The sequence below is a fragment of the Streptomyces sp. NPDC031225 genome, from assembly GCF_055570355.1.
Genome location: NZ_JBVIHJ010000004.1, coordinates 339782 through 386785 on the forward strand (window position 1 = coordinate 339782; position 47004 = coordinate 386785).

The 47004-nt window shown below is 69.5% G+C and carries 38 protein-coding genes and 2 pseudogenes (1 of these 40 running past the window's edge); 13 read left to right on the plus strand and 27 right to left on the minus strand.

Annotated elements, in window-relative coordinates:
• From ACZ48Z_RS09095 to ACZ48Z_RS09125, 7 genes are all read right to left on the minus strand, one after another.
• Window positions 1-642, minus strand: partial view of an aromatase/cyclase gene (locus ACZ48Z_RS09095; protein ID WP_468735144.1) — the 5' portion only. 306 nt of this gene lie to the left of the window's left edge; 642 of the gene's 948 nt are visible here — the first part of the coding sequence; it begins with the start codon at window positions 640-642; the stop codon falls past the left edge of the window.
• Entirely contained in the window at window positions 639-899 is a 261-nt protein-coding gene (locus tag ACZ48Z_RS09100; RefSeq protein WP_468735145.1) for an acyl carrier protein, read from the minus strand. The genes ACZ48Z_RS09095 and ACZ48Z_RS09100 overlap by 4 nt, the downstream gene beginning before the upstream one ends.
• An 89-nt stretch (window positions 900-988) precedes the next feature.
• Complete coding sequence (locus tag ACZ48Z_RS09105; RefSeq protein WP_468735146.1) at window positions 989-2269, minus strand: ketosynthase chain-length factor; 1281 nt, start codon at window positions 2267-2269, stop codon at window positions 989-991.
• Window positions 2266-3531 carry a beta-ketoacyl-[acyl-carrier-protein] synthase family protein gene (locus tag ACZ48Z_RS09110; RefSeq protein ID WP_468735147.1) on the minus strand — a complete coding sequence of 422 codons (1266 nt, stop codon included), beginning with the start codon at window positions 3529-3531 and terminating at the stop codon, window positions 2266-2268. The genes ACZ48Z_RS09105 and ACZ48Z_RS09110 overlap by 4 nt, the downstream gene beginning before the upstream one ends.
• 876 nt (window positions 3532-4407) lie before the next feature.
• Window positions 4408-5265, minus strand: a complete 858-nt coding sequence (locus tag ACZ48Z_RS09115) for a hypothetical protein (protein ID WP_468735148.1) — start codon at window positions 5263-5265, stop codon at window positions 4408-4410.
• A 121-nt stretch (window positions 5266-5386) separates the two neighbouring features.
• Entirely contained in the window at window positions 5387-6238 is an 852-nt protein-coding gene (locus ACZ48Z_RS09120; protein WP_468735149.1) for a hypothetical protein, read from the minus strand.
• Window positions 6239-6279: 41 nt separating this feature from the next.
• Window positions 6280-6684: a hypothetical protein gene (locus ACZ48Z_RS09125; RefSeq protein WP_468735150.1), complete on the minus strand. Its 405-nt coding sequence runs from the start codon at window positions 6682-6684 to the stop codon at window positions 6280-6282.
• A 576-nt stretch (window positions 6685-7260) separates the two neighbouring features.
• On the opposite strand from ACZ48Z_RS09125, the gene ACZ48Z_RS09130 reads away from it, so the two are divergent.
• The gene (locus tag ACZ48Z_RS09130; RefSeq protein ID WP_468735242.1) at window positions 7261-9372 is read left to right on the plus strand and encodes a LamG domain-containing protein; all 2112 of its coding nucleotides are present in this window, start codon (window positions 7261-7263) and stop codon (window positions 9370-9372) included.
• A 341-nt stretch (window positions 9373-9713) separates the two neighbouring features.
• On the opposite strand, the gene ACZ48Z_RS09135 is transcribed toward ACZ48Z_RS09130, so the two are convergent.
• Both ACZ48Z_RS09135 and ACZ48Z_RS09140 read right to left on the minus strand, forming a co-directional pair.
• On the minus strand, window positions 9714-9863 hold the full coding sequence (locus tag ACZ48Z_RS09135) for a helix-turn-helix domain-containing protein (RefSeq protein WP_468735151.1): 150 nt from the start codon (window positions 9861-9863) through the stop codon (window positions 9714-9716).
• Window positions 9864-10172: 309 nt separating this feature from the next.
• Window positions 10173-10411 (minus strand): annotated as a pseudogene (locus tag ACZ48Z_RS09140) (citrate/2-methylcitrate synthase); the annotation flags it as partial.
• Between the two features lie 78 nt (window positions 10412-10489).
• Here ACZ48Z_RS09140 and ACZ48Z_RS09145 point away from each other — a divergent pair.
• Window positions 10490-11068, plus strand: coding sequence for a histidine phosphatase family protein (locus tag ACZ48Z_RS09145; protein WP_468735152.1), 579 nt, complete (start codon window positions 10490-10492; stop codon window positions 11066-11068).
• 14 nt (window positions 11069-11082) lie between these two features.
• Here the strand turns inward: ACZ48Z_RS09145 and ACZ48Z_RS09150 are convergent, their stop codons facing one another.
• The 4 genes from ACZ48Z_RS09150 to ACZ48Z_RS09165 form a co-directional block, all read right to left on the minus strand.
• The gene (locus ACZ48Z_RS09150) at window positions 11083-11430 is read right to left on the minus strand and encodes a hypothetical protein (RefSeq protein ID WP_468735153.1); all 348 of its coding nucleotides are present in this window, start codon (window positions 11428-11430) and stop codon (window positions 11083-11085) included.
• A 160-nt stretch (window positions 11431-11590) separates the two neighbouring features.
• Window positions 11591-12349, minus strand: coding sequence for a CbtA family protein (locus ACZ48Z_RS09155; protein ID WP_468735154.1), 759 nt, complete (start codon window positions 12347-12349; stop codon window positions 11591-11593).
• A 20-nt stretch (window positions 12350-12369) separates the two neighbouring features.
• Window positions 12370-12591 (minus strand): CbtB domain-containing protein, encoded by a 222-nt coding sequence (locus ACZ48Z_RS09160; protein ID WP_468735155.1) that lies wholly within the window; start codon window positions 12589-12591, stop codon window positions 12370-12372.
• A 144-nt stretch (window positions 12592-12735) separates the two neighbouring features.
• The gene (locus ACZ48Z_RS09165; RefSeq protein ID WP_468735156.1) at window positions 12736-13470 is read right to left on the minus strand and encodes a hypothetical protein; all 735 of its coding nucleotides are present in this window, start codon (window positions 13468-13470) and stop codon (window positions 12736-12738) included.
• A 144-nt stretch (window positions 13471-13614) separates the two neighbouring features.
• Here ACZ48Z_RS09165 and ACZ48Z_RS09170 point away from each other — a divergent pair, with 144 nt between their 5' ends.
• Window positions 13615-16638 carry an MGH1-like glycoside hydrolase domain-containing protein gene (locus tag ACZ48Z_RS09170; RefSeq protein ID WP_468735157.1) on the plus strand — a complete coding sequence of 1008 codons (3024 nt, stop codon included), beginning with the start codon at window positions 13615-13617 and terminating at the stop codon, window positions 16636-16638.
• A gap of 507 nt (window positions 16639-17145) precedes the next feature.
• Here the strand turns inward: ACZ48Z_RS09170 and ACZ48Z_RS09175 are convergent.
• From ACZ48Z_RS09175 to ACZ48Z_RS09190, 4 genes are all read right to left on the minus strand, one after another.
• A complete protein-coding gene (locus ACZ48Z_RS09175) occupies window positions 17146-17832 on the minus strand; it encodes a hypothetical protein (protein ID WP_468735158.1) in 687 nt (228 codons plus the stop codon).
• Window positions 17829-18353 (minus strand): SigE family RNA polymerase sigma factor, encoded by a 525-nt coding sequence (locus ACZ48Z_RS09180; RefSeq protein ID WP_046260254.1) that lies wholly within the window; start codon window positions 18351-18353, stop codon window positions 17829-17831. Before ACZ48Z_RS09180 ends, ACZ48Z_RS09175 begins: the two co-directional genes overlap by 4 nt.
• 101 nt (window positions 18354-18454) lie before the next feature.
• Window positions 18455-20431 (minus strand): Xaa-Pro dipeptidyl-peptidase, encoded by a 1977-nt coding sequence (locus ACZ48Z_RS09185; protein ID WP_468735159.1) that lies wholly within the window; start codon window positions 20429-20431, stop codon window positions 18455-18457.
• 408 nt (window positions 20432-20839) lie between these two features.
• Window positions 20840-21454 carry a TetR/AcrR family transcriptional regulator gene (locus ACZ48Z_RS09190; protein WP_468735160.1) on the minus strand — a complete coding sequence of 205 codons (615 nt, stop codon included), beginning with the start codon at window positions 21452-21454 and terminating at the stop codon, window positions 20840-20842.
• Window positions 21455-21631: 177 nt separating this feature from the next.
• On the opposite strand from ACZ48Z_RS09190, the gene ACZ48Z_RS09195 reads away from it, so the two are divergent.
• The 4 genes from ACZ48Z_RS09195 (at window position 21632) to ACZ48Z_RS09210 (ending at window position 26565) form a co-directional block, all read left to right on the plus strand.
• Window positions 21632-22561, plus strand: coding sequence for an MBL fold metallo-hydrolase (locus ACZ48Z_RS09195; RefSeq protein ID WP_468735161.1), 930 nt, complete (start codon window positions 21632-21634; stop codon window positions 22559-22561).
• A gap of 123 nt (window positions 22562-22684) precedes the next feature.
• Window positions 22685-24286 carry an MFS transporter gene (locus ACZ48Z_RS09200; protein WP_468735162.1) on the plus strand — a complete coding sequence of 534 codons (1602 nt, stop codon included), beginning with the start codon at window positions 22685-22687 and terminating at the stop codon, window positions 24284-24286.
• Complete coding sequence (locus ACZ48Z_RS09205) at window positions 24283-25227, plus strand: fumarylacetoacetate hydrolase family protein (protein WP_468735163.1); 945 nt, start codon at window positions 24283-24285, stop codon at window positions 25225-25227. Before ACZ48Z_RS09200 ends, ACZ48Z_RS09205 begins: the two co-directional genes overlap by 4 nt.
• Window positions 25228-25725: 498 nt before the next feature.
• On the plus strand, window positions 25726-26565 hold the full coding sequence (locus ACZ48Z_RS09210; RefSeq protein WP_468735164.1) for a TauD/TfdA family dioxygenase: 840 nt from the start codon (window positions 25726-25728) through the stop codon (window positions 26563-26565).
• A 56-nt stretch (window positions 26566-26621) separates the two neighbouring features.
• On the opposite strand, the gene ACZ48Z_RS09215 is transcribed toward ACZ48Z_RS09210, so the two are convergent.
• Window positions 26622-27224, minus strand: a complete 603-nt coding sequence (locus ACZ48Z_RS09215; protein WP_468735165.1) for a TetR/AcrR family transcriptional regulator — start codon at window positions 27222-27224, stop codon at window positions 26622-26624.
• Between the two features lie 516 nt (window positions 27225-27740).
• On the opposite strand from ACZ48Z_RS09215, the gene ACZ48Z_RS09220 reads away from it, so the two are divergent.
• The 6 genes from ACZ48Z_RS09220 to ACZ48Z_RS09245 all read left to right on the plus strand — a co-directional run bounded on the left by ACZ48Z_RS09220 (window position 27741) and on the right by ACZ48Z_RS09245 (window position 33557).
• Window positions 27741-28781: a Rieske 2Fe-2S domain-containing protein gene (locus tag ACZ48Z_RS09220; protein ID WP_468735166.1), complete on the plus strand. Its 1041-nt coding sequence runs from the start codon at window positions 27741-27743 to the stop codon at window positions 28779-28781.
• A 9-nt stretch (window positions 28782-28790) separates the two neighbouring features.
• Window positions 28791-29753: a PDR/VanB family oxidoreductase gene (locus ACZ48Z_RS09225; RefSeq protein WP_468735167.1), complete on the plus strand. Its 963-nt coding sequence runs from the start codon at window positions 28791-28793 to the stop codon at window positions 29751-29753.
• Between the two features lie 130 nt (window positions 29754-29883).
• Complete coding sequence (locus ACZ48Z_RS09230; protein WP_468735168.1) at window positions 29884-30987, plus strand: ABC transporter substrate-binding protein; 1104 nt, start codon at window positions 29884-29886, stop codon at window positions 30985-30987.
• Between the two features lie 79 nt (window positions 30988-31066).
• Window positions 31067-31951, plus strand: a complete 885-nt coding sequence (locus ACZ48Z_RS09235; RefSeq protein ID WP_468735169.1) for an ABC transporter ATP-binding protein — start codon at window positions 31067-31069, stop codon at window positions 31949-31951.
• A complete protein-coding gene (locus tag ACZ48Z_RS09240; protein WP_468735170.1) occupies window positions 31948-32727 on the plus strand; it encodes an ABC transporter permease in 780 nt (259 codons plus the stop codon). The genes ACZ48Z_RS09235 and ACZ48Z_RS09240 overlap by 4 nt, the downstream gene beginning before the upstream one ends.
• Entirely contained in the window at window positions 32724-33557 is an 834-nt protein-coding gene (locus ACZ48Z_RS09245; protein ID WP_468735171.1) for an ABC transporter permease, read from the plus strand. The genes ACZ48Z_RS09240 and ACZ48Z_RS09245 overlap by 4 nt, the downstream gene beginning before the upstream one ends.
• A 706-nt stretch (window positions 33558-34263) precedes the next feature.
• Here the strand turns inward: ACZ48Z_RS09245 and ACZ48Z_RS09250 are convergent.
• The 9 genes and pseudogenes from ACZ48Z_RS09250 to ACZ48Z_RS09290 all read right to left on the minus strand — a co-directional run bounded on the left by ACZ48Z_RS09250 (window position 34264) and on the right by ACZ48Z_RS09290 (window position 46492).
• Window positions 34264-34638 carry a hypothetical protein gene (locus ACZ48Z_RS09250; RefSeq protein WP_468735172.1) on the minus strand — a complete coding sequence of 125 codons (375 nt, stop codon included), beginning with the start codon at window positions 34636-34638 and terminating at the stop codon, window positions 34264-34266.
• A gap of 138 nt (window positions 34639-34776) precedes the next feature.
• Entirely contained in the window at window positions 34777-36072 is a 1296-nt protein-coding gene (locus ACZ48Z_RS09255; RefSeq protein WP_468735173.1) for a hypothetical protein, read from the minus strand.
• 593 nt (window positions 36073-36665) lie between these two features.
• Complete coding sequence (locus ACZ48Z_RS09260; protein ID WP_468735243.1) at window positions 36666-38963, minus strand: glycoside hydrolase family 3 N-terminal domain-containing protein; 2298 nt, start codon at window positions 38961-38963, stop codon at window positions 36666-36668.
• A 30-nt stretch (window positions 38964-38993) separates the two neighbouring features.
• A pseudogene (locus ACZ48Z_RS09265) lies at window positions 38994-40047 on the minus strand (LacI family DNA-binding transcriptional regulator).
• Window positions 40048-40111: 64 nt separating this feature from the next.
• Window positions 40112-40948: a carbohydrate ABC transporter permease gene (locus tag ACZ48Z_RS09270; RefSeq protein WP_468735174.1), complete on the minus strand. Its 837-nt coding sequence runs from the start codon at window positions 40946-40948 to the stop codon at window positions 40112-40114.
• Between the two features lie 2 nt (window positions 40949-40950).
• The gene (locus ACZ48Z_RS09275) at window positions 40951-41940 is read right to left on the minus strand and encodes a carbohydrate ABC transporter permease (RefSeq protein ID WP_468735175.1); all 990 of its coding nucleotides are present in this window, start codon (window positions 41938-41940) and stop codon (window positions 40951-40953) included.
• A 77-nt stretch (window positions 41941-42017) separates the two neighbouring features.
• Window positions 42018-43361 (minus strand): ABC transporter substrate-binding protein, encoded by a 1344-nt coding sequence (locus tag ACZ48Z_RS09280; protein WP_468735176.1) that lies wholly within the window; start codon window positions 43359-43361, stop codon window positions 42018-42020.
• A 133-nt stretch (window positions 43362-43494) separates the two neighbouring features.
• On the minus strand, window positions 43495-44964 hold the full coding sequence (locus ACZ48Z_RS09285) for a glycoside hydrolase family 32 protein (RefSeq protein WP_468735177.1): 1470 nt from the start codon (window positions 44962-44964) through the stop codon (window positions 43495-43497).
• Window positions 44965-45433: 469 nt separating this feature from the next.
• Window positions 45434-46492: a LacI family DNA-binding transcriptional regulator gene (locus tag ACZ48Z_RS09290; protein ID WP_468735178.1), complete on the minus strand. Its 1059-nt coding sequence runs from the start codon at window positions 46490-46492 to the stop codon at window positions 45434-45436.
• Window positions 46493-47004 lie beyond the last annotated feature (512 nt).

The window sequence follows — 47004 nt, forward strand, 5'->3', positions numbered from 1 at the left end:
CGCTGTCGCCGTCTCCATCCGCAGGTCCTGCACCCCGGGCGCGGTCTCGGTGAGCGTGACCCCGGCGACGTGCGGAAGCCGCTCGGGCCACAGGTCCGCCCGGGCCACGAACTCGTAGGCCGCCTCGGGCGGGCCGGTCAGCGCGAGGGTGTCGGTGAACGAGAACACGATCTCCCGCGGCGGATGCCCGGTCTCCACGATCCGGGCGAGCGCGGCGAGTTCCGCCGCGCTGTTGCGGTCCAGCGCCTCGTGCACCCAGGTCACCGCGGACGGTTCGTCGTCGACGACCGTGAAGTGGTGCCGCAGCACCACCTCGGTCCGGCCGCCGTCCAGCTCACGGAAGAGCCACTCGCCGCCCATCGAGGCGACCGGCGCACTGCTGACCTCCTGCTCGAAACCGACCGTGCGCCTGGCGGTGTCGAGGGTCCGGCGCGACACCCAGTCGCTCACCCGCCCGTTCACCGTCGCCCAGAGCCGGATCCGCTCGCTGTCCCGGTCTCCTTCGAGCCGGAGGGCGTGCACGGTGGGGCCGAAGACGGCCGGCCACAGCGTCACGTCCGCCACCAGGTCGTACAGCGGCCCGGGCGGCGCCAGGACCACCCGGCTGTGCTCGGTGTGCCGCAGGCCGGGTCCGTTCGTCATCGGGCGTCCGCCGGGACGGCCCGGTTGACCAGGTCGAGCAGGGCGCGCGGCGTCCCCGCGTCGGCGATCACGTCGTCCGCGAGGGCGACTCCGTAGTCGCGCTCGATCCGGGCGGCGGTCTCCATCAGGGCGAGTGAGTCGTACCCCAGGTCACCGAACGGGGTGTCGAGGATGTCGCCGCTCAGGTCGATGCCGTCGTCCTCGCCCGCGCAGGCGACGAGGATGCGCCGGAGGTCGTCCATGTGGATCTGTGCCATGACTTGGTCTCCTGCCAGGAAGTGATCGATGGGTCGGAGTACGAGGTGGATCGACGTGTGAGGTGGATCGAAGTACGGGATGGGGAACGTCAGTCCGCCGGAGCGGTCACGACGACCGCCGAGTTGAAGCCCCAGCGCCCGCGAGCGAGCACCAGCGCGGCCCGGACGGGTAGCGCGCGGGGTTCTCCGAGGACGAGGTCGATGCCGTAGCCGGACGGCACCGACGTGGTGTGCGCGGTCGCCGGGACCACACCGTCCCGGACGGCGAGCAACGCGGCCACCAGGTCGGCCGGTCCGCCGCCCGCGTACATCCGGCCGGTGAGGGACTTGGGCGCGGTCACCGGCACGGCGCCCGGCCCGAACAGGCCGCTGATCGCTTCCGCCTCCGCCCGGTCCAGCTCCGGCACCCCGGCCGCGTCGGCGAAGACGACGTCGATGTCGCCTGCCGCCAACCCCGCGTCGGCCAGCGCCAGTTCGGCCGCACGGCGCAGCCCCGGTGGGCGGCCCGAGCCAGGCCGCGGATCGAAGGTGGACGCGTACCCGGCGAGCGTGCCGTAGATCTGCTCCGCACCGCGCAGTCGGGCCGAGGCTGCGTCCTCGACGACCAGGATCGCGCCGCCCTCGGCGGGCACGTGCCCTGACGCGGCGGTGTCGAAGGGCAGATACGCGCGAGCCGGGTCTGTCGCCGTCGTGATCCGGCCGCTCGCCGACTGCGCCACCCATCCCCACGGATCGAAGGCGGAGTCCACCCCGCCGCTCAGCACCAGACGGGTGCCGCGCCGCACGGTACGGCGGGCATGACCCACGGCGTCCAGGCCGCCCGCCTGCTCCGCGACGAGGGCGGCACTCGGACCGCGCATGCCGTGCCGGATGGAGATCTGGCCGGTGTTGACGGCGTAGAACCAGGCGAACGACTCGTAGACGCTGACGTGTTGCGGGCCCTTGCTCCAGAGCTTGTTGAACTCCCGGTGGGTGAACTCGAAGCCGCCCTGCGAGGTGGAGGTCACCACGCCCATGTCGTAGTCGGGCAGAGTCCCGGCGCTCACACCGGCGTCGGCGAGCGCCCATTCTGCGGCGGCCAGCGCGTACCGGGTCGAGACGTCGGTCTGCGGCAGCAGCCGGCTGGGCAGGTGCTCGGCGGCCTCGAAGTCCCTGATCTGCCCGGCCAGCCGTGTCCGGTAGCCCCGGACGTCGAACCGGGTGAGTTCCCCGATGCCGCTGCGGCCGGTGAGCAGGGACTTCCAGTACTCCTCGGTGCCCAGACCGCCCGGCGCCACCACCGAGACCCCGGTGACGACCACGGGAGAGGCGTCGCGCCCAGGGGCGTCGACCGTCGCCAGGCTCGCGCGCTCACTCGTACGGCCGCTCATGCGGCGACCTCGGGCCGGTGCAGCACCATCGCGCTCTGGAACCCGCCGAACCCGCTGCCGACCGAGAGCACGGTGTCCACCTGCTGGTCGCGGGCGGTCAGCGGCACGTAGTCCAGGTCGCACTCGGGATCGGGGGTGTGCAGATTGGCCGTGGGCGGTACGACGTTGGTCCTGATGGCCAGCGCGCAGGCCGCGATCTCGATGGACCCGATGGCGCCGAGCGAGTGCCCGACCATCGACTTGATGGAGCTCACGGGCACGTCGTAGGCGTGCGCGCCGAGGCTCAGTTTGAGCGCGGCGGTCTCGTGGCGGTCGTTCTGCTTGGTGCCGGAACCGTGCGCGTTGACGTAGTCGACGGCGGTGCGGTCGAGCCGGGCCTCGTCGAGCGCCGCCCGGATCGCCTCGGCCATCTCCCGGCCGTCCTTCTTCAGACCGGTCATGTGGTACGCGTTGCAGCGGGTCGCGAATCCGCCGACCTCGGCGTAGATCTGCGCGCCGCGGGCCCGGGCCGCCTCGAACTCCTCCAGGACGAACATCGCGGCACCCTCTGCCAGGACGAAACCGTTGCGCGAGCCGTCGAACGGGCGGGAGGCATGCTCCGGGTCGTCGTTGCGGGGCGTCGTCGCCTTGATGGCGTCGAAGCAGGCGACGACGATCGGTGATATCGGAGTGTCGGACGCCCCCGCGAGGACGACGTCGACGGTTCCCTCACGGATCAGCTGGACGCCGTGCCCGACCGCGTCCAGACCGGAGGTGCAGCCGTCGGACACCATCGTCACCGGACCTTCGGCGCCGACGCTCCAGGCCACCTCGGCGGGCATCACCCCCGGACTGAGGTAGTCGGCCATGTGCGGGGAGAGGAAATCGTCGTCCACCAGCCACTGTCGGCCGCTGTCGGACAGCACCAGGTACTCCCGCTCGAGGCTGGTCGCGGACGCGACCGCGCTGCCCAGGCTCACCCCGATACGGCACGGGTCCAGAGCCGCAGGTTCGAGGCCGCTGTCGGCGACCGCGTCCCGGGTGCAGGCGACGGCGAACTGCGTCGCGCGGTCCATCCTGCGCACCTCGCGCGGGCTGAAGCCCTCCGCCTCGGCGTCGAAGTCCACCTCGCCCGCGATCCGGGACCTGAAGGGCGAGGGGTCGAAACGGGAGATCCTCCGGGTGGCCGTCCGCCCATCGCTCAGCAACGACCAGAACGCCTTCGTTCCCAGGCCGCCCGGGGTACGCACCCCGATGCCGGTGATCACAACGCGCCGAGCCATATCGCCTCCGTACATGCAGCCCATCACGGTCCGTTACTCGGGTCTCCAGCAGGCTGCGGTCGGTGCCTTGAGCCTGGCTCGAAAGCGGATCGGGGGCGGCGGCGGAAGGGGGCCGACAGCCCGCCTGTTCCCTCCGCCCCCGCCCACCGCCCGCCTCTCGTCCAGAGTTGCCCCTCAAGGTGGCTTCTGCCGCACAGGGCCCGGTAGTTGGCGGAGGCGGCTCTGCGGGAGGTGCGCGCTGCTGCCTGGACATGGCGAGGGTTCGCGCAGGTTCGCGCCGAGGCTGCTTGGCCGCCTGGACACCGACGACGGCGTCGCTCTGCTGCTTGCGGCGGCGGGCTCGTGGGCCTCTCCGGCACACCATGCCGTTGCCCCCGGCTTCGGACCGGCGCCACCCCGATGTGCCGGGCGAAGCCGTCGCAGATCCGCACATGGACCGGATCAACGCGTTGTGATCACCGGCATCGGGGTGCGAACCCCTGTGCTGCCACGCCGAGTTGAGGGAGCAGATGACGGCCCTGCCGCCGGTCCCCGGCCACGACGACTGCCCACCGGCGACCACGCGTGCTCCGGCGGCACTGTGGTCTTCCCCGACTGGCAGGCGGCCAGCACGCGGCGCCCCGCCGTCGATCCGGCCGTCCTCGGCGTTCGCTCCGTGTGAACACCGCACGTGGTGGCTCGGCGTACAGCACCGGATTCCTGTCGGGGGTAATCCGTTTGCGGAGCGTCGGATTCTTCGACACCTTGAACGTCCGTCGGTGCCGGACGAGCAGGGAGCGGGCCTCCCGGAACGGGTGAGTCCGGCCCGGGTGCCCCCTCCGCGGTGCCCAGTGAGACTGTGCGGACCGGCCACCGCGGTCTCGGCCGGGAAGCGGCCTACCTGACGTCGACGAAGTCGCCGGTCGCCTTCGCGGTGCCGGTCGTGGTGGTGCCGGCGAAGACGAAGCGGTAGTAGCCGTCGGAGCCGGCCTTGGTGGTGGTGCTCAGGGTGCCGGTGCGGCTGGTCTTGACCGTCTTGAGGGTGGTGTAGGTGCTGCTGCCCTTCTTGCGGAACTGCAACTGCACCGGCTGGGCCGCGTATCCCGCGTACTTGCCCGTGGTCCAGTTCGCGCGGCTCAGCTTGCCGGTGACCGTGATGGTCCTGCCCTTCTTCACCGGCTCCGGGGAGGCGTTGGCGGTCAGCCTGGCTGCGCGCTTGATCTTGGTTCTGGTGACGTCGTCGTCGTAACTGGCGTTCGCGTAGAGGTCGTAGGCGCCCAGAAAGAGCTTCCAGGTTCCCGCGGTGCCGTTGCCGTCCTTGAAGGCGACAGCGGGGTCGATGGTGAAGACCGTCTTGCAGCTGTAGCTGTAGCCGCCCTCGACCGGCGTCTCCGTGCAGGTGGGGTAGTCGTCCGACTCCAGACCGCCGGTGATGGTGTCCGTGCTCGAACTGTCGGTGCCCTGCCACAGGAACGCCTGGGTGATGGCTACGCCTTCCACGTCGAAGGCGGTGAACGTGACGGGGACGGCCTTCTTGCCGGTGACGCCGAGAACGATGTCCTTGCCGGCGTTGACGACCCCGTCCGTGAAGGTGGTACCACCCAGCGCGTCCTGCGGCCGGACGTTCTGCGAGGCGTAGGGCAGGAGATCCGTCGCCGCCCCGGGATGCTCCACCGCCTGGGCGGCACCCGGAACAACGAGCGCCGAGAGTACGACGGCGCCGGAAAGGACGGTGGCAGCAGCGCGTATGCGCATGTGATTCCCCAAGGTGAGGTCGGGTGGCCCTGCCGAACTGTCTTGAGGGCAAGGCCTGTTGACGTGGTGGCGAAGAGGCCGGTGCGCGCCCGGCTCCCCGCGGAGGAGGTTCAGGGTGTGTTCAGGGTGTGGGAGAGCGCAGGACGTCGCCGATGTCGAAGCTTCTGTCGGGCGTCGGGTAAAGGTCTGTCGGGTAAAGGTCCGTCGGGTAGAGGTCCGTCGGCTGGGAGCCCGGTGTGGGCACATCGGCCGGGTCGGCGGTGGGCTTGCCGTCCGGGCCGCACACCTGCGGTGCCGAGGGCTCGGACAGTTCGTAGTCGGCGACCCGCTGCGACCGGAAGTCCACCGTGGCGCTGTCCCAGCGGCTCTTGTCGCCGCCGACCTCGACCTCGACCTCCTCGGGCAGTTCTCTGCTCGTCAGCGGCTTGCCCAGGGTGATCGAGAGGAGGGCGCCCTCGCAGGGACTGCGGTCCGTCGCGTAGAGGGACGCAGGCAGGGCGATCTTCCGCTCGACGCTCGCGTCCGCATGGAGTTCGACGCGCTTCACCCGCCGGATGTCGAAGTAGTAGGCGGGCCGTGTCCCGTCCGAGAGGCGCTTCCTGTCGGCGCCGTTCGCGACTCCGTACACCAGCTTCCAGAACTCGACCTGCACGGTGATCTTCCGGCAGAGGGGCCCGTTGTACCCGGGCAGGCTGCCAACCCTCACCTCGCTGTCCCCGAAGTTCTCCTTGGGCGTGTCGACGACGAGCCGAACCCAGTCCCTGGATTCCTCGACCGTCCACCCCTTGTTGTCGTGGCAACCGGACGCCCCGGTCGGATACGGAGGGGTGAGAGACGGGGTCGGCGAAGGGCTCGGCGACTCGGACACCCCCGTCGCGCTCTCGGACGCATCACCGGCACGAGAGGTGCCGTGGGCGCTCGAACAGCCCCCGGCGAACAGGACGACCACGGCGAGGGCCGCGACGGCAGCCACGACGGAGTCGTTCCGACCGGGTGTGCGCCTCGGTACGTACCTCATCGGTCGAACCAGTTCCTGGCTTCCGCGCTGCTGAAGCCCCGCAGCACGGCGAGAGCGAAGACGATGCTCGGGAGACCCGAGACGCCGGCTCCCTGGAACAGGCCCAGCACACCGGTCAGCAGGCTCAGCGCCTCGATGACGATGACTGTGACCCGTATCCCGTTCGACCGCTTGCCCGCGAAGACGCCGCACAGCAGAAGCACCCCGGCGATCAGCAGCGACAGCACCGCCAGGAACCGGAGCAGCCCGGCCCCCTCGTCCTGACCGTGATCCGCCGCGTCATTCACCAAGGCCAGCAACAGGAACCCCGCCGCCAGGTTCAGCACGGCCTGCACCCACACCCCCACCAACGCCGGCCTGACACTCTTCGGCATCTGCGCTCTCACGCTCGGTGTCGTCATGCATGCAAGAAAACGGCACACGCATCAGGGACACGTCTGTAGGAGTACGTATTGCGTGTACGTATGTGGCGCCATCGCCGCCCGGCCGCCACGCTCTCCTCCGCCGTCACTTAGAGGCGCGCGGAAGCACACTGTCCGGTCTGGCGTCTCGGTGACGTGGTCCGTGAGCGAGACCAGGATGCGAGCGCCGGGCCAACCTCGCCGACCACACGATCGCCGGGCCCTGGACGCGGCTGGGCGCCGACATGCCCGTCCAGTATTCGACTGCAGCGTCGGGTAGAGCCACCGTTGACTGTGAGTCCTTTGGGGATCTTGGCAAAAGGATCACGGCCTGGCGGTCCGGGTCGAACACGAACAACGACCGCACTTACGTGCCCCCTGTCGAGCCTTCCCAACAGTGTTGGTTGTTCTGCTTCGACCACACCGAAGTTGTGGAACAGGTCGGCCGGGAAACCCTTTCCGTGCTGTCAGTGGCCTCTGTTAGCTTCAGGCGCTCGTGTGATCCACGAGCGTCAAGCATTCACAGGGGAGGGCCACTTGACCAGGTTCACGAGGACAGGCAGACGCAGACGGACGGTGGTGGGGAGCTGTGCGGCGGCACTGCTGGCCACGGCTGCCGGGACGGCGTACGCGGTGGGCAACCTGCCGCCGAATCAGCCGCTTGTCCAAGACCTCCAGTCGGGAGGCAAGGCGTGCGCGACCGGTGACGACACGCCATACGTTTCGGCGCCGCCCAGGCTCAGTGCGGTGCTGTACGACCCGGAGGAGGACAACCAGCCCTCCGAATCCAGCCCGCTCAGTGGCGAGTTCGAAGCCTGGTGGACGGACGCGGCCGGAGTGAAACAGCAGCGTACCTACACCACCATCATTCTTTCCTCGGGGTCGCGCCAGGACTGGACGATGCCGAACGACATCCCGGCGAACACCGTCGTCTCCTGGCATGTCCGCGCGAACGACGGCAAGGCGACCTCCGCGTGGAGCGACGAGGGCGACGGCTCGGTCTGCTCGTTCGTGTACGACGACGTGAGCCCGGAGAAGGCGACGATCACCTCTCCCGAATACCCCAACCCGGAGGACGTGTTCTGGGTGGACGGAGTGGGCGTCTACGGCCACTTCACCATGGACTCGCCTTCTGACGACGTGGTGTCGTACAGGTACGGCTTCGGGGGCGGCCCTTACGGCACCGTCTCCGCGGAGCGGCCGGGCGCGGCCGTGACCATTCCGTACCTGCCGCTCTCCGCGGGACGCAAGTCGCTGACGGTCCACGCGATCGACCGGTCGGGCCGAAGCAGCGGGGAGTCGCGTTACGACTTCAACGTGAAGGCCGGCCGTGCCCCCGTCACCCGCTGGAAGCTGGACGACCCGGCGGACTCCACCTCGGCCGCCGCCGAGACCGGCACCGCCGCCCGTGCCGGGACCGGCGTGAACTTCGGCGGCCCGGCGCCCACAGGCACCGCGGCCACCACCACGGTCGGCCTCGACGGCAGCGGCGACGGCTTTCTCACCCCGGACGCCCCGGCGACCGACATCCGTAAGACCTTCGCGGTGAGCGCGTGGGTACGGCCCGCCGAAACCGACCGGAGCATGACCGTCGTCAGCCAGGATGCCGACGGGGCGCCCGGCTTCGACCTCGGGCTGCGCCGCCAGGACTCCGGGGCCGCCTGGTCGTTCGCGATCGGCGGCGCACAGGTGTCCGGCGGCGCCCCCGAGACCGGCGAGTGGGCCCATCTGCTGGGGCTGTACGACGCCGAGACCGGAAAGGCGCGGCTGTACGTCAACGGCCACGAGGCCGGCACCGCGGCCGACGCGACTCCCGCCGAGGCGGCCGGCGCTTTCCAGATCGGGCGCGCCCTCGGTGCTGCCGGCTATGGGCACCAGTGGCACGGGGACATCGGCGACGTACAGGTTCACGACCGGGTCGTGGTGCCGGACGAGGTAGCCGAACTGGCCTACCGCAAGCCGAAGTCGCTCGGCCACTGGTCGCTGGAGAACGCGACGGACGGTGTGAGCCCCGAGCAGTCGGACGGCGCGCCGCTGCGGCTCGGCGCGGGGGCTTCGATCTACCGGGGCTCCGACAGTTCCTGTATCCCGGACATCGACCCGGACTGCACCTACGTGCCGCCGCCACTCGTCGGTGACGGGCATCTGCTGCTGGACGGCGAGAGCGGGTACGCCGCTGCCGACGGGCCCGTCGTGGACACCGGGGACAGTTTCACTCTCGGCGTCGTCGTACGCCTCGCGGACTCCGAGCCCGCCCACCCGATGACCGTGCTCTCGCAGGCGGGCGAGCACACCGACGCCTTCAAGGTGCGCTACGAGCCGTCCACGCACACCTGGCAACTGGTGATGCCGGAGAAGGACGAGGCCGGAGCCCCCGAGAAGGTGGTGTCCCAGATCGTGGGCGCGGACGGAGGCGAGGGCCAAGGCCAGCGCCTCACCGTGGTCTACGACGACGCCACCGACACGATCAAGCTCTACCTCAACGGTTACACCAACGCCCAGGCGACCGCGAGCCTCCCCAACGGCTGGCGCAGCACCGGTGCCCTCCAGATCGGCCGGGCCAGGTCCGATGACGGCTGGGGCGAGTACCTGCATGGTGCCGTGGACGAGGTACAGGCCTACTCCGGCGCGCTGAGGGACAGTGACGTCTCCGGTCTGGGGTGGGGTACGGATCCTTGTCTGTGCTGATCCCTGATCCTTGACCTCCCCAACGGCCCGCCCGGACCCAGGTCTTGGTGGGCCGGCCCGCTCCGGCCGACCGCCGGTACCTGAGAATGTGTCCGTCCCCGCCTCCTGACACCCGCCCGCCGCATCCGACACGAACAAGCCGACTCAGGTAGCGGGCGGCCGAGAACCTGCGGCGCATCTTGGGGTTCAGCCCGGAGGACGGAACCTTCGCCAAGCAAAGTCCCTGACCAACGCAGTGATGCTCCACCCCTTGTCTCGGGGTGGAGCATCATCCCCGGCATCAGGACACGAGCTCGCCCACCGAACTGCGCATGAACCTGGGCCACAGCGCGCCGATCGGGTCAGCCGAGGACGTAGGTCTCGTCACCGAAGTCAGCGACGATCTTCAACTTGCCGCCGAGCGCCCTGACGTAGGCAGCGAGGGTGTCGACCTCGCTGCGCTCCAACTGACCCTTCTCGATGCGGGAGACGCGGGCCTGGGCGACACCCATGGCTTCGGCAACCTGGACCTGCGTGGTGTGCTGCCGCTTCCGCAACTCGGCGAGGTCGGCGGAGCCGGCACACGAAAGGAAGCGCCTGATGGCCGATGCGCAGCCCGTTCTCCACGCCGGCGGTATGACCCACAGCGACGCTCCGACGGCTCACCTTCCTCTTCACGCACCGTTGTGTACATCCGGTCAGTGACCGGATGCTGGGGTTCTCAGGGCGGTGTCGGCCGGGTGAGTCCAGCGTTCGCGCCGCTGCGGCGACATCGTCCAGGCCATCGACGACCTCGACGCCGACGTCGTTGTAGCGCGCGGCTAGGAACCCGCCAGTACCACCCGCTGGTCCGGTCCCGCGTAGTGCGAGGGGCCGGATCAGCGGGTTGTGGGTGAGCTGTTCGGTGACATGAGCGGTCCAGCCGGTGGTGCGGCTCATCACGCAGATTCGGCGTCAAGGCGGGGATGTCGACGCCCATCAGGTGGTGGGCGAGGCCCGGGTGGTCCAGGTTCGGGTGGATGCTGTTGCGGGTGGACATCGCGTGCCGCAGGGCCACGTACCGGACCACCACTTGCCCAGGGCGGCGTCCTGCATGATCGTACGTGCCCTATCCGCCAGAGGCAGGAGGCACGGTCACGTGACCAGCCGCGTCACTCTCATTTCGCCCGCCATGAGCCCGTCACTGCGTCAGGCCCGCTTTGACGACGGTATGACCTCGCTCGACGACGACGGCACCGCGCAGGCCCGCGCGGCGTCCGCGGTCCTGCGCCCGGCCGTGCGCGTCGTCACCTCGCCCAGCGTGCGCTGCCGGGAGACCGCTGCGGCACTCGGGCTGGCTGCGGGTGAGTCGCCGGCCGAACTCGCGGGACTGCATGTGGGCCGCTGGCAGGGGCTGACCCTCGACCAGGTCAGCAGGTCCGAGCCGGAGGCGGTCGCGCTGTGGCTCGGCGACCCGGACTCCGCGCCCCACGGCGGGGAATCGGTGCGGGACCTGTGCTCACGGATCAGGCGGTGGTTGGACACCGCGTCGCACACGGACGGCCACACGCTCGCCGTGGTGGAGCCGGACGTCGTACGGGCCATGGTGGTGCATGTGCTGGGGGCGCCCGCGGGGGCCTTCTGGCGCGCGGACGTTGCGCCACTGACGGCGACCGAGATCACGGGGCGGGCCGGACGCTGGAACCTGCGGATGGGGCACGCGCTTCAGGTCGCCTGATCCCGGCACGCGCTTCAGATCGCCTGATCCCGGTGACGGCGCAGCAGAGCCGCGATCGCGCACCGCAGGCAACCGGTGTCGGCGTTCCTCTCCGCAGCGGCGCTGTGGCACGACGACGAGCAGGTGGGCGGTGCCGTCCCGGCCGGCACGTCGCGGCCGTCCTCCGCGGCTCCGACCAGCGTCTCCAGTTCTCGCAGCAGTCGTTCCGTCCGTTTCGCCTGCTGGGCGAGCGCCCGGACCCGGGCGCTCTGGCCACCGATCCGGCGGCGGCCGGCGACCAGTTGCCCGAACTCCTCGACGGGCGGGGCGACGGCCTCGCGACCGCCGAGGGTGATGTGGCGGGGCTGGGGGCCTCTGGCCACGTGAGTCCTCCGCTGCTCGCCCTGGCCGTCCGCGGCTGTTCGGTCAGCTCGGCCGGCCGGGTCTGCTCGATGTGCCATGTCGTCGTCGGAGTCGGGTGTCCGAGGAACGCGAAGGGCCCGCGGATGGTTCCGTGGGCCCTCTCGCGTGTGGTGGGTCATGTCAGTTGGGCGCGGCGACCGGCCGTCGGCCCGTGGCGGCAGCCGACACGGGCTTGGGGTTGAGCAGCCGTTCGGCCAACTCACCGAAGAGCAGGCCGAATCCGGTCCACAACGTGAGCTGGATGGCCAGCGCAGAGAGCCGGAAGCGCCACAACACGGTGGCCGGGAAGTCCTTCGGCACCTCGTTGATCACGGGCAGGAACTCGTACGCGAGCCCGATCACCAGGACGAAGGCGGCCACCGCGATCACGGTCGCCCACCAGGCTCCCAGGCTCGGCGCGAGGCGCTTGCCCACAATCGTTGCGGCGAGCGCCAGGAGGACGCTGAGCAGCATCATCAGGAAGTACAGGGTGGTCCGCTTGCCGATGGTGTCGGGGTCGCCGACAGCGGGCGGGTTGGCCGGGTACTTCAAAAACGGAACGACGTAGACCGCCAGCAGCGCGCTGCCGGACAGCAGCAGTGCGGTCGCCCGCGGGCTGAAGCGACCGACGCGGCCGAGCGCGAAGCAGTAGGCCAGAGCGACGATGCCGCCGAACGCGACGCCGTAGACGAGGACACCGGTGGCGAGACCGGCGGTGGACTGCAGGGAGCGGGAGACGATCTCCATCTCGTGCTCGTGGGAGTGGGCATCCTCGAAGGCGATCGCCTTGTCGACGTTCGGTTCACCGAGGAAGTAAGCGACGACGAGGGCGAGCACGCCGGCAGCGAGACCGGCGAGCATGCCCCGCACGAGAAGGTTCCGTACGGTTGCGGAGTTCATGAGGGTCGGTGTCCCTTGCGTCAGTGGCAGGGGAAGCCGAGCAGGTGACGGGCGTCGTGGACCCACTCGTGGACATCCGAGCCGGAAACGACGGAGGTGGCGCCCTGCTCGGCGCCGACGAAGTAGAGCAGGACCAGCATCAGGATGCCGAAGAAGACCGCCCACGGGACGATCGCGCCGATCGGCAGCTTGGCGGGGAGAACGGGGGTGGTGGCGGTCGGCTGGGCGACATGCTGAGCCATGGCAGGGCCTCCTCTGGGAGTTCGCGTCCCATCTCGGTGGTGCATTGGACGACGGCTACGGGTCTGACTCGCCGCCACCTCCTGCGAGGCGAGGGCACACAGTGGCGCGACCGTTCCGGATTCCCACCGGCTTCCGTCTTGCCGTCATCGATATCGGACCGACGGTACCGCGTGTCGGGAACATGGCCAACACCGCCCGACCTGGCGTGATCTTTTCCGTGGACCGTCGCTTGCCCATCGGCGACCCGAAATCCCCAGTGGTGTCCGCGGGTTGTCGAGCAGACCCGGGTGGACGGTGCACTTCGTGAACCGCGACCTGTCCCCGCCCACGACCACGCGTTCCTTCCTGGACGTACAGCCTGATGACTTGATGTCGTGGCTGGATGAGGCAGGTCTGCCCGACGGCCTGCCGTTCCTTCTCCCGCCGCGGTTCGAGTACGACGTCGAGCTCAACTCGTACTTCCTCCAGGCGAATCCGACGGCGCCGTGGAACAGCGACGCCAACCGTGATGACACCGCGCCGCCATACAGCACGACGGTGGCCGTGCCGGCCGCGAAGGGCGGGCTGACGATCGGTATCAGGGCGGTGACGTGCAGGATCTTCTGCCCCGGCACATCGAGCCTGGCCTGGACGAACGCGAACAGGAAGCCCAGCGCCGTTCCGCACAGGCCGACGAGAGCGCCGAGCACCAGGGTGTTGCGCAGGATGGCGAGGTCGGCCCACGAGGTGAAGAACCCCGCTCGGCGGGGGAGCGCGTCGGGCGCGAAGACGCTGGCGAGCACCGCGACCAGCGGTGCGACCGCGCCGATTCCTTCCCTCGCGGGACCGTCGGAGGAGCCGACCCGTACGACGACCGGCCAGTACCGACGCGCCCGCACCGAGTTGCCCGGGCTGTCGGCTCGCTTTGCCGGATCTATTGACTTGCTCTCCCTTCCGTCATTACCGTCTGGCAGAATTTCGAACGACGTTCGACATATCGAACGGCAAATACCTCGCATGAGTGCCCAATGGAGGACACCTCTATGCGTCATCGACCCAGACCCAGCACCCGCCTGGTGGCCGCCCTGTGCGGCTCGACGCTGTCCATGGCCCTGTTGACCGGCGGACCCGGGGCGACCCCCGCCCAGGCGGCCGACGACCCCAACGCGGTCGCGCTCGACAAGGACGCGATCCTCGCCGCCAACCAGCTCGACGAGCCGCAGTGGTACAAGGACAACATCCCTTTCCTCGACACCCCCGACAACGACATCGACGATGTCTACTACTACCGGTGGAGCACCTACAAGCGTGCGCTCCGCTACACCGTGCCGGGTACGGGTTATGTGTCGACCGAGTACGACGTGCCGATCGGCTACGCCGGGAACCCGTACACCGCGCTCCCGGACGCGGCCGGCTACCACCTGCTGGACGGGCGCTGGCTGCGCAACCGGGACTACGCCGGTGACTACCTGGACTTCTGGCTGCGCGGGGCGGGCAACCCGGGCGCCCGCAACTTCAGCGAGTGGATCACGAGCGCCGCGTACCAGCGTTATCTCGTCACGGGGGACGCCGCCCAGATCAAGTCCGCGCTCCCCCACCTCATCGCGCTGTACAAGCGCTGGGACTCGAACTTCAACACCGACGTCACGGTGAACGGCACGCAGTCCACCAGCGACCTGTACCACCAGACCCCGCTGTCCGACGCCACGGAGTACACCGAGACGTCGATGCACAGCAGCGACTGGTTCGGCGGCGGCCGCGGCTACCGGCCCACGATCAACGCGTACATGTTCAGTGCCGCCCAGGCCATCAGCAAGATCGCCACGCTGAACGGCGACACGGCGACCGCGAACGATTACGACGCCAAGGCCGCGCAGCTCAAGTCGGCCGTGCAGAACTCGCTGTGGGACCCGCAGCGCAACTTCTTCATGCAGGTCTACAACACGGACACCACCAACGGCACCCTGAAGCAGACCAGGACGACCTGGCGGGAGCTGATGGGCTACGCCCCGTGGGCGTTCAACCTGCCCGACGCGCAGTACTCGTCGGCGTGGAAGTACCTGACCGACTCCAAGCGGTTCAAGGCACCGTTCGGACCCACGACGCTGGAGCGGGTGCACGACTTCGAGGCGGAGCAGGCCACCCGCAACCACGCCAACCTGTTCAGCTCGTCGACCGCCTCCAACGGGCAGTACGTCGGGCAGATCGACTTCGACGACAGCTACGTCACCTTCACCGTGGACGCGCCCGGCGCCGGGACGTACCCGGTGACCGTGCACTACGCCAACGGCACCACCGGCACGTCGACCCACAAGCTCATCGTGAACGACGACACCGCCAACCCGATCACGGTCGGCTACGCGCCCACCGGGGCCTGGCAGAAGTTCTCGGAGTCGCAGGCCGTCACCGTGCAGGTCCCCCTGAAGGCCGGCGCCAACACGCTGAAGTTCGCCAAGGGCACCAGCTTCGCCGAACTCGACCGGATCACGGCGAACCCGTACTTCGACTACCAGGCGATCCCCGCCACGCAGCAGCGTGACGACGCCAACTGCTGCCACTGGAACGGCCCGAGCTGGCCGTACCAGACGAGCCAGGTCCTGACCGGCATGGCGAACCTGCTCCAGGACTACCCGGCGCAGAGCTACGTCACCAAGGCGGACTACCAGACGATGCTGGCGCAGTTCGCCGACCTCCAGCACAAGGACGGCAAGCCCTACATCGCCGAGGCCGCCGACGGCGACACCGGCGCGTGGATCTACGACGGCCTCAACTTCAGCGAGAACTACAACCACTCCAGCTTCAACGACCTGGTGCTCACCGGTCTGCTGGGCATCAAGCCGCAGGCGAACAACACGCTGGTGCTCAAGCCGCTGGTCCCCTCGGGCTGGGACTGGTTCGCGGTGGAGTCCCTTCCCTACCACGGGCACACCTACTCGATCCGCTGGGACCGTGACGGCACGCACTACGGCAAGGGCAGCGGCCTGCAGATCTTCCAGGACGGCCAGCGCATCCAGCAGTCGTCGACGCTCGCCAACACCACCGTGAACGTGGCCGCCCCCGTCACCCCGGCACCGGCCGCCCGGCTGATGAACGTGGCGGCCAACCCGCTGACCGCCGAGCAGGACTGGCTCGGCCGGACCATCACCCAGCCTTACCCGAAGGCCTTCGCCTCCTACACCAACACCGTCTCCAACGGTCCGCACTGCCACAGCGGGCAGAGCTGCAAGCCCACCACCTTCGACGCCCCGCTGCGGGCCACCGACGGCTGGATCCGCTACGACAAGATCCCCGACGACCGGTGGACCAACTCCGGCTCGCCGAACGCCACCGACCACCTCGGCGTCGACTTCGGCGCCCCTCGGAAGATCAACGAGGTGAAGTTCTACACCTACGACGACGGCGCGAACATCCGCGTCCCGGCGAGCTACACCGTCCAGTACCTCAGCAACGGCTCGTGGGTGAACATCCCGAACCAGACCAAGAGCCCCGCCACCCCGGTCGCCGACAACGCCAACGAGGTGACCTTCCCGACGATCACGACCTCCCAGTTCCGGGTCGTCTTCACCCCCCAGGCCGGCAAGTTCGTCGGCGTCACCGAGCTGGAGTCCTGGTACCCGGAGACACCGGCCGTGAAGATCGTCAACAAGAACAGCAACCTGGAGCTCGGCATCTCCGGCTCCTCGATCGCCGCGGGAGGCGCCGCCCAGCAGCAGACGGCCGACGCCACGGCCAACCACCAGTGGAAGATCGTTCCCGCCGAGAACGGCTACTACAAGATATTCAACGCCAACAGCGGGCAGGTGCTCGGCATCAAGGACGCCTCCAAGACGGCCGGCGCCACCGCACTGCAGTGGGGTGACACGCTCACCGCCGACCACCTCTGGTCCGTGGTGGACGCGGGCGGCGGCTACTGCAAGATCATCAACAAGAACAGCGGCATGGCCCTGGGCATCCAGGACATGTCCACCACGTCCGGGGCCCAGGCCCTGCAGTGGGACGACAACGGCACCGCCGACCACCTGTGGCGCATCGCCGCAGCCGACGGCTCCACACCGTTCAACTCCTGACCGCCCGTCCGCCGTGGTACGGCCGCCGGCCGGGGTCCGGAATTCCAGGTCCCGGCCGGCGCTGTCGCCATGGGGGCACATCCCGTTGCTTCGGGTCGGGTGCCGAGTCGGCTCTCATCCTCGCGTCCCGAGCGCGCAGGCAGCAGACGGCTCAGAGGAGGCACGGAGTCGATCCCGCCGGCTCGGGCCACTGGGTGCCGGGACAGAGGCCGACAGCACCTTGATCACCCGCCCCGCCACAGGTCGGAGTCGCCTACACGCCCCCCTCACGGCGCGGGACCCACGAGAAACCGAACACGCGAGCAGCGGAGCCGCAGTAGCCCTCAGGCCGGCCGCCCCGGCCGGTCGGCCGCGCTCCCGAACCGATGGGCAAGGCAGTCACAGCCAGGAGTGAGACAGCGACCAGGACCGCGCGACACTTCGAAACCAGGGCCTCTTGCTTCTCGCTGGATTCGACAACCGCGAGCTACCAAAAGGCCCTTCTTCCGTGCACCCGCACCGGCCGACTCACCCGGACCAGGCGCTCGCGCCCACCGCGGTGGCGGACGACCGGGTGAGGATCTCGCTCGCCTGGTCGATCACTGCCCGCGAGGCGTCGTTGAGGCAGGCGTAGCCGCCCCGTGTCTCTCCCCGGTCGTCGGCCCGCGGCCGGACGGCGACCAGTTGCCGGTTCCCTCCCGCCCGTTCGCACCAGTCGTCGACCGGGTACACCTGACGCACCGTCACGCGCGCGTCGGTGTCATCGCTCCGGACGTAGAACACCAGCACCGCGCCCGCGCTGAGAGGGGTCAACGGGGACCGGGAAACCGGACTGAACGAAACGATGGCACGGGCCCCTGAACGGGCGTCCGCCGGCAGGGCGACCTGCCACCCCCGACTCGGCTCCCGGGTCAGATCGGCCCGCGGGATGTCGGTGAACCCGGGCGGCGCCCAGGATGCCGGCGGTGCTGCCGCGGTTTGCTCCACAGGCGGGGAGGAGGGCCAGGTCTGCACCACCACGCCGACCGCCGCGACGACGACTGCGGCGGTGGCGCCCGCCAGCCGGATACGACGACGGCGCCGGTACGCCGTCACCCGCTGCCGGATCTCCTGGACCCGCCGGGGATTCGAGCCCGCCGGAGTGGCCCGGGCCAGCATCAGACGCAGCAGTTCCTCTTGCGGCCCCTGTGCCGTCTCTTCTTCCGGACGCGTCACGGCTGTTCACCGACTTCCAGGAGATGTGACGGCGTGAGCTGGTGGCGCAGGAGCCGAAGTGCTTTGACGGCCTGGCTCTTGACCGTGCCGGGACGGCAGCCCAGCACCTGGGCGGTCTCCTCCACACTCAGGTCCTCGAAGTAGCGCAGCACCACCACCGCCCGCTGCCGTGGCGGCAGTTGACGGATCACGGAGGCCAGCGACTGCTCCAGATCGATGTCGGCGAAGACGTCGCGGGCCGGGGAGACCTCCGGGAGGTCCCGCGTGGGTGTCTCGCCCCGCCAGCGCCGTCGCCACCAGGTCGCGTAGGTGTTGACCAGCGCCCGGCGCGTGTACGCCTCCGGGTTGTCCCCCGCAATGCGCGACCACTTGGGCCACACCCGGGCCAGAACCGTCTGCAAAAGATCCTCCGCCGCGTGCGCGTCGCCCGTCAGGAGCCATGCGGCCCGGTACAAGCGGTCCCCGCGGGTGGCGACGAAGTCCTCGAATCCCGGCTCGCCGTCCGCCGCCGACTGGTTCACTCCGTCGCGCCCCTGCCCTCGTCGTCCCTCCCGTACCCCGTCAACCACACGGCGTGGCCGAACGGTTGCCTGCTCGGGCGCAGTGAACTGTCCGGTCGCCATCAACCCAGCGCCGCCGTGAGGGCCTTGGATCCGCCGACAGCCGCTGCCCGCAGGGAGGTGCGGGCCAGGTCGAGGGTGATCGTCGGCCGGTCGGCGGCCCGCTGGGCGAAGCCGCGGTCGGTCCCCGCGATGATCAGGGCGAGTCGGTGTCCTGCCGGGACGACGTGGTCGGTGGCCGCGAGGTCGAGGGTCAGAGTGCAGGGCTTGCCGGGCGCCAACGCCGCGACCTTGTGGGCGTCGGCACAGGTTCCCAGGGCGGCCCAGCCCCGGCTGAAGACGGTGGAGGTGACGTGCGTGGTGTCGGCCTCCGTCTGCTTGTAGCAGGCGCTGTCCGCGGTGGTGCTCGCGCCCCAGCAGGTCCGGCCGACGAGCGTGGTGATGCCCAGGCCACCGGAGCCGTACTGCCGGATGGTCGCCGGTCCGATGTCGACGAGGACTGCCGACAGGACGGCGGTGGGCGTCGTCGGGGTGGCGGTGACGGTCAGCTCGGGTGAACCCGTCAGGTGCAGGGCCTTGCCGAGCGGCTGGGTGAGGAAGCCGGACTTGTCCGGGGTCGAGGTGGCGGCCTGCTCGGCCCAGTCGAGTTCGCTGTGGCCCTGGTCGTCGGTGAAGGTCGCGGTCCCCGTGCCGGGTGACGTGCCGAGGGTGCCCACGCCTTCTTTCGCGCCCCTGCCGGGGTTCAGCGTCACGGACGCGGCTGCCCTGGGTGGCCAGACGGTGTCCGTGGTCCAGTGGTCGGGGGTGCGCTCCACGTCAGCCATCGGCGCGCGGTCGATTCCGTTGTCGTAGCCGAGGAGTTCGTGGTCGAACCAGCGGTGCAGCGTGTCCACCCACTGCGCGCGACGGTAGTCGAAGGGGTCGACGTGCCCGGTCTGGCTGAGCCAGATCTTCCGGTGCACCCCGGCCTTGGCGAGGGCGTCCCACCACCGGCCGAACTCCTTGGGACGAACGGCGAGGTCCTGCAGACCGTGCACGACGAAGACGCTCGCCCCGACCTTGTCCGCGGCGGCCACGTAGTCCCGTTCGCTCCAGATCGGCGACCAGTCACCGGACCGGGCCGCCTGGTCGCCCAGCGGCTTGTTCACGGCGGCGCAGCGGGCGCCGGTGGCGTCGGTCTCGACCGTGCGGATCAGCGTGCTGGGGGTCGGGGCGCTGCCGACCAGTTGGACCCCCTGGGAGAAGTAGGCGTCGTACCAGGAGGAGATGGAGCTGATCGGGACGATCGTCTTCAGCCCGCGTACACCGGTGGCGGCGACGCCGTTGGCGACGGAGCCGTCCCAGCTCTTGCCGATCATGCCGGTGGCGCCATTGGTCCAGGACGCGGTGGCACGCTGGGATCCGGTACGGGTGGTGTAGGCGTGGGCACGTCCGTTCAGCCAGTCGATGACGACCTTGGCGGACTGCACGTCGATACGTCCACCAGCGTCGGTACAGCCGTCGGAGCGGCCGGTGCCGGGGAGGTCGACGGCGACGAAGGCATAGCCGCGGGGCACGAAGTAGTTGTCGTAGAACAGCGGCATCCGGATCAAACGGCCCTTGGCGTCGTACGTCTTCTTCTGGTTCTCGTTTCCGCGGCCGCAGCACGAGTAGTAGGGGCTGGCCTCCATGACGACCGGGATCTTGCGGCCTTTCGCCGCGGGTTCGCCCGGACGCACGATGTCGACGGCGACCCGGTCCTCCTTCCCGTCGCCGTCCGAGTCGAGTCCGGTGCCGACCCAGACGCTCTCCCGCACGGCCTTCCGGTACGAGTACACCGCTTTGCTCTCCCCGGACAGGCCCGGCTCGCCCGTCCCGGACCCGTCCGGCCCGCTCACCGCCGGAGAGGCCGACCCGCCCGTCTCCGCCGTCGACGGGCCTCCCAGGAAATGGACGCCGGCCAGCAGCACGGCGGCCACCGTGGCTGCGATCACCGCCACGGTCAGCGGCGCGCGCGGCCCGCGTCGGCGAGGTGACGCATCAGATCGGTGGGAACGCATGGACGCAGCCTTCGGTCGCTCGGCATTCGGACACAGGGCAGACGACTCCGCACGATCGCGGGGCCACCGCCTCCATGCCGTCAACAACCTGGGTACCGTTGGAGGTTGCCCTGTTCCGGAAACGTCTGCCGGCCACCCCTGCTCCAGCCGCGTGCGGTACGGCCGGCCTCGGCCCCGTCACCCGCGCGACCGTGCGCGGCAGCGGCGGGCTCGCCGCACTCGCCGCTGTCAGGCCCGCGAAGCCGAACGCCGGGCAGGCGGCGAGAAGCGGCAACGCCGCCTCCCCCGCAGAAGACGGGGAGAAGGTGCCGAAAGCCGAGACACATGCGGGGAAAACGAGGAGCAGCCCCAATTGAGTGATCACCCGCCGGCCGGAGTGCATGCGGCGGTGCAGGGTGACATGTCGCGTCAGACGGCTTCGCCGACGAGGAGGCCCAGCAGGACGATGTCGAGCGCGCCTGCAAGGCGCTGGTGGAGGTCGAAAGGGGCTGGTTCCTCTCGGATCCAGCGCAGGATTGCCGTGAAGTAGCAGGCGGCCAGCAGTTGTCCGGCCTGGTCGCAGTCGACGTCCGCCCTGATCTCCCCGCGCTGCTGCCCCTGTTCGACGATCCTGGCGAGTTCGATCTCCAGAGACGGGTCCTGGAGGAGGCGGCCGTACCGCGCGGAGGCGTCCATCAGGACGGTGGTCTCGGCGCGGGAGGCGACGTTGAGGTCGGCCATCTCCGTCAGGTAGCGGCGCAGCCGGTCGCCGACCGGCAGGTCCTCGGCGTGCTGGGAGCCGAGGATCTCGTTGACGCGGACGCGGCGGCGGGCTCCCCATTCCTCGAGGAATCCGACCTTCTGTGAGAAGTGGTTGAAGACGGTGGCCCGGGCGACGTCGGCGCTTTCGGCGATCTGGTCCATGGTCGTCGCCTCGTACCCCTGAGCGACGAACAAGTGCAGCGCCGTGGCGTAGAGCAGGTCGCGCACCTGCTGTCGCTTGCGTTCCCGGCGTCCGGCGGGCGGTGCTGCGGGCGTGGGCACCAATTCGCCTCCTGCCTCCGGGGTCTTCATGGCCGTCAGTACAGCACACGGCCGCAGGGGTATTGACGCCACCCCACCTCCTTCTTAGATTAGCGGCCATTGATGGACCTCAGTCCAGCAATGTACTCAAGTCTCGCCATCTGGCGCGGGGCAAGAACAGGAGGCAACGTGGCTTCCGTGGCATCCCGGACAGGCTGTGTCGAGCTCGGACATGGCTGTCACGCCTGGATCGCGGGCGAGTCCGGATGGGGCATGAGCAACGCCGGGCTGATCACCGGCCGGGGCGAGTCACTGCTCGTCGACACCCTCTACGACCTGCGGCTGACCAAGAACATGCTCGACGCGCTGACGCCGCTGACCGCGACCGCGCCTATCGCCACCGTGGTCAACACCCATGGCAACGGCGACCACTGGTTCGGCAACCAGCTCGTGGCCCACGCCGAGATCATCGCGGCCCGCGGGTCCGTGGTGGACATGCGCCAGGTGGGTCCGGCCGAGATGCTGGCGCTGACCGGCATGGACAGCCCTGCCGGACACTTCGCGCGACGGATCTTCGGCCGCTTCGACTACGCCGGCATCGAACCCGCACTCCCGAACCGGATCTTCGACGGCGAGACGATCCTGGACATCGGCGGCACCGAGGTCCGCCTCATCGACGTGGGCCCCGCGCACAGCGCCGGGGACACGATCGTGCACGTGCCGCAGGCCCGGACCGTCTACACCGGCGACATCGTCTTCGCCGGGGCGGCGCCGGTCGTCTGGCACGGCCCCTTCACCCGCTGGCTCGCCGCCTGCGATCTGCTGCTGGGCCTCGACGCGGACATCGTCGTGCCCGGCCACGGCCCCGTCACCACCAAGCAGGCGGTCCGTGAGATCCGCGACTACCTCGAATACGTCCATGAGCAGGCCACCGCCCGCTTCAGCGCCGGAATGCCGGCCCTGGACGCGGCCCTCGACATCACCCTCGGCCGCTTCGCCGACCTGCACGAGAGCGAACGCCTCGCCGTCAACGTGCACACCGTCTACCGGGAGCTCGACCCCACCCTGCCCCCACTCGACGGCCCCGGGCTGTTCGGCTGCATGGCCGAGCTCTGCCCACGCGTCTGACGACGCCCCCGCCTGCCCTGACAAGGCCCCACCCTCCATCGACGGCGCACCGCCCCTCCCGATGCGCGCAGCTCCCCGCCGTCCCCCGGGCCGTACGTCCCGCCAACCCTCCAAGGAGGAGACATGGTCTCGACCCCTGCCTACGACCCACCCGCCGCCCCGTCGTCCGATGCCGCACCGGCCGTTGCAGCACGCCACACCGGCACGATCATCGCCGCCTGTCTGGCCGTCTGCCTGGCCCAGATCGGACTGGTCCTGCCCGCCGCGATCAACGGCGTCATGCAGCGCACCCTCCACGCGTCCGGCGGAGAACTGACCTGGATCAGTGACGCCTTCCTGGTGCCCGCCGCCGTCCTCGCGCTGACCTTCGGCGTCGTGGGCGACCTGTACGGCCGTAAGAAACTGGTGGTCTGCGCGGCGCTGCTGTCCGCCGTCGGCTATCTGGTGTCAGCCACCTCCGACTCGGCAGCCCAGCTGATCACCGGTCAGGCGATCTCCGGCATCGGGGCCGCCGCGCTCTTCCCCGCCTCCTTGTCCATGATCACCTCGATCACGACCACCCCGGCCTCGCGAGCCAAGGGGCTGGCCTCCTGGACCACGGCCCTGTCGCTCGGCGCCTTTCTCGCCCCGCTGATGTCCGGCGGGATCGTCGAACACGTCTCCTTCCAGTGGGCGTTCGGCGTGACCGGCGTGCTCGCCGTGATCACCGCGGTGGGTGCCTGGCTGCTGGCCGCCGAGTCCAGCGCCCCCGAGGGCCGCTCGCTCGACCGGCCGGGCCAGATCGCCATCGCCGTGGCCATGCTCGCCCTGCTGTACGGCATCATCCAGGGCCCCTCCGACGGCTGGAGCTCGGCGCCCGTCGTCGCGTCCTTCGTCGCCTTCGCCGTGTTCATCGTCGCGTTCGTGCTGGTGGAGAGCCGCAGCGCGGCCCCGATGCTGCGCCTGGAGCTGTTCCGCATCCCGGCCTTCGCCGCGTCGGCCGCGATGGCGGTGATCGGCATGTTCGGCTTCCTCGGAGGCGCGTACGACCTGAGCATCCGCCTCGGCGTCATCCAGCACCAGAGCCCCTTCCGGACCGCGGTGCCCTTCCTGGTCATCCAGGGAGTCACCCCGCTCATCTGGCCGCTGCTGGTCCGCCTGCTGCACCGCGTCGGCCCCGGCCCCATGCTCGTGACCGGGTTCGTCTCGCTGGCCGGCGCCCAACTGTGGCTGCGCGCGGTGCCGATCCACGAAAGCGGCCTGATCCCCCTGCTCGGGCCGCTGGTGCTCAACGGTGTCGGCTTCGGTCTGGTCGTCGCCGCCATCACCGCCGCTGCCGTCAACGTCGTACCGCCCACCCTGACCGGCATGGCCAGCGCCACCACCAGCCTGGTCCGCGACCTCGGTCAAACCCTCGGCCCGGCGATCGTCGGCGCCGTCGCCCTCGGCATGGCCACAAGTCAGCTCACCGGCAGCCTCGCCGACGCGGGCCTGACCCCCAAGGAGCACGGCATCGCCTCCGCCGTCCTGCACGAGGGCGGCCCGCTCGCCCTGCACAGCGCCGACCTCGGCCCGCTCAGCGCCAAGCTCGCCCCGTACACCACGGACGCCCTCGCAAGCGGCTATAACAACGGACTGATCCTCACCGCTGTCGCCTGTATGGCCGCCGCTGTGATCGCCGCAGTCTTCGTCGGCTTCCGGCCCAGCGGCACGCGGCCGGCCGACGCGGAGGGGAGCACGGCGTGAAGTTCGCGTCCTTCGTCCACGACGGGAAATGGCAGTCGGGACTCGTCGCCGACGGTCAGGTCCACCCGTTCGAATACCCCGTCGAACTGCTGGACCTGATCGTGGAGGGCGAGCAGTCCCTGCGCGGGGCGGGCGAGCGCGCCCTCACCGGCTCCCTGCCGCTGCCCCTGACCGACGTACGGCTGCTGCCGCCGCTGCGACCGCCGACCGTACGCGACTACATGACCTTCGAGAGCCATGTCGCGGGCATCGCCCAGGGGTACGGCGACACCGTCCCCGACGAGTGGTACGAAGCCCCCGCGTTCTATTTCACCAACCCGTACGCGGTGATCGGCGCCCACGACGACGTGCCGGTGCCGCCGGGTTGCGCACGCTTCGACTTCGAACTCGAAGTGGCCGCCGTCATCGGCAAGCCCGGCCGGGACCTGACCCCCGACCATGCGCGCGAGCACATCCTCGGCTACACGATCCTCAACGACTGGTCCGCCCGCGACCTGCAAGGCCGCGAGATGAGGGTCAAACTCGGCCCGGCCAAGGCCAAGGACACGGCAACCACCCTCGGCCCCTGGCTCGTCACCGCCGACGAACTCGAACCCCACCGCAACCCGGAAGGCTTCCTCGACCTCGCCCTGACCGTCCAGGTCAACGGCGAGACCGTCGGCCAGGACCGACTGGCCAACATGGCCTGGACGTTCGAGGAGATGGCGGCGTACGCCTCCCGCGGCACCTGGATCCGCCCCGGCGACGTCCTGGGCTCCGGCACCTGCGGCAACGGCGGCTGCCTGGCCGAACTCTGGGGCCGCAACGGCACCTTCGAACCCCCGCCGCTGGCCCCCGGCGACATCGTCACCATGACGGTCGAGGGCATCGGCACCATCAGCAACACCGTCGTCGAGGGCGTCGCCCCGATCCGTCTGCCATCTGCCCGCCGCAGGGGATGACCCCCCGTACTCGTGGGGGCGAGCCGGAGCGACGGGTCTCTCTCCCCCGCCTGATGCCTCCGCCCCTGAACAACCCGCCTCTGGCCCACCCCGGTGCCCGACACAGTGCCCGGCACCGGGAGAAAGGCATGAACAACGCGGCATGGCGATCGCGGCGGCGATACTGCCGATGTTGCCGCCGCCCCGCTCGATCATTCCCCGGACGAGTCGTGTGCTGAGGACGAAGGTGGCACGCACGTTGGTGTCCCATGACTCCGCGTTCGCTTCGAGGTCCTCGTCGAGGGCCGGCTTGATGCCGGTCCGGTAGCTTGCCCCGTTGTATCCGCGGGCGGGATGACGAGGCGGTGCCCACCGTGGTCGAGGACCGCACCGCGATCACGGTTCGCGTGGGCAACTCCAAAGCACGCGAGCACGTCACGTTGGGGAAACATGCGGCTTCTACTCTGATTGAACCGGTTGGTTCAGTCAGGCTTGGTTCCGCGGGCTTCAGGAGGCGGTGTGCCGGACGTCAGCTCCGCAAGTTTCATCCCCCGCAAAGTCACCGGCCCACAAGAGGCGGCGAAGGTGCTCGCCGCCGAGGGCGCGGCCATTGTGACCGGGCTGGCGGACGAGGAGAAGGCGGTCGCGATGGGCCGCGCAATCATGGGGGACCGGGCCGTGCGTTGCGGCACCCAGTTCGAGGCGACGAAGGAGAGCGCCCGGGTCGAGGGGATGCAGATGAAGGCGCAGCCCGCCGACAGGCGCGGCCGCAAACGCGACGCCAGCGGCTCGGCCGAGGAGCGAATGGTCGCCCACAACGACGGCTTCGCTTTCGGTGACTACGCCCCTGACCATCTGTTCCTGTGGTGCGAGCGGCCCGCGGCCGGCGGCGGCGACTCCTTCCTGATCGACACCACCCGGCTGCTGGACCTGCTGGCCGCCGATCCCGGCACCGCCACGCTCGCCGACTTCTGCCGCACTGTCGACATCGACCACTCCGAGCCCAACTACCCGCAGCACGGCTTCTCGCCGATCGTCCGGCGGACCCCGTCGGGCCGCTTCCAGGGCCGTCACCACCCCTATCTCGCGCCGGTCGAGGGCCCGTTGGAGCAGGAGCACTGGACGTATGTGCGCGCCTGGCAGGACGCGGTCGTCGCGGCCCGTGACAGCGGGCCGATGTTCCGGGTGGGCCCGGGTGAGATGATCTGCATCGACAACTACCGGGTGCTGCACGGCAGGGACGGGTACAGCGACCCGCTGCGCAAGGTCTGTTCGATCTGGGGCTGGAGCCAGGACGCGGTCGCGGTTCCGGACGGTCCGCTGGACATCGTCGTCCCACGGATCCCGATGGCATCGTGAAAACTCCGTCATTCCAGGGAGATGTGACGGGATGTCAGGATCCGGATATCCAAATATCAGGGTCCAGGAGCGGTGGCGGCCGTCGCCGCCCGCCGGGCGATCGACTCGGCGGCGGACGCGATCACCCGATCGGTCCCGGCCCGGTCGCCCGAGGTGATCAGGTCCAGTTGCAGGCCGCGCCACAACGCGACCAGTTCCCGGGCCAGGTCGTCCGCAGTGGCCTCCGGCACGTCGCCGCCCAGCGAGACCGCGATTCGTTCGCGCCACTCGCTGCCCACCGACCCCAGGAAGCTGTCGAACCGGCCGCGTTGATGCGCGGCCAGGCCCAGTACCTCGAAGAACGTCCGGTGGAACGGCAGGTTCTCGGCTGCCGCCACCGCGTCCCAGGCCGCGGCGATCCGCTCGCGCAGCGGGCGCAGCTGGTCGTCCATGATGACGAACGCCTCGCTGAGAATCGGGAAGCGCCCGCTCGCCTCGGCCAGCGCGGCCGTGATCAGCTCCTCCTTGGAGCCGAAGTAGTACAGCAGCATGCGATTGTTGGTGCCGATCGCGCTGCCGAGCTTGCGCAGGGTCAAGTCCGCGACGCCGTGCTCCAGGACGTAGTCCGCGGTCAGCCTCAGCAGGCGACCACGTTCGGACAGGGCCGGGGTATCGGGCATGGCCGGCACATTACCCGCAGCTCAATGGACGTAACCGAGCGGCCAGGGGCCGACGGGAAACTCACGGACACGGCGGCCTTCCGCGGGCGCTCGCTGCGGCGCCCGACCCAAACCGGGCACGGAACCCGTAAGTAACAAACACGGAATGACAGGGCAATCTCTGTGCGTCAGTCTCGGCTTGGTCGTCCGGCGGCAGACAGTCGGCACTGAGCACGGAGGGATGCGCGATGAGCTTCGTCAGCGCGTGCAGCACGGACCTCCGGTGCCGTGCCCACCAGTCGGCCTGGACGCGCGGACGCGTGGCGCACGGTTCACATCCGGAGTCCGAGGGCTCTCACACCTGACCTCGTACCGATGACCGCGCCCGGGGCCCTGCCCGGTCTGCGGTTCCACGGTGCCTCCACCCCGGGACCGCACTCTTTCGTCTCGCACGTGTCCCACGCCGCCGTACTGGCGTGCGCGCCTCACAGGTGTCTGTCCGGCCGTTCCCAGCCGCGCCACGCAGAAGGATTTCGCATGACCACTGCTCCACCCCGGCCTGCCCTGCCCCGCGGCTGCACGTTCGATGCCGACGACTGGGCGATCCTCGCCCGGCACTGGTACCCGGTCGCCCTGTCGAGCGAGATCGGCGACGCGCCGACCGCCGTGCGCCTGCTCGACGAGACCCTGGTGGCCTATCGGGTGGGCGGCGATGTGGTCGTGGCCCACGACATCTGCCCGCACCGGGGGGTGCCGCTGAGCCTCGGCCGCGGCGACGGGAACGGCATCACCTGCGCGTATCACGGGCTGCGCTTCGGTGACGGCGGGCGGTGCGTGCAGGTGCCGGCCCATCCGGAGTCGAAGATCCCGTCCCGGCTGAACCTGCGGACCTACCCCGTCGTCGAGCGGTACGGGCTGGTGTGGACCTGCCTGCGCCCCGAGCCCGACACGGCCCCGGTGATCCCGGCCATGGCCCACTGGGACGAGGCGGACTTCCAGCAGATCAACTGCCCCTGGATCGACATCGCCGCGTTCGCCGGCCGCCAGGTCGAGGGCTTCCTCGACGTCGCACACTTCGGCTTCGTCCACCTCGACTCCTTCGGCGACCCCGACAACACCGAGGTCCCCGAATACACCCCGGTACGCCACCAGTACGGCCACTCCGTCGACTACTGGAGCACCGTCAGCAACTACCCGCACGGCACCAAGGAGGCCCCGCCCGGCTTCCGGTGGCTGCGCCACTTCGACGTGCACCTGCCGTTCACGGCCACGCTCGTCGTGCACTTCCCCGATGGCGGGCTGCTCAACATCATGAACGCCGCCTCCCCCGTCTCCGCTCGCCAGACCCGCATGTTCGCCCCCATCGCCCGCAACTTCGACACCGACCAGCCCGTCCAGGCCGTATACGACTTCAACCGCACGGTCTTCGAGGAGGACCGCACCGTCGTCGAGGTCCAGAAACCCGAGAACCTCCCCCTCGACCCGAGACTCGAAGTGAACATCCCCGCCGACCGCAGCTCCATCGCCTACCGCCGCGGACTGCGCGACCTCGGCCTGAGCCACTTCTTCACGGCGTAGGGGCCCACCGTGCAGACACTCGACGTCATAGTCCACACGATCTGCCTCGCCTCCGGCACCAGCCGCAGTCACGAACTCCGGACGGCGGACGGCGGGGCCCTGGCGTCCTTCGAGGCGGGCGCCGAAAAAGGCCGTCACGTGTTCTGCGTACGGCGTGACGATGCAGGCCGGGGCGGCTCCCGCACCCCGCACCGTGAGCTCACCGTGGGCCGACGGCTACGGATCTCGCCCCCGCGCAACCACTTCCCGCTCGTGACGGCCGGGCATCACGTGCTCGTCGCGGGCGGTATCGGCAGCACACCCCTGCTGTCGACAGCCGAAGACCTGGCCGCGCGGGGAGCGTCGTTCGTCCTGCACCACTACACCTCCGGCGCGGCGGAGGTCCCCCTGCTGGAGCGGCTCCAGACCTCCGCTCTCGGCGAGCGGGCAGTGGTCCACCACAGCGAGCAGGGGGACACCGTCCGCGCGGGGCTGCCCGCCGAACTACAGGTCCCGGAAGCGGACACGGCCGTCCATATCTGCGGGCCCGACGGCTTCATGACCCACGTCGTGGCCGAGGCGACCGCTGCGGGCCGGAACCCCGGGCAGCTTCACACCGAACGCCTCGCCCCGGCGGCTCCGCCATCCGCCGAACCCGGAACCGGAGCCGAAGCCGGAACCGAAGCCGGAGACGGGGCGGAAGCCGAAGTCGCCACCGCGTTCACCGAACGGATCGCGAGCATCGGCACCGGCACCGGCACCGGCTGTCCCGTCCCCGCAGACCGCACCATCGCCGAGGTCCTCACCGTCCACGGCGTCGAGGTCGGCCTCTCCTGCGAGCAGGGCATCTGCGGCGCCTGCCCGACCCCCGTCCCGGCCGGCGAACCCGACCACCGCGACGAGGTCCGGTCCCCGGACGAACGCGCGGCGGGCGACCGGATCACCAACTGCTGCTCCCGCGCCCGCACCCCCGAACTTCTCCTCGACCTCTGACCCGGGATCCCGTATCCCGGGCCACCGCTCGACCGGAGACCGGCCCGGCATTGTCCGGGCCTCGCCCCACCCACGTTCCTCATGTCAGCCAGGAGCCGGTGCCGACCCGGCCTGTGAAAGGAAGCGCGCCATGACCACAAGTTCGAACAGTGACGACAGAGCGTTCGCCGCCCCCGACCGCCGTCTCTTCCTCAGACGGGGACTGCAGTTGGGCGGTGCCGTCCTGCTCGGCGGTCCGCTGCTCGCCGCGTGCGGCGATTCGGACTCGTCCTCGGCCTCCTCCCCGGCCTCCTCCGGTTCCAAGAGTTTCGGTGAGCTGACGCTCCGGCTGTCGTGGATCAAGAACGTCGAGTTCGCGGGCAGCTACATCGCGGACAGCAAGGGCTACTACACGGACGAGGGCTTCTCGAAGGCCACGCTGATCGGCGGCGGCCCGTCCGCGACGCCGATGGAGACGGATGTGGTCACCAAGAAGGCGCTCGTGGCGATCAGCGCCCCCGACATCACGGGCGCGGCCGTCGCCAAGGGCGCGCCGCTGAAGATCATCGGTGCGCAGTATCAGAAGAACCCGTTCTGCATCATGTCGATGGCCAAGGCCCCGATCGCCAAGCCGGAGGACATGTACGGCAAGAAGATCGGAGTCCAGGCGGGCAACGAGTCCGTGTGGGCGGCGTACATCAAGGCGACCGGGCTCGACGAGTCGAAGATCACGAAGGTACCGGTGCAGTTCGACCCGCTGCCCCTGACCCAGGGCACCGTGGACGGCTGGTTCTCCTTCGTGACGAACGAGCCGAACGCACTGCGTCTGAAGGGCTTCAAGGTCGCCACGATGCTGCTCGCCGACACCGGCTATCCGCTGGTCTCGGAGACGTACATCGTCCGCCAGGACACCATCGACAAGCAGCGTGGCCTGCTCAAGGCGTTCCTGCGCGCGGAGATCAAGGGCTGGAAGGCGAACATCGCCGACCCGGCGCTCGGCGCGAAGCTCGCGGCCGAGACGTACGGCAAGGGGCTCGGGCTGACGACCAAGGAGCAGACCCTCGAGTCCAAGGACGAGAGCGCGCTGATGGTGAGCGCCGACACCAAGAAGAACGGCCTGTTCACGATCACGCAGGCGCTGATCGACGAGAACATCAAGACGCTGAAGTACGGCGGCCTCGACATCACCGCCGACAAGCTCTTCGACCTCTCGATCCTCGAAGAGGTCTACAAGGAAGACCCCAGCCTCATCTAAGGCCCCGGCGGTACCGGTGCGGCCCCGTCGGCCCGCCGGTACCGGTCTCCCCTACCCGCACCGCACACAGAGGTCACCGATGAGTACAGCAGCAGCCGTTCCCGAAGCATCCGACGACTCCGGAGGGCCGGCCGATATCGGCACCGGGCTGTCCCTGCGCGGGCTGAGCAAGGAGTTCAAGCTCGGCCGACAGCGCGTACCCGCACTGGACGGCGTCGACCTGGACACGGCTGAGGGGCAGTTCCTCGCGCTGCTGGGGCCGTCGGGCTGCGGCAAGTCGACCGTGCTGCGGATCCTCGCCGGGCTCGACAGCCCGACCTCCGGTACGGCCCTCGTGCACGGCGAGGACCCGGAGGCGGCCCGCAAACGGCACCACCTGGGCATAGCCTTCCAGGACGCCGCGCTGCTGCCGTGGCGCTCGGTCGCCGCCAACATCCGCCTCCCGCTGGAGATCAGCGGCATCAAGGCCGACCCGGCGGCGATCTCCGACCTCATCCGGCTGGTCGGCCTCGAAGGCTTCGAGAAGGCACGCCCCGCCCAGCTCTCCGGTGGCATGCGGCAACGCGTCGCCATCGCCCGCTCGCTGGTCGTCGACCCCAAGGTGCTGCTGCTGGACGAACCGTTCGGGGCGCTGGACGACATGACCCGCCAGCGGCTCAACCTCGAACTCCAGCGCATCTGGCAGGCCCGCGCGGTGACCACCCTGCTCGTCACGCACTCCATCAACGAGGCCGTGCTGCTGAGCGACACCGTCGCGGTCATGTCGCCCCGTCCGGGCCGGATCGTGGAGAAGGTCACCATCGACCTGCCCCGTCCCCGCACACCGGAGATGATGCGCTCGCCCGAGTTCCACGCGTACGCCGACCAGTTGTCGGAACTCCTGTTCGGCCGCGTCGACCCGCCCGCCGGCCCGCCCGCCAACAGCGCCGCCGACGCTCACGGTCCCGCAGTGGAGGCGTCATGAGTGCGCGGCGTTCCGCCTGGACCGGCGGGGCCCTCGGCATCGCGGCCCTGATCGGGGCGTGGTCGCTGCTGTCCACCACGGTCGTCGGCACCGGGGACGGCGTGCCCACCCCCTGGGCGGTCGTGGCGAGCATGTTCGACGACGGCTGGACCTTCTACAGTCCGCATGTCGAGCAGACCGTCGGCGAGGCCCTGACCGGCTATCTGGTCGGCAACGGGCTGGCGCTGGGCCTGGCGATCCTGGTGCTGCTGGTGCCCGTGCTGGAGCGGGTGATCACGCAGATCGCGGTGGCCTCGTACTGCCTGCCCATCGTGGCGATCGGCCCGATCCTGTCCCTCGTCCTCGACGGGGACAAGCCGATGTCGGCGATGGCCGGGCTGTCGGTCTTCTTCACCACCCTGATCGGCGCACTGCTCGGGCTGCGCTCGGCCGACCCGGCCGCGCTCGACCTGGTACGCGCCTACGGCGGCGGCCGCTGGCAGCAGATGCTGCGGGTCCGCCTGATCGCCGCGCTGCCCAGCACGCTGGCCGCACTCAAGATCGCCGGTCCGGCAGCGCTGCTCGGCGCGATCATCGGCGAGTATCTCGGCCGGGTCGACAGCGGCCTCGGCATCGCCATGACCATCGCCCAGCAACAACTCGACGTGCCCCGCACCTGGGGCATCGCCCTGGTCTCGGGCGCGGTGGCAGGCCTCGCGTACGGCGCGGTCGGGCTCGTCGCCCGCTACGCCCTGCCGTGGTCGCGCACGACGACAGTGGAAGGCGGACACGCATGAGCACCGCGACACAGACGCACAGGGCCCCCGCGCTGCGCTTCGCGGCGGGCGTGCTGCGCCCGCTGCTGAACGTGGTCGTGACGATGGCGGCCGTCGTCGTCCTGTGGATCATCTTCCTGCAGACCTACGACCTGGACCCCCTGGTGGCCAAGTCACCGGTCGACATCTTCCACTACCTGTTCACGGGCGCGGACGCGGGCGCCCATCGCTCCCTGGTCTCCTCCGGTCTGGGCCGCACGCTGCTGGACGCCGGGTTGGGTTTCGTCGCCGGGCTGGCGGCGGCGGTCGGTGTGGCGGTCGTCTTCGTACTCCTCCGCAGCGTCGAGCAGGCCCTGCTTCCGATGGCGGTCGTCGTACGCTCCGTGCCCTTGGTGGCGATGACCCCGCTCATCACGCTCGTCTTCGGCCGCGGCCTGATGGCCACCACCGTCATCAGCGGCCTGATCGTCTTCTTCCCCGCCCTGGTCACCATGGCCTTCGGCCTGCGCTCCGCCTCCCGCCAGGCCGCCGAGCTGTGCCGCGCATACGGCGCCGGAGGCTGGACCGTCGCCCGCAAGGTCATGCTGCCCAGCGCGGTCCCCGCGTTCTTCGCCAGTGCCCGCATCGGCGTCCCCGGAGCCCTGATCGGCGCGATGCTCGCCGAATGGCTCTCCACCGGACAAGGCCTCGGCTACGCCATGCTCAAGGACTCCTCCACCTTCGACTACGACCACCTCTGGGCCTCGGTCGCGGTCCTCACCGCGGTGTCCGCACTGGCGTACAACATCATCGCGGCCATCGAGACCGTCGCCCTGGCCCGCTTCGCACCCAACATCCGCCCGGGCACCTGACCCCGTCGCGGCTGCGCCTGGAGACCTGCGGGCTTCGATCTTTTCCACAGCTCGGTGCCGCTGCTCTCCCTGGGCGCAGCGAGGTCGCCCCGGCCGGCTCCTGGACTTCTGCTGCGGTGCCGGAGGCCCGGTCGGCGGCTACCTCGGCGCCCGTGCCATCGGCATCGGCATCGGCATCGGCACGCTGTACGCGATCCAGCTCGTGCGCTGACCGCACATGGCTCAGCCCTGATGAACGCGGTGCGCCGTCCATGGGGCCGTTTCCTCTTCGGGCCGTTCCCCTGGCCTCGCGCCTGTCCGCCAGACGCACCGGCATCCGCGCCGCCTCCAGTGCCGGCCCGGCACTCGGCAGTCCGCGCGGTGGACGGCAGCCCCATACCGCCGAACCAGCAAACGGAACAACGAAATCGGCCCGGAAACACTCTCGGCCCGACCCCGGCCGCGCCCTCCCGGGGTCAGAAGGGGTTTGGCACCTCACCCCTTCTCAGCCCGTGTCAGTCTTTTCCGGTCCTTGTGTCCAACCTGCGTCCAGAACGCGTCCCGGATGAACACCCTCCACCCCACCGCATGGACTCTTTCCACAGCTGAAGGCCTGAGTCACACAACCATGCCCAGCGGATTGCCCTTCGGACGCGCAGCGACCGCAACCCTATGCACCCGCGAGCAGCCCGCTCAAAGCGCCGAGACCCATGCATTGCGCGGAGATTCAGACCTCACCTGACACCCGGTCGAGCCGTTCGACTGCCAGGCCTACGTCCACGTCCAGCGGGCGGTCGGGGTCGATCGGAAGGAGTGCGTCGGTCAGCCGGGAGAGAAGCGCGGCGCAGGCCGAAGCCTTGGGTCGACGGGCGCCTACGTACGCCGGCCGGCGTAGTGCGAGGGCCAGTGAACCCTGCACCAGCCGAAACAGCTCCGCCTGCTTCCGGGCCGGGCGCCCGTCCCCTGCGGACGGCCCCGCGAGAGACTGGGACATCTCGCGGTACGACGGGCTGCCCGCCTTCTGGCGCAGCAGCCGCAGTTCGTGGGCGAACCGCTGAACGGGACCGGCGTCCGGGTCCACCGGGCGCCCGGGACGACCCAATCGCAGCTCCCCAAAAGCATCTCAAGACGGTGCTTTTGGACTATGGCGGAGCCGAACGGCACAGGACAACGCCCGGGCCGGTGACATCGGTCACCGGCCCGGGCCTCATGCTTCACCGCACTCGGCGGCGTGGTGCTGTCACGCGTGCTCGTAGTAGGACAGGTGGCTCTTCCAGTTGAAGACCGTGTCGGGAATGTACGTGCCGCCGGGCGGGGTCACGATGAACTGGTCGTCCCAGTTCTGGGGGTTCGCCCGGACGTTCAGCCCGTCACAGCTGCCCATCTGGCGCGACTGGGCGTTCTCCACCTCGGCCATGCACTTGCCGGTGTCCGCCATCAGTTCGTCGCCGTCGACGAACCACCACTGGGTGTGGTCGTTGTAGTTGCAGGTCTTGAGGACCGCGTAGCCGGAGGAGGTGTAGCCGAGGCAGGAGTTGCCCTGGCCGATCAGGTAGCCGACCGCGCCGTCCTTGTTGGTGTGCGTCGTCTCGGCGACGTCCCAGTTGTAGTACGGCGAGTTCCAGCTGCCCGAGTACAGGTCGTCGTGCACGGTGGAGCCGGAGGCGTTGTGGGGGATGCGGAACTGCAGGCCGTCGGCGATCGGCTGGCCCCGCTTCTCGGCGATGACCGGCTCGATGGACCCGCCGCCGGTGTAGGCGATCGGGAAGGCACCGAAGTTGTGACCCATGATGTAGTTCGCCGTGTTCTGGATGCTGCTGACCATGGCCGGTCCGGCACTGCCGATGCGGTTGCCCACCGTCTTGAGCAGGTTGCCGAGCTCCTTGAACGTGGCCCTGACGCCCTGGCCGACGTACTTCTCGTCCAGCTTGTCGAGGCCGGAGAAGGCCAGCATGGAGACCGTGGCGTCGAAGAAGGCGCCTCCGACGCTCTTCCAGTTGAGGTAGCCGTCGGTCAGGTACTGGAAGGCCAGGGCGCCTACGAAGCCGCCGGTGAACGACGCGATACGCACGCCCCACTTGCAGCCGACCGGTCCGGTGAGCGAGCAGATCAACGTGGAGGCGAGGATCGTGACCACCGCGTCCACGGCGATCTCGACCGCCCGTGCGGTCAGATAGGACCAGCCGGCCGTCGTCGCCTTGTGCATCTTGCTCACGCAGTCGGCGGCGGCCTCCTTCGCCTTGACGGCCACGATCTTCGTCTGCTGGGTGTCGAGCGAGTACGAGGCGGCCTGCACGGTGACGACCGGCTCGGTCGTCACCGTGCGGGGCGGCTTGCCGTACGCGGCCTCGATCGCGTTGACCGAGTCGTCGCAGAACTGCGTGGCCGAGATCTTGGGCTGGGCGGCCCTGAGGGCCGGTGCCCTGGCGTCCAGGATCGTGGCGGCCACGGCGGCGACCAGCACGGCGATGAGCAGCGTCCGTAGCGTCCGTATCGGCACCCGTTGGAACGGGTGCCCACTGAACCAGGTCAGCACTGATGAGCTCCTTGGGAGGATGTGATGGGTCAGCGGTCGCGGCGGTGCGGGTGTCGCCGGTGCGCTCCGGCCCCTCGGGGGAGGGACTGGGGTGACCCGATCCTGGAGCTGCCACAGTTGTTGCTCAAGCCCCTCGCCAGGCCGCAAACAACCCTGTGACCTGCGTTAGCGCGTGCGGCTAGGGCCTGTTACAAACGACCTGTCCCAGGTGTATTGATCACGAGCGTTGTCAACGCTGACCGGGCTTGAACATGGCGAAGGCCTCCGTGTGAGGTGGAGGTGTCGAATCTTCACCGCACGGAGGCCTTCGCGTCCCACCGTGATGCCCGACTGACCGTTCACGGCAGGCGACTGCTCGTCGACCGTGTCCGCTCTGGCCGTCCCGTGGCGCACGTCGCCGCGGAGATGGGCATTTCGAGTGGACTCGCAGATTAGAGGCCGGTTATAGACCGGATGCGTAGTTCCTGATCAGTGTTCGAGACCAGTCCCCGCCCTGGCGTGCGTTCACAGGTCCCGTGGATCCGCCCCGCCGGCCTTCGGGTTGGCGGGGCGGCGGGCCTATGGGGCGGGGTCTTCAAGCCCGTGTGCCGCCTTCAGGTCCGGATGCGGAATCCTGCGCTCAGCTGCTGCTCCCGCCGCGAGCTGGGGCCGACACGGAGCATGAACTCACCCGGTTCGACCACTCGCCGGTTGTCGGCCGTGACGAGTGAGCACTGCGCGGCGGGGATGCCGAGGCGGACGTCCAGGCTTTCGCCGGGAGGGATTTCGACCTGGGTGAAACCCTTCAGCTCCTGCTCGGCCCAGGTGACGCTGGTGGTCAGGTCGCTGATGTACGCCTGGACCGTCTCCAGAGCAGGACGGTCCCCGCTGTTGGTGAGCCGCACCGTTGCGTCGACGGTGCCGTCGGCCGAGACGTCCGGGTCGTGCACGACGAGGTCGGAGTAGGTGACGGTGGTGTAGGTGAGGCCCTCGCCGAACGCGAACAGGGGGTCCTGGGTGAGATCCGCGTAGCGGCTTCCGTGCTGGCCTCGCACCTGGTTGTAGAAGACCGGTTGCTGTCCGACGTGGCGAGCGAAGGACACCGGGAGCCGGCCGCTGGGTTCGATGAGTCCGAGGAGGAGTTCGGCGACGGCGCGGCCACCGCGCATGCCCGGGTTGAACGCTTCGATGAGTGCCGCCGCGTTCAGTGCCGACTCGGGGAGGGTGCTCGGCTTGGACTGGACGAGTACGACGATCATGGGTGTGCCGGTGGCGGCGACCGCGTCCAGCAAGGCGATCTGGCCTCCTTGGAGGTCGAGCGTGGCCGTGGAGCGCAGCTCACCGGTGAGGGCGATGGTGTCCCCCACGACCACGACGGCGTAGTCGGCGGCCGCTGCTGCGGCGACAGCCTCCCGGAGCTGTGCCTGGTCGACCGGGGCGGGGATGAAGACGGGCGGCTGCGGTTGGCCGTCGGGCCCGACCGACCACTCGCCCATGGATGCGGGCCTTTCGATGTCGGCACCGCGGGCGTGCGTGACGGTCCAGTCGGCGGGTGCGACGGCGCGCAGGCCGTCGAGCACCGTCTCCACCGTCTCGCGTGGATGCCCGTCGGGCATCCACGCGACCTGTCCGGATGCGCCCGCCCAGTCGCCGAGCATGGCTTCCGGGCTGTCGGCGTTGGGGCCGATGACCGCGATCGTCCGCGGCGTGCCCCGGTTCGCGGCGCGGCCGGTTCCGTCGGAGGTCAGCCCGCCGTCGAGGGGCAGGGTGCCGTCGTTGCGCAGCAGCACCAGGGAGCGTCGGGCGGTTTCCAGGTTGAGGTCGGCGTGCGCGCGGCAGCCGATCACCTGCGCCTGCCGCTCGGGGTCGGGGGTGCGGGGGTCCTCGAAGAGCCCGAGTTCGAACTTCAGCCGCAGAATCCGCCGTACGGCGTCGTCGATCTGTTTCTCGTCGATCAGGCCGCGGGTGACCGCCTCCTGCGCGCCCTCGAAGAACGCCGGCGTGGCCATGATGAGGTCGTTGCCGGCGTTGACGGCGACCGCCGCCGCCTCGACGTGGTCGGCGCAGGTCCGCTGGTCGTAGACCATCCGGCCGACGTTGTCCCAGTCGGTCACCAGGGTGCCGGTGAAGCCCCACTCGCCCTTGAGTACGTCATTGATCAGCCACTGATGCGCGGTGATGGGCACGCCGTCGATCGACTGGTAGCCCAGCATGAAAGTGCTGCAGCCGGCCTGAGCCGCTTTTTCGAAGGGGGGCAGGAACCAGGAGCGCAGCTTGCGCGGGCTGAGATCGGCTTCGCTCGCGTCGCGCCCGCCCAGGGTTTCGGAGTAGCCCGCGAAGTGCTTGGCGCACGCCAGCACGGCTGTCGGATCGCTGAGGCCCTCACCCTGATAGCCACGCACCATCGCCGCCCCGAGTTCACCGATCAGGAACGGGTCCTCGCCGAACGTCTCGTTGACCCGGCCCCAGCGCAGGTCCCGGGTGATGCACAGCACCGGCGAGAACGTCCACTGGATTCCGGTCGCCGCGATCTCGGTCGCGGCCACCCGGGCGACACGGCGGAGCAAGGAGGGGTCCCAGGTGCAGGCCATGGCCAGCTGGGTCGGGAAGATGGTCGCGCCCGGCCAGAACGAGTGGCCGTGGATGCCGTCGTCGGCCGTCAGCAGCGGAATGCCGAGCCGTGTCCGCCGGGCCAGTTCCACGGCTTCCGGCATCCTCTCGGGCGACACGTGCAGGACCGATCCGGCCAGCTTGGCCGACACGATGTCCGCCAGGTCCCCGTGTTGTGCGTCGAGCGTCAGCAACTGCCCGGCCTTCTCCGGCATGGTCATCCGTGCCAGCAGGTCTTCGATCCTCGCTTCCACGGACGCTTCCGGATCCAGGTACGCCGCAGAGCGGACCGGCTGTCCCACTGTGTTCTCCAAGAAATGAGTCGTACGTGGTCAGAGAGTTGATCGGCGACGGCGGGTGCTGATGACGTCGCGTCGGTTCGGGCTCGGCTGTGACGTCGAGCCACGGATCACGAGGCTGGTGGGGATGATGTGTGTGTGAGGGGGCGGCCTCCGGCGATCTGCGCACGTGGTCGAGCAGCAGACGGGCCGCTGCCTCGCCCATTTCCCGCATCGGTTGGCGCACGGTGGTCAGTGCCGGATAGGTGTACGACGCCAGTTCGATGTCATCGAACCCCACCACGGCGACATCCTGCGGAATCCGAAGGCCGGCCTCGTGCAAGGCGGCGAGCGCGCCGGCCGCAGAGGGGTCGTTGTGCCCGAAGACGGCGTCGAATTCCAGGCCCTCCGCGAGAGCTTGCGCGACCGCGCTCCGGGCGCTGTCGAACAAGAAGTCACCGCCGATGATGCTGCGCGGGTCGAGCTCGGTCCCTGCCTGCGCATAGACGTCGACGAAGCCGCCCAGCCGCTCCTGAGTACAGCCGTACTCCTCGGGACCGGTCACCACCAGAGGTCGACGGCGGCCGATGTCCAGCAGGTGGCGCGCCGCCTGCTCACCGCCCTCCCGGTTGGTGGTGGCCACGTAGGGAAATCCCGGCCGCTGGAAGCGATCGTCGATCAGCACCACCGGCAGCCCCGCTTCGTGCAGTTCCGTGATGGACCCCAGAGCCCCCTCGGGCTCTACCACCAGCAGACCGTCGAACGACTTGGCAGCGACCGGCAGTCCCAGCCTGCGCAGCGACTCCTCACCACGGTTCCAGGTCAGGATGCGCAGTCCGAAGCCCTCGCTCTCCAGCGTGTCGACGACCGCCTGCACGATGCCGGACCAGGCCCAGGCCGTATCGGGAACCAGCATGCCGATCATCTGCGTCGTGCCGCGGGCGAGCCCTACAGCCCCGGCGCTCGGCACATAGCCGAGCTCGGAGATCGCCTTGCGGACCTTCACGACGGTGTTCTCGTGGATCTCGCCTTTGCCGTTCAGCACCCGCGAGACCGTCGTCTTGCTGACCCCGGCCCGCGCGGCCACGTCCGCGATGGTGACGCCCATGTCACCTCCCCTCCCTTCCCGCCCGCCGAAAGGCCCGACCGTCAACACACCAGTCGAAGCAGGCTCAGCCCTTTACGGCGGAGCTGGCTACGCCCTGCACGAACCACCGCTGGAAGAACGTGAAGACGATCAGTACCGGCAGGACCAGCAGGACACCGAAGGCGAGGACCTGGCCCCAGTCCACGGGCTGCTGGCCCTGGAAGACGCTCATCTGCAGCGGGAGTGGACGTACTGAGGGGTCGGAGACCATCAGGACGGGCCAGAGGAAGGAGCCCCACTGGCCGAGGAAGGTCAGGATCGCCACCGACGCGTACACAGGCTTCGACATCGGGACGACGATCGCGAAGAAGGTGCGCCAGGGGCCGGCGCCGTCGATGCGGGCGGCTTCCTCGATGCTGGGCGGGATCGCGCGGAAGTAGGTGGCGAACTGGAAGATGGAGAAGGCTTGGGCGATGAAGGGGATGGCCTGGATGTAGATGGTGTTGCGCTGTTCGTTGAACATGTAGAACAGCGGGACGGCCACTGCTTCGAACGGGACGAGCAGCAGCAGCAGTACGAGGGTGAAGACGGTGTTCTGGCCTTTCCAGCGCAGCCGGGTGAGCCCGTAGGCGGCCATGGAGTTGACGATCAGTCCGCCGAGGACGACGACGGCGGACAGGAGCAGTGAGATGCCCATGAACCGCCAGAAGTAGCCGGTGGCGTCGGAGTCGAAACTGTCCAGGACGGCACGGTAGTTGTTGAAGGACAGGTGGGTGGGCAGGAAGCCGGTCAGGCCGTTGAGCACTTCGTCGGAGGGCTTGAAGCTGCCCAGGAACAGGTAGAGGACGGGCAGGACGAAGATGAAGGCCAGGACGCTCAGGACGGCGTAGTCGAGGAAGCGGCGCAGGGGTGAGCGGGTCATGGTCAGTCCTCGTTGCCCGCGCTGACGACGCGGCGCTGGATGAGGGTCAGGGCGACGACGATCAGGAAGAAGACGACGGTGATCGCGGACGCCTGGCCGATGTTGTTCTGGTCGAAGGCCGTGGTGACGGCCTGGTACATCACCGTGCGGGTGGCGTCCTCGTCGAGTCCGCCGCCCTTGACGAGGACGTAGACCTGGTCGAAGACGCGGAAGGAGAACACCGAGGTGAGCAGGGCGACGAAGACGAGGGTGCCGCGGATGCCGGGCAGGGTGACGTGGCGGAACTGCTGCCAGCGGCTCGCGCGGTCGAGCTCGGCGGCCTCGTAGAGCTCGCCTGGGATCTGCTGGAGGCCGGCGAGGAGGATGACCATCTGGAAGCCGACGCCCTGCCAGACGGACAGCACGATGACCGAGGCCATGGCGGTGAGCCCGTCGCCGAGCCAGTCGAAGGCGCCCCAGTTGCCGAAAGTCACCGCGTCCAGGGCGGAGTTGAGCAGGCCGTCGCCGCTGCGGGCGAGGATGAGCCGCCAGATGACGGCGACCAGGGCCATGGGGAAGACGACGGGCAGGAAGAACAGGGACCGGAACAGGCCGATGGCCTTGAGTTTGCGGTTGAGGAGGATCGCCAGGGCCAGCGCCAGGCCGGTCTGCAGGGGTACGACGACCACGGCGAAGGTCAGGTTGTTCAGCAGGGCCCGCAGGAACGGGCCGGACATGTCGGGGTCGGTGAACAGGCGCCGGTACTGCTCCAGGCCGAAGAAGCGGGGCGGGAGCGGCGAGCCGAGGCGCACGTTGTAGAAGGAGAGTACGACCGCGTAGCCGAAGGGGACGCCGACGAAGGCGATGAGGCCGACGAGGGCGGGTGCGGACATCAGCAGCCCGTGCAGCCAGTCGCGGTTTCTGCGCCCGGGCCGTTTGGGCTTGGCGGATGTCGGTGGTGAGGTCGGTTTCCTGCCGGCGGGCGTGGCGGGTGCGGGGTTGACGGTGGTCACGGTAGGGGTCCTCTTCCCTGCCGGGAGGGGCGGGCGCTGTCAGGGTGCGCCCGGCCCTCCCGGCTGCTGGATGCCGGCTACGGCAGCTGGTAACCGTCGTTGTCCGAGTAGTCCTGGTCGATGGCGCGGGCGGCCTTGGACAGAGCGGTCTTCGGGTCGGCGCCGCCGTAGATGTCGCTCACCGCCTGGCTGAACTTGGCGGTGACCGTGGGGTATCCGGCGGTGACCGGGCGGGTCACGGCCACGCAGGACTTCGTGATGTCACTGTCGCCACACGGCTTGGCCAGCTGGTCGGCGAAGAGCTGGAGCGGGCCGCCCTGCTTGTACAGGTCGCTCTTGGCGAGCACGGACTTGGTGCCGGGAGGGGCACCGTTGGCCGTGGTCATCGCGGTGACGTTGGTGTCGTTCATGAGGGAGTCGAGAAAGGCGCCGGCGGCCTTTCCGTTCTTGGTGTCGGCGCCGATGCCCCAGGCCCAGGAGCCCTGGCCGGTCTTGGGGCCGTTGCCGAAGTCGGGCAGCGGCAGCACGACGAGGTCGTCACCGAGGGCCTTGCTGTAGGCGGGGTACATCCAGTGGCCCACCCAGCTGAGGGCGACGCGGCCCTTGGTGAAGGCGTTCGAGTCGGTGTTGGGATCGACATAGGTCTTCCAGGACTGGAAGGTCTTCAGCGCCGAGGCCACGGCCGGGGTGTCGAGAGCGCCTTCGGCCTTGCCGTTCTTCAGCAGCGAGCCGCCCGCCGACCAGACGATCGGGCCGAAGCCGTAGGTGCCCCACTCGTTGGCGAAGCCGCCGCCCTCCTGAAGGTCCAGGCTCTTGCCGTCGGAGTCCTTGGCGGCCAGCTTCTTGACGGCCGCGGTGAACTCGGCCGCCGTCCAGGCGTCGGACACACCGGTGGGATACTTCACCCCGGCCGCGTCCAGCAGCTTCTTGTTGCCGTAGATGCCGAGCCCGGAGTCGTACAAGCCCAGGCCGTAGTGCTTGCCGTCGATCTCGCCCTCGGCCTTGACCGCGTCCGTGGCGTTGGCCAGGGTCTTGGCGGAGACGTAGTCGTCGATCGCGGCGAGCTTCCGGTTGTAGACGAAGCTCGCCATGGTCGGGCCGTCGAACTCCATCACGTCCGGCAGCTTGGAGGCGTCGGTGGTGGTGATGGTCTTGGTGTAGTCGTTGTCGGGGATCAGCGTCAGCTTGACCTTGACCTTCTTCTGTGAGGAGTTGAAGGTCTTCACCGCGTTCTGCACGGCGGTGGCCTCGCTCTGCTGACCCTGGTGGGCCCAGACAGTGATGGTGCCCGTGCCGCTGCCCTTCTCTGCGGAGGTGTTGGTGCCGCTGCCCCCGCCGCAGGCGGCCAGCGCGGCCAGGGGAAGGACGAGGGCCAGGGCCGTACAAGCCGTCCGGCGGGAACTTCTACTGCCGATGTTCATGGTGGGTGCCTCCGGTGCGTGGTGCGGGTCAGGGTGGGAGGTGCGGATGGGGCGTGGAGGGTGGAGAACCGGGGTGGGGACGGGCCCTACGGCGTGGGCAGGGCTGCCTACGCGTGCGGAGAGAGGCCGGTGCTCATGCGGACTGTCCTTCGGGCTCGGCGGAGTTGCCGCTCGCTTCCTTGATCACGAGAGACCGCAGCTCCCAGGCGTCGACCGCGTAGCCGAGGCGCGTACCCGGTGCGGTACGGGCCTGCAGCCGCCACGGGCCCTGCCCTGTCGGGTAGAAGCGCAGGGTGAGGACCTGGCCGGTGGCGGTCAGGAAGACTTCGGCGATGGAGTGGTCGACGACCACACGCACGTCGACGGGCCGGCCGACTGGGCAAGGCATCCGGTAGGAGCCGCCGCGGGCCCGGGGGTCCAGCGACGCGTGGTCGCGGTCGACGACCAGTTCGCCTGTGCCGGCGTCGAGGCGGATGTCGAGGTACTCGGAGCCGTCCGGGGTGGTCAGCAGCCGCAGACCGGCATTCCCGGTGGGCTCCAGACGGGCCGTCAGGTCGAAGGCGCGGCCCACGCTGCCGAGGTCCACCGGACCGTCTGTCACGCCCTCGGTGTGGACGGCGTGCTCGCCGCGCAGGTCGAGCAGTTCGGCGGCGGGCTGCTGGCGCAGCGTTCCGTCGCCACCGACCGAGATCTCGCGAGGCAGGGTCAGCACGCCGGCCCATCCGTCCGCGACCGCCCAGACTTCCTCCCGGGCTTCCACGGACCAGCCCCACAGCAGCCATCTGCCGCCGGGTGCACGCAGCAGGGCGGGTGCATAACAGTCAGGGCCGTGGTCCACGAGGACTGGCGCGCCGGCCTCGAAGACGTTGCCGTGTTCCTCGCCTACCAGAGCCGTGACGCACCGTGGGCTGTCGTCGTCGTTCCAGGCGCTGAAGACAAGAGCACCAGGCCGTCCGGACTGCGCCGGTAGGTACTGAGGACACTCCCAGCCCTCGCCGGTGTGCAGGTCGGTGCCGCCGACCCGCTCCTGCTCGCGGGCGTCGAAGGGACCCAGGTAGGTCCAGGTCTCCAGGTCGGGCGACTCGTACAGCAGGGCCGCGCCACGGCCGTCCGCGAGGGCGGCGCCGACCAGCATCCGCCAGCCGTCGCCGTCCCGCCAGACGTACGGGTCGCGGTACATGGTGCAGCTCTCGGGCCAAGCGGGGACGACAGGTTCGCCCTGCGGGCGGAAGGTCAGGCCGCCGTCATGGGAGGTGGCGCAGGTGACGGGCTGGTGCTGGGGGGAGCGGTCCTCGCGGTGCGCGGAGTAGAAGGCGACCAGCCGGTCGCCGTCGGAGACGGCGTTGCCGGAGAAGCAGCCGTCGGCGTCCACGCCGCCCGGGGTCGGGGACAGGGCGATCGGCAGCGGCTCCCAGGTCAGCAGGTCGGGGCTGCGGAAGTGGCCCCAGTGCATGTTCGCGTGGGTCGCGCCGTACGGGTTGTACTGGAAGAAGACGTGGTAGTGGCCGTCATGGAAGACCAGCCCGTTGGGGTCATTGATCCAGTTGCGGGGCGGGCGCAAGTGCGCAACGGGCCGGAACAGATCACGGGGCGCGGTGGACACACACGTGCCTTTCGGTATGTACAGAGGGCATGCGAAGGGCGGTCACCGGACGAAGCCAGCCACGAGCCCTACGCAGCACTCGAAGTGGTGGCCTTCACCAGCACTCGCGGCAGGCTCCCGGTGGCATACCAACGGACGCCAGGTCCAGCGCGATGCCGGCGGCGAGTTCTGGGACAGAGGTTTGGTGACGCGCCGACACCTGGTCGGCGAGGAGCGCGAGGCTCAGTACCCTCGCGCTAAAGAGGCCGGGCCGCTGGAGGAGCGGGCCGAACTGACGCAGACCGATCCGCCCGTGCTTACCGGCGCGGCGGAGGCGGCGTCCAGCGCCGGCAGGCCGCGACGGCTCGACACCTCGTGGAAGATTTCAGGGGACATGTGTGTACCCTCACTGTGTTCGAAGTACTGACAGGACCGACGACCGGTTGCGACGGTCGCCTGTCATGGTGCGAAATGCTTCGCCGTCCCGAGGTCAGAGTCGGGGCGGCGAAGCGACCGATGCCCGCGCCACCAGCGGGCAAAGCAGCATCTCCTGGCTGTCCGGGCCCGGTGGCCGGCCCGGTGTCTTGGTGAGCGCGAGCAGCTGGGCCACAGCCCGTGCCCCCATCTCGTAGTGCGGGAGCTGAACCGTGCTCAGCGCGGGGTAGACGGCCTCGCAGACCAGCTCCTGGTTGTCGAACCCGATGACCGACAGGTCACCGGGGATGGACAGTCCCAACTCGGCGGCAGCGCGATAAGCACCGGCGGCCATCCGGTCGTTGAAACAGAACAGTGCCGTGGGCCGCTGCTCCGCCGTCAGCAGGCGCCGGGCAGCCCGGTAGCCCGCGTCCACGTCGCCGACCGTCGTCCCGAAGGACACTGCCGTCTCCGCGGCGACCAAAGACGGGTCATAGGGGACACCGACCTCGGCCAGCGCCTTGCGGTAGCCCTCCAAGCGGCCCTGCCGGGCGGGAACGTCGACGGTCTGCACGGTCATGCCGATCCTGCGGTGCCCGTGGTCGATCAGCTCACGCACCGCCGTGTATCCGCCCTGGACCTCATCGGGCACCACGGAGGGGACGGCAGGGTCCTCGGAGCGCGCGTCCAGCAGCACAGTGGGGGTCGAGGCCAGGCTCTCCGGCACGCGTACGTTCCGGTGGTACATCGCCGCGTACAGCACGCCGTCCACCTGCCGCTGGAGCAGCATCTCGATGCTGGTGCGCTCCAGTTCGGCATCGCCGCTGGTGTTGACCAGCAGCAGCACCAGGCCCTCGGCTGCGGCGGCCTCCTGGGCGCCCAGGATCGTGCGGCTGGCATGGGGGGTGGTGGCGATCTCATCGCTGACGAAGCCGATGGTGTGCGACCGCTTCAGTCTCAGCCCCCGGGCGAGGCCGTTCGGCGCGTACCCGAGTTCGTCGGCGACCCGCAGGACGCGCTGCCGGGTCTCCGCACTGGCCCGCTTGCCCTCGACGCCGTTCAGGATGTGCGACACGGTCGCGGTCGACACACCAGCCGCCGCGGCCACGTCCTTGATCCCGATCCGGCGCGCCATTGCCCCTGCCCAAAGTAGTAGATACCGGGTTGGTTAATCGTTTAGCCAACTGCGTGCACATGAGATTGCCCATGGCCAGAGCTCCTGTCAATGGCTTGTTACGAACTCTTGGCCGTCAGGTGTCCTGTGGGGAGGTCCAGCAGCGACGTCGTACACACCCCGATCCGCGCCGGACCTCAGGCGGCGCCCGTGCGGAACGGGTTCCGCACAAATGAGGCCGGAAAGCCCTCGTGAACAGGCGAGGACTACGGAGGGTTGTGGCCGGACAAGAGGTCACCGGGCCCAAAGAGCACGCCGCCGTTCTGCGCACGTTCATCCAGGAAGAGGGGGCCCGCACGCGGAGAAAGCTCCCCAGCCACGGTCAACCTGCAGGCCGTTGAGCTGCCGGCCCCGCGCAAGCAGGGATAGCTCCTGGTCGGGGGGGGGGGGGGGGGGGGGGGGGACAACCCACCCCCCCCCCCCCCCCCCCCCCCCCCACCAACCCAGAAGAGAACAAAAGGAAAAAAAGAGGC

Excerpts from the sequence above, each read along its gene's own strand:
- ACZ48Z_RS09100 (WP_468735145.1), bottom strand. The coding sequence starts at position 899 with ATGGCACAGATCCACATGGACGACCTCCGGCGCATCCTCGTCGCCTGC.
- ACZ48Z_RS09105 (WP_468735146.1), bottom strand. The coding sequence starts at position 2,269 with ATGAGCGGCCGTACGAGTGAGCGCGCGAGCCTGGCGACGGTCGACGCC.
- ACZ48Z_RS09110 (WP_468735147.1), bottom strand. The coding sequence starts at position 3,531 with ATGGCTCGGCGCGTTGTGATCACCGGCATCGGGGTGCGTACCCCGGGC.
- ACZ48Z_RS09115 (WP_468735148.1), bottom strand. The coding sequence starts at position 5,265 with ATGCGCATACGCGCTGCTGCCACCGTCCTTTCCGGCGCCGTCGTACTC.
- ACZ48Z_RS09125 (WP_468735150.1), bottom strand. The coding sequence starts at position 6,684 with ATGACGACACCGAGCGTGAGAGCGCAGATGCCGAAGAGTGTCAGGCCG.
- ACZ48Z_RS09135 (WP_468735151.1), bottom strand. The coding sequence starts at position 9,863 with ATGGGTGTCGCCCAGGCCCGCGTCTCCCGCATCGAGAAGGGTCAGTTG.
- ACZ48Z_RS09155 (WP_468735154.1), bottom strand. The coding sequence starts at position 12,349 with ATGAACTCCGCAACCGTACGGAACCTTCTCGTGCGGGGCATGCTCGCC.
- ACZ48Z_RS09160 (WP_468735155.1), bottom strand. The coding sequence starts at position 12,591 with ATGGCTCAGCATGTCGCCCAGCCGACCGCCACCACCCCCGTTCTCCCC.
- ACZ48Z_RS09170 (WP_468735157.1), top strand. The coding sequence starts at position 13,615 with ATGCGTCATCGACCCAGACCCAGCACCCGCCTGGTGGCCGCCCTGTGC.
- ACZ48Z_RS09185 (WP_468735159.1), bottom strand. The coding sequence starts at position 20,431 with ATGCGTTCCCACCGATCTGATGCGTCACCTCGCCGACGCGGGCCGCGC.
- ACZ48Z_RS09200 (WP_468735162.1), top strand. The coding sequence starts at position 22,685 with ATGGTCTCGACCCCTGCCTACGACCCACCCGCCGCCCCGTCGTCCGAT.
- ACZ48Z_RS09215 (WP_468735165.1), bottom strand. The coding sequence starts at position 27,224 with ATGCCCGATACCCCGGCCCTGTCCGAACGTGGTCGCCTGCTGAGGCTG.
- ACZ48Z_RS09220 (WP_468735166.1), top strand. The coding sequence starts at position 27,741 with ATGACCACTGCTCCACCCCGGCCTGCCCTGCCCCGCGGCTGCACGTTC.
- ACZ48Z_RS09230 (WP_468735168.1), top strand. The coding sequence starts at position 29,884 with ATGACCACAAGTTCGAACAGTGACGACAGAGCGTTCGCCGCCCCCGAC.
- ACZ48Z_RS09235 (WP_468735169.1), top strand. The coding sequence starts at position 31,067 with ATGAGTACAGCAGCAGCCGTTCCCGAAGCATCCGACGACTCCGGAGGG.
- ACZ48Z_RS09240 (WP_468735170.1), top strand. The coding sequence starts at position 31,948 with ATGAGTGCGCGGCGTTCCGCCTGGACCGGCGGGGCCCTCGGCATCGCG.
- ACZ48Z_RS09245 (WP_468735171.1), top strand. The coding sequence starts at position 32,724 with ATGAGCACCGCGACACAGACGCACAGGGCCCCCGCGCTGCGCTTCGCG.
- ACZ48Z_RS09270 (WP_468735174.1), bottom strand. The coding sequence starts at position 40,948 with ATGACCCGCTCACCCCTGCGCCGCTTCCTCGACTACGCCGTCCTGAGC.
- ACZ48Z_RS09280 (WP_468735176.1), bottom strand. The coding sequence starts at position 43,361 with ATGAACATCGGCAGTAGAAGTTCCCGCCGGACGGCTTGTACGGCCCTG.
- ACZ48Z_RS09290 (WP_468735178.1), bottom strand. The coding sequence starts at position 46,492 with ATGGCGCGCCGGATCGGGATCAAGGACGTGGCCGCGGCGGCTGGTGTG.